The organism is Halalkalibacter krulwichiae, from assembly GCF_002109385.1.
GTDB classification, from domain to species: Bacteria; Bacillota; Bacilli; order Bacillales; family Bacillaceae_D; genus Halalkalibacter; species Halalkalibacter krulwichiae.
Window position 1 is genome coordinate 535,261 of record NZ_CP020814.1, and the last position, 57,671, is coordinate 592,931.

At 37.8% G+C, this 57,671-nt stretch carries 48 protein-coding genes, 3 pseudogenes and 2 riboswitches (2 of these 53 only partly in view); of the genes and pseudogenes, 48 read left to right on the forward strand and 3 right to left on the reverse strand.

What is annotated here, in order from left to right:
* The 11 genes from tapA to BkAM31D_RS02840 form a co-directional block, all read left to right on the forward strand.
* Window positions 1-127, forward strand: the 3' end of a protein-coding gene (gene tapA / locus BkAM31D_RS02795; protein ID WP_066157938.1) for an amyloid fiber anchoring/assembly protein TapA. Its footprint begins 728 nt before the window's first position; 127 of the gene's 855 nt are visible here — the last part of the coding sequence; the start codon falls outside the window, past its left edge; the stop codon is at window positions 125-127.
* Complete coding sequence (sipW, locus tag BkAM31D_RS02800) at window positions 124-705, forward strand: signal peptidase I SipW (protein ID WP_066157934.1); 582 nt, start codon at window positions 124-126, stop codon at window positions 703-705. Before tapA ends, sipW begins: the two co-directional genes overlap by 4 nt.
* 44 nt (window positions 706-749) lie before the next feature.
* Window positions 750-1,427, forward strand: coding sequence for an LPxTATN C-terminal sorting signal domain (locus BkAM31D_RS02805; RefSeq protein WP_066157932.1), 678 nt, complete (start codon window positions 750-752; stop codon window positions 1,425-1,427).
* Window positions 1,428-1,642: 215 nt separating this feature from the next.
* A complete protein-coding gene (locus tag BkAM31D_RS02810) occupies window positions 1,643-2,731 on the forward strand; it encodes a GGDEF domain-containing protein (RefSeq protein WP_066157929.1) in 1,089 nt (362 codons plus the stop codon).
* A 210-nt stretch (window positions 2,732-2,941) separates the two neighbouring features.
* Window positions 2,942-4,282 (forward strand): cytochrome ubiquinol oxidase subunit I, encoded by a 1,341-nt coding sequence (locus BkAM31D_RS02815; protein ID WP_371807176.1) that lies wholly within the window; start codon window positions 2,942-2,944, stop codon window positions 4,280-4,282.
* A complete protein-coding gene (locus BkAM31D_RS02820) occupies window positions 4,279-5,289 on the forward strand; it encodes a cytochrome d ubiquinol oxidase subunit II (RefSeq protein ID WP_066157923.1) in 1,011 nt (336 codons plus the stop codon). The genes BkAM31D_RS02815 and BkAM31D_RS02820 overlap by 4 nt, the downstream gene beginning before the upstream one ends.
* 19 nt (window positions 5,290-5,308) lie before the next feature.
* On the forward strand, window positions 5,309-5,410 hold the full coding sequence (gene cydS / locus BkAM31D_RS24785) for a cytochrome bd oxidase small subunit CydS family protein (RefSeq protein WP_371807177.1): 102 nt from the start codon (window positions 5,309-5,311) through the stop codon (window positions 5,408-5,410).
* A gap of 2 nt (window positions 5,411-5,412) precedes the next feature.
* On the forward strand, window positions 5,413-7,137 hold the full coding sequence (gene cydD, locus BkAM31D_RS02825) for a thiol reductant ABC exporter subunit CydD (protein WP_066157920.1): 1,725 nt from the start codon (window positions 5,413-5,415) through the stop codon (window positions 7,135-7,137).
* A complete protein-coding gene (gene cydC, locus BkAM31D_RS02830; protein ID WP_066157917.1) occupies window positions 7,130-8,845 on the forward strand; it encodes a thiol reductant ABC exporter subunit CydC in 1,716 nt (571 codons plus the stop codon). Before cydD ends, cydC begins: the two co-directional genes overlap by 8 nt.
* A 108-nt stretch (window positions 8,846-8,953) precedes the next feature.
* The gene (locus BkAM31D_RS02835; RefSeq protein ID WP_066157914.1) at window positions 8,954-9,469 is read left to right on the forward strand and encodes a hypothetical protein; all 516 of its coding nucleotides are present in this window, start codon (window positions 8,954-8,956) and stop codon (window positions 9,467-9,469) included.
* A 95-nt stretch (window positions 9,470-9,564) separates the two neighbouring features.
* Entirely contained in the window at window positions 9,565-10,374 is an 810-nt protein-coding gene (locus BkAM31D_RS02840; protein ID WP_066157912.1) for an Fpg/Nei family DNA glycosylase, read from the forward strand.
* Window positions 10,375-10,465: 91 nt separating this feature from the next.
* Here BkAM31D_RS02840 and BkAM31D_RS02845 read toward each other — a convergent pair whose 3' ends face one another.
* Window positions 10,466-11,773, reverse strand: coding sequence for a globin-coupled sensor protein (locus BkAM31D_RS02845; protein WP_066157909.1), 1,308 nt, complete (start codon window positions 11,771-11,773; stop codon window positions 10,466-10,468).
* Window positions 11,774-11,797: 24 nt separating this feature from the next.
* Window positions 11,798-13,534 carry a putative bifunctional diguanylate cyclase/phosphodiesterase gene (locus BkAM31D_RS02850; protein ID WP_066157906.1) on the reverse strand — a complete coding sequence of 579 codons (1,737 nt, stop codon included), beginning with the start codon at window positions 13,532-13,534 and terminating at the stop codon, window positions 11,798-11,800.
* Window positions 13,535-13,877: 343 nt separating this feature from the next.
* Between BkAM31D_RS02850 and BkAM31D_RS02855 the strand changes: the two genes are divergently transcribed.
* The 5 genes from BkAM31D_RS02855 to BkAM31D_RS02875 are packed head-to-tail and all read left to right on the forward strand — an operon-like array spanning window position 13,878 to window position 19,239.
* Window positions 13,878-14,744: an FAD binding domain-containing protein gene (locus BkAM31D_RS02855; RefSeq protein ID WP_066157903.1), complete on the forward strand. Its 867-nt coding sequence runs from the start codon at window positions 13,878-13,880 to the stop codon at window positions 14,742-14,744.
* Window positions 14,744-17,032, forward strand: a complete 2,289-nt coding sequence (pucD, locus tag BkAM31D_RS02860; RefSeq protein WP_066157901.1) for a xanthine dehydrogenase subunit D — start codon at window positions 14,744-14,746, stop codon at window positions 17,030-17,032. The genes BkAM31D_RS02855 and pucD overlap by 1 nt, the downstream gene beginning before the upstream one ends.
* Window positions 17,022-17,522, forward strand: a complete 501-nt coding sequence (gene pucE / locus BkAM31D_RS02865) for a xanthine dehydrogenase subunit E (RefSeq protein ID WP_066157899.1) — start codon at window positions 17,022-17,024, stop codon at window positions 17,520-17,522. Before pucD ends, pucE begins: the two co-directional genes overlap by 11 nt.
* 14 nt (window positions 17,523-17,536) lie before the next feature.
* Window positions 17,537-18,595, forward strand: a complete 1,059-nt coding sequence (locus BkAM31D_RS02870; RefSeq protein ID WP_066157895.1) for an XdhC family protein — start codon at window positions 17,537-17,539, stop codon at window positions 18,593-18,595.
* Window positions 18,596-18,609: 14 nt separating this feature from the next.
* A complete protein-coding gene (locus BkAM31D_RS02875) occupies window positions 18,610-19,239 on the forward strand; it encodes a nucleotidyltransferase family protein (RefSeq protein ID WP_066157891.1) in 630 nt (209 codons plus the stop codon).
* A 141-nt stretch (window positions 19,240-19,380) separates the two neighbouring features.
* Here BkAM31D_RS02875 and BkAM31D_RS02880 read toward each other — a convergent pair whose 3' ends face one another.
* A complete protein-coding gene (locus BkAM31D_RS02880) occupies window positions 19,381-21,051 on the reverse strand; it encodes a PucR family transcriptional regulator (protein ID WP_066157888.1) in 1,671 nt (556 codons plus the stop codon).
* A 419-nt stretch (window positions 21,052-21,470) separates the two neighbouring features.
* On the opposite strand from BkAM31D_RS02880, the gene uraD reads away from it, so the two are divergent.
* From uraD to BkAM31D_RS03030, 32 genes and pseudogenes are all read left to right on the forward strand, one after another.
* Window positions 21,471-21,977 carry a 2-oxo-4-hydroxy-4-carboxy-5-ureidoimidazoline decarboxylase gene (gene uraD / locus BkAM31D_RS02885; protein ID WP_066157885.1) on the forward strand — a complete coding sequence of 169 codons (507 nt, stop codon included), beginning with the start codon at window positions 21,471-21,473 and terminating at the stop codon, window positions 21,975-21,977.
* A gap of 24 nt (window positions 21,978-22,001) precedes the next feature.
* Window positions 22,002-22,355, forward strand: coding sequence for a hydroxyisourate hydrolase (uraH, locus tag BkAM31D_RS02890; RefSeq protein WP_066157883.1), 354 nt, complete (start codon window positions 22,002-22,004; stop codon window positions 22,353-22,355).
* Window positions 22,356-22,378: 23 nt separating this feature from the next.
* Complete coding sequence (locus BkAM31D_RS02895; RefSeq protein ID WP_066157881.1) at window positions 22,379-23,371, forward strand: ABC transporter substrate-binding protein; 993 nt, start codon at window positions 22,379-22,381, stop codon at window positions 23,369-23,371.
* Window positions 23,372-23,606: 235 nt separating this feature from the next.
* A complete protein-coding gene (locus BkAM31D_RS02900) occupies window positions 23,607-24,860 on the forward strand; it encodes a Zn-dependent hydrolase (RefSeq protein ID WP_257391629.1) in 1,254 nt (417 codons plus the stop codon).
* Between the two features lie 21 nt (window positions 24,861-24,881).
* A complete protein-coding gene (locus tag BkAM31D_RS02905; RefSeq protein WP_066157876.1) occupies window positions 24,882-26,114 on the forward strand; it encodes a pyridoxal-phosphate-dependent aminotransferase family protein in 1,233 nt (410 codons plus the stop codon).
* A gap of 20 nt (window positions 26,115-26,134) precedes the next feature.
* Window positions 26,135-27,321: pseudogene (locus BkAM31D_RS24640) on the forward strand (amidase).
* 209 nt (window positions 27,322-27,530) lie between these two features.
* A riboswitch (SAM riboswitch) is annotated at window positions 27,531-27,642 on the forward strand.
* Between the two features lie 95 nt (window positions 27,643-27,737).
* Window positions 27,738-28,859, forward strand: coding sequence for a sugar ABC transporter substrate-binding protein (locus tag BkAM31D_RS02915; protein WP_066157872.1), 1,122 nt, complete (start codon window positions 27,738-27,740; stop codon window positions 28,857-28,859).
* Window positions 28,860-28,954: 95 nt separating this feature from the next.
* Entirely contained in the window at window positions 28,955-30,454 is a 1,500-nt protein-coding gene (locus BkAM31D_RS02920) for a sugar ABC transporter ATP-binding protein (RefSeq protein WP_066157866.1), read from the forward strand.
* 2 nt (window positions 30,455-30,456) lie between these two features.
* On the forward strand, window positions 30,457-31,446 hold the full coding sequence (locus tag BkAM31D_RS02925; RefSeq protein ID WP_066157863.1) for an ABC transporter permease: 990 nt from the start codon (window positions 30,457-30,459) through the stop codon (window positions 31,444-31,446).
* 189 nt (window positions 31,447-31,635) lie between these two features.
* Window positions 31,636-33,360: an ABC transporter ATP-binding protein gene (locus BkAM31D_RS02930; protein ID WP_371807178.1), complete on the forward strand. Its 1,725-nt coding sequence runs from the start codon at window positions 31,636-31,638 to the stop codon at window positions 33,358-33,360.
* Window positions 33,353-35,194, forward strand: a complete 1,842-nt coding sequence (locus tag BkAM31D_RS02935) for an ABC transporter ATP-binding protein (protein ID WP_157076878.1) — start codon at window positions 33,353-33,355, stop codon at window positions 35,192-35,194. Before BkAM31D_RS02930 ends, BkAM31D_RS02935 begins: the two co-directional genes overlap by 8 nt.
* 229 nt (window positions 35,195-35,423) lie before the next feature.
* Window positions 35,424-37,060, forward strand: a pseudogene (gene ggt / locus BkAM31D_RS02940) (gamma-glutamyltransferase).
* A gap of 190 nt (window positions 37,061-37,250) precedes the next feature.
* Window positions 37,251-37,826, forward strand: coding sequence for a chromate transporter (locus tag BkAM31D_RS02945; RefSeq protein WP_066157852.1), 576 nt, complete (start codon window positions 37,251-37,253; stop codon window positions 37,824-37,826).
* Window position 37,827: 1 nt separating this feature from the next.
* The gene (locus tag BkAM31D_RS02950) at window positions 37,828-38,358 is read left to right on the forward strand and encodes a chromate transporter (RefSeq protein WP_066157848.1); all 531 of its coding nucleotides are present in this window, start codon (window positions 37,828-37,830) and stop codon (window positions 38,356-38,358) included.
* A gap of 91 nt (window positions 38,359-38,449) precedes the next feature.
* A complete protein-coding gene (locus tag BkAM31D_RS02955) occupies window positions 38,450-38,785 on the forward strand; it encodes a LysM peptidoglycan-binding domain-containing protein (protein ID WP_066157846.1) in 336 nt (111 codons plus the stop codon).
* A 210-nt stretch (window positions 38,786-38,995) separates the two neighbouring features.
* Window positions 38,996-40,285, forward strand: a complete 1,290-nt coding sequence (locus tag BkAM31D_RS02960; RefSeq protein WP_066157844.1) for an ATP-binding protein — start codon at window positions 38,996-38,998, stop codon at window positions 40,283-40,285.
* Window positions 40,286-40,511: 226 nt separating this feature from the next.
* Complete coding sequence (locus BkAM31D_RS02965) at window positions 40,512-41,828, forward strand: polysaccharide biosynthesis protein (protein ID WP_066157841.1); 1,317 nt, start codon at window positions 40,512-40,514, stop codon at window positions 41,826-41,828.
* A 285-nt stretch (window positions 41,829-42,113) separates the two neighbouring features.
* Window positions 42,114-43,523 carry a PTS system trehalose-specific EIIBC component gene (gene treP / locus BkAM31D_RS02970; protein WP_066157838.1) on the forward strand — a complete coding sequence of 470 codons (1,410 nt, stop codon included), beginning with the start codon at window positions 42,114-42,116 and terminating at the stop codon, window positions 43,521-43,523.
* Window positions 43,524-43,659: 136 nt separating this feature from the next.
* Window positions 43,660-45,354: a glycoside hydrolase family 13 protein gene (locus tag BkAM31D_RS02975; RefSeq protein WP_066157835.1), complete on the forward strand. Its 1,695-nt coding sequence runs from the start codon at window positions 43,660-43,662 to the stop codon at window positions 45,352-45,354.
* Window positions 45,347-47,019, forward strand: a pseudogene (treC, locus tag BkAM31D_RS02980) (alpha,alpha-phosphotrehalase). Before BkAM31D_RS02975 ends, treC begins: the two are co-directional and overlap by 8 nt.
* Window positions 47,020-47,047: 28 nt before the next feature.
* Window positions 47,048-47,758 (forward strand): trehalose operon repressor, encoded by a 711-nt coding sequence (gene treR / locus BkAM31D_RS02985; RefSeq protein ID WP_066157831.1) that lies wholly within the window; start codon window positions 47,048-47,050, stop codon window positions 47,756-47,758.
* 73 nt (window positions 47,759-47,831) lie between these two features.
* On the forward strand, window positions 47,832-48,311 hold the full coding sequence (locus BkAM31D_RS02990; RefSeq protein WP_066157828.1) for a glutathione peroxidase: 480 nt from the start codon (window positions 47,832-47,834) through the stop codon (window positions 48,309-48,311).
* Window positions 48,312-48,520: 209 nt separating this feature from the next.
* A complete protein-coding gene (locus BkAM31D_RS02995; RefSeq protein WP_066157824.1) occupies window positions 48,521-49,576 on the forward strand; it encodes a nitric oxide synthase oxygenase in 1,056 nt (351 codons plus the stop codon).
* A 77-nt stretch (window positions 49,577-49,653) separates the two neighbouring features.
* Window positions 49,654-51,546: an ABC-F family ATP-binding cassette domain-containing protein gene (locus BkAM31D_RS03000; protein WP_066157821.1), complete on the forward strand. Its 1,893-nt coding sequence runs from the start codon at window positions 49,654-49,656 to the stop codon at window positions 51,544-51,546.
* A gap of 158 nt (window positions 51,547-51,704) precedes the next feature.
* Window positions 51,705-52,457 carry a DeoR/GlpR family DNA-binding transcription regulator gene (locus BkAM31D_RS03005; RefSeq protein WP_066157818.1) on the forward strand — a complete coding sequence of 251 codons (753 nt, stop codon included), beginning with the start codon at window positions 51,705-51,707 and terminating at the stop codon, window positions 52,455-52,457.
* Entirely contained in the window at window positions 52,454-53,377 is a 924-nt protein-coding gene (gene pfkB / locus BkAM31D_RS03010) for a 1-phosphofructokinase (RefSeq protein WP_066157815.1), read from the forward strand. The genes BkAM31D_RS03005 and pfkB overlap by 4 nt, the downstream gene beginning before the upstream one ends.
* Window position 53,378: 1 nt before the next feature.
* Window positions 53,379-55,241, forward strand: coding sequence for a PTS fructose transporter subunit IIABC (locus BkAM31D_RS03015; RefSeq protein ID WP_066157813.1), 1,863 nt, complete (start codon window positions 53,379-53,381; stop codon window positions 55,239-55,241).
* A 114-nt stretch (window positions 55,242-55,355) separates the two neighbouring features.
* Window positions 55,356-55,478, forward strand: coding sequence for a hypothetical protein (locus tag BkAM31D_RS24645; protein WP_306807432.1), 123 nt, complete (start codon window positions 55,356-55,358; stop codon window positions 55,476-55,478).
* A gap of 47 nt (window positions 55,479-55,525) precedes the next feature.
* On the forward strand, window positions 55,526-56,818 hold the full coding sequence (locus tag BkAM31D_RS03020; protein ID WP_306807468.1) for an amidase family protein: 1,293 nt from the start codon (window positions 55,526-55,528) through the stop codon (window positions 56,816-56,818).
* 24 nt (window positions 56,819-56,842) lie between these two features.
* Window positions 56,843-56,942: riboswitch (TPP riboswitch) on the forward strand.
* A 62-nt stretch (window positions 56,943-57,004) separates the two neighbouring features.
* A complete protein-coding gene (locus tag BkAM31D_RS24145; RefSeq protein ID WP_257391630.1) occupies window positions 57,005-57,154 on the forward strand; it encodes a hypothetical protein in 150 nt (49 codons plus the stop codon).
* Window positions 57,126-57,545, forward strand: coding sequence for an energy-coupled thiamine transporter ThiT (thiT, locus tag BkAM31D_RS03025; RefSeq protein WP_235820520.1), 420 nt, complete (start codon window positions 57,126-57,128; stop codon window positions 57,543-57,545). Before BkAM31D_RS24145 ends, thiT begins: the two co-directional genes overlap by 29 nt.
* 120 nt (window positions 57,546-57,665) lie before the next feature.
* Window positions 57,666-57,671, forward strand: partial view of a hypothetical protein gene (locus BkAM31D_RS03030; protein ID WP_066157811.1) — the 5' end (the start) only. 453 nt of this gene lie beyond the right edge of the window; the window shows 6 of its 459 coding nt (coding positions 1-6); the start codon lies at window positions 57,666-57,668; its stop codon lies off the right edge, out of view.

The window sequence follows — 57,671 nt, forward strand, 5'->3', positions numbered from 1 at the left end:
ACTAATAGAGCAAAAGGAATCAGTTGTAGAGGATAAGGTTGCTGATGAAGATAAAGCAGAAGCAAAAGAAGTTATGAAACTGAAAAAAGTAGAAGAAGAATCTCCTGAGGAAGGTGACGAGTCATGAAAGTGGCAATGAAATGGAGTAGTCGTTTAATTAGCTTTGTTTTATTTGTAGTCCTTGTTTTCATGGTATTTATCGTAATTTCAACGAAAGCATCTGGTGGTGAACCGGAACTCTTTGGTTATCAATTCAAAACAGTTCTTTCTGGTTCGATGGAGCCAGAATTTAAGACAGGTTCGATTATAGCGGTCAAACCAGGTGGTGACATGACAAGGTTTCAAGAAGGTGATGTCATTACGTTTATGGAATCAGCAGAAAAGCTAATTACTCACAGGGTTGTCGGTGTCAAGCAAAGTGGAGAGCATGTCATGTATGAAACAAAGGGTGATAACAACAACGCTCCAGATAGTTCCCTTGTCTTATCGGAAAATGTTATTGCGAAATATGAAGGTTTTACCATCCCGTATGTTGGATATGTCGGGAATTTTGCACAGTCAAAAGAAGGAGCGGCACTTCTTTTGATCCTGCCAGGCCTATTATTGTTGATTTACTCTGGAATTACAATTTGGCAAGGTGTCTCGCAGCTAGAAAAAGGAAATAAAACACAACCAGCTGTTGAAGAAGTGAAGGAAACCATATAACAGTCTATCGGAGTAGTCGTAGAAAAGTTATTGAAGGTGAGGATATGGGTAAAAAGACAAACTATCTGTATAAAATTGTAACAGGGTTGACGGTGCTTCTTTTATGGAGTCTAAGCGTTCAGTATAGTGAGAAGACGTTGGCCGAAACAAATCCAATTACGATCTCGACTGCTCCTGATAGCATCCTATTTCATATCGAAAATATGAAGCCAGGTGATTGGACAGAGAGGGCAGTAACGATTCAAAATAGAGGTGCGGGAAACTTTACTTATAATATGGAAATTGTATTTAAAAGTGGTTCAAAAAAGCTTTATAATGAATTTCAATTGGAAGTGCGTGATGAAAAGGAAACGATCTTTTATGGGAAGCTTGAGGATCTAGAAGGAATTCCAAAGAGGCAGTTGAATGCAGAGCATGAGGAAGATCTTTTGTTTATCATTCGATTTCCATCAGAATTGGGAAATGATTTTCAAGGGTTAGCGTTTCATACGGAATTCAAATTCAATGCACATCAAGAAGAAGAGGTAGTCAATGGAGGAAATCAAATTCAACGACCTATTGATCGAGAGGGGCTTCGTGGAGGATTTAAAGAAGGTTATATACTTCCAGTAACAGCTACGAATTCATATAACTATTTATTGATTGGGATCATAGTAATGCTAATGGGAATTTTTATCTATATATATCAAAATCAGAAAAAAAGAATCATTGAGTCAAAGTAAAAGAAGTTGGACCATTCTTTATGGTCTGACTTTTTTTATTTTGTATTTCCAATTTAGTGATAGTGTTAATGGTAATAACTAAAATTATTGTATAAAAATAGTAATTATTATTTCAAAAGGTAGTAGAATTATATATAATGAAACGGGTTTCCGTAAAAGGAACAGCCGTACCATTGATAATAAAAAAGTAGAGAGTAGGAGTTAGGGGGGAGCAAATGGTTTTACAATCAATCTTAGCGAATATAGCCATTATCCTGATGATGCACCTATGTCTCGTTCTTCTCATGAATAATAAAGAGAAGTTTTCTAAATGGACTTATGCACTTGGAGGAATTTTCCTAGTTTCTTTTGCTGTCATTGCTATGTTTTATTTACCGATTAAATATGGTCACTATCAGTTTGATATGAGGATGATCCCACTCGTCTTTTATGGTTACAGAAAAGGATGGAAGTATGTCATTCCTGTAGTTGTAATTGTTAGTTTATGGCGATTAGGAATTGGCGGAGAAGGGGCTCTTCCCGGTGTTATATTCGGCATGGTCATTCCAGTAGGATTTGCTTTACTTGTTCGGAACAAGAAGAAACCCGTTATTGGTTTGTCCACATTGGTCTTTTTGGTTACAGCTTGCTGGCTTATTTCGGACTTGCCTATCATTATGATTTTGCCAGACGGGTGGAACGTTTTTAGCGAGATAGCTATTTATAGGTTTCTATCATTTAACTTAGTTGCTTTGCTATTGTATTTCTTTATTTATAGTTCAGAAAAAGAAATTGCCTTAAAAAAGCAGTTACAGTTTCTTGCAGAACGTGACCCATTAACGGGCTTGTATAATATTCGACACTTTTTATCAAAGGTTAAGGCGCTGTGCGGTACCGAGGAAAAGAAGTATATTTTAATGATTGATCTAGATCATTTTAAAAAAATAAATGATACGTACGGTCATTTAACAGGTGATGACATTTTAAAAAACGTGGCAGAGCTTCTTGATAGAACGGCTACGAGTGATGCTGATGTTGATGCGATAGCAGGACGTTATGGAGGAGAGGAGTTTATTATATTTATAAAGGAAAAAGCTCCTATAAACATCATTGAAAAAGTTGAAGCTATTAGAAGAGAGATAGAAACTGCTACTTTTTATACGCATGATAAAACTGAGTTAAGTGTGACTGTTTCGATCGGCGTGTGTCGAGTAAAGGATGCTTCTACGATTCGAGAAACGATTGAGAGGGCTGATTGCTCTTTGTATGAATCAAAGAAAAATGGAAGGAATAAGATCCATTTTGCAGATAAAGATGTTGGTTAATGAAAAGAATGAATCTCAGCGGTAGCGGAGCTCATTCTTTTTTTAATTTGGAAAGAGGTGGAATAGTTAGAATTGACAACGTTTTCGTTAGCTTTTGTCAATAATTCTTCATTCTTCTGTAACGAAATTGTACAATATGTGATGTATTTCACATACATTTTGCATATACAATAGCATTATCTCCAGTAGGAGTTCGAGAGGAGGATGAAAATGGAGTCTGTTGAATTAAGCAGGTACTTAACGATGCTGACACTTTCAGTTCACGTTATTTTTGCAACAGTAGGTGTTGGGGTTCCAATCTTAATTGCAATTGCTCATTGGCTAGGATTACGAAATAATGATGAGCATTATATATTATTAGCGAAACGTTGGGCACGTGGTTATGTAATTAGTGTTGCAGTCGGTGTTGTGACAGGAACAGCGATCGCGTTACAATTAGCGCTCTTATGGCCAAGGTTTATGGAATTTGCTGGCCAACTTGTGGCACTACCTTTATTTATGGAGACGTTCGCGTTTTTCTTTGAAGCTATTTTTCTAGGAATTTATTTATATACGTGGGATCGTTTTAAAAATCCAAAGCATCATTTTTATTTATTGATCCCAATTGTATTAGGTTCGGCGATGTCGGCGTTATTTATTACATCGGTGAATGCGTTTATGAATACGCCACAAGGATTCACATTAGTCGACGGACAACTGACAAACATTCAGCCGCTTGTAGCAATGTTTACTCCGGCGATGCCGACGAAAGTAGCTCATGTCCTAACATCTGCCTATATGACTTCAGCATTTATTCTAGCTTCGATTGCAGCTTTTCACCTCTGGAAAGGCAATCGTCATGAATACCATCGTAAGGCTCTTGCACTTACGATGAAAGTTGGGTTGATCTTTGCGATTGCTACAGCTTTAGTCGGTGATTTATCTGGTAAATTTCTTGCAGAATATCAGCCTGAAAAGCTAGCAGCAGCAGAGTGGCATTTTGAAACAGAGGGAGAAGCACCTCTTGTTCTATATGGAGTATTAACGGAAACAAATGAAGTGAAATATGCGATTAAAATACCTTATGCATTAAGCTTTTTAGTGCATAGTAATCCAACAGGGGTCGTCACAGGGTTAAATGATATTCCAGAGGAGTATCATCCGCCTTTAGAGATCCATTACTTTTTCGATATTATGGTCACGATTGGAGTTTTTCTTCCAACTTTAGCGTTAGTGTACTGGTTAGGTCTTCATCGTAATTGGGCGCTCATTAAAAGGCGGTTCTTCCGTTTGTTACTTGTTGCTTCGGGGCCGTTAGCGATGATCGCGATTGAAGCTGGTTGGTGGTTTACAGAGGTTGGTCGTCAACCGTGGATTATGCGTGACTTTATGAAAACAGCAGAAGCAGCAACGGAATCTTCACATGTAGGGATTATGTTTATTGCTTTTGCAGTGCTTTATCTCATCTTAATGATTGGTACAGCGGTTGTACTAATAAGAATGTTTAAAAACAATCCAGTTGAAAAGGAGCTGGAGAAAGAAGCAATAGAGCAAAGGAGTGAAGCGAAATGACAATTGAAATAATAGGGATTTCCGTGTTGTGGCTGTTTCTGTTTGGCTATGTCATTGTCGCTTCCATCGACTTTGGTGCCGGGTTCTTTAACGCATCAACGATTGTCACAAAAAAGAATCATATTGTAAATACGGTGATTCAACGTTACCTTTCACCAGTCTGGGAAATTACTAATGTCTTTCTCGTATTCTTTTTTGTTGGGATGATTGGATTTTTCCCGAAGACCGCCTATTATTTTGGAACCGTATTGTTAATCCCAATTAGCATTTCGATCATTTTATTAGCATTACGTGGGAGCTATTATGCGTTTGGAACATACGGAACAAAAGGACACAAAGGCTATACGATTATGTATGGGGTAACGGGTGTTTTGATCCCTGCCTCTTTATCGACAGCGTTGATTGTTTCGCAAGGCGGATTTATCCGAGAAACAGCTACAGGAGGAATTGAATTAGATTATGCAGCGTTGTTTACTAGTCCATTTGCTTGGTCGATTGTTCTACTAAGTCTTGTAAGTGTCCTCTTTATTTCAGCTAGTTTCTTAGCTTACTACTCTTCGGTTGCGAAAGATCAAGGAGCCCTTACATTATTTAGACGTTATACATGGATTTGGAGCTTTCCAACGATCATTACTGCACTTGGAATTATGATTGAGCTAAGATGGCATAACCCTGATCATTATCAAGGAATGCTTTCGCTTTGGTGGCTATTTGTCTTATCGTTCGTTTGTTTTGTTTGGAGTTTGTGGCTGTTGAAGAAAAGAAGCTATGGCTGGTCGTTTATTTTTGTCGTACTACAGTTCGCTCTAGCCTTTTATGCGTACGGAGTTTCACGTTATCCGTATTTGCTGTATCCGAATTTGACAATCTATGACTCTTTTACAAATGAAACGATGGCCTATGCCTTAATAACAGCGTTTATCTTTGGTTTTATGTTATTAATTCCGTCCCTGTATTTAGTGTTTAAACTATTTATTATGAATAAACCTTACATTCAAAAAGGATAAATCTAAGGAGGAATTTCTCATGCATGATTTTCTACTATTCTACGCACCACTTTTAATTGTTGTATTGGCTATGGCAGCTTCTTTATTCACTGTGGCGAAAAGCACAAAGTTTGAGGATTAGAAATGAAATCACTTCAGAAGTTAGCAAAGGCCGATAAGAGACGTTATTATGCTTTATATTTGATAGCTCTAGCGCTCGGTAGTGTCATCATTTTGCAAGCCTATATGATCGTTTCCATCGTTGATGATATTTTCCTGCAGAACGAATCGTTCCAGCATGTCATGCCAATGCTGCTTCTGTTACTAGGTGTATTAATCTTACGAGTTCTTCTTTCTTATGGAAATGGCAAAATAGGTGTACAAATGGCTGCTAATATAAAAGCTGACTACCGCCGTTCGTTAGTAAAAAGTTTCTCACGTGAATCGTTAATGTCGTCGTATCAAGGACAATCAGGGAAAAAGATTAGTGTTTTACTTGAAGCGGTGGATGAGCTAGATTCTTTTTTTAGCAAATACATTCCGCAACGAATTGTAACAACGGTCGTCCCGCTTTTGATCTTAATTGTTGTGTTTAGCCAACATGTATACTCGGGCTTAATCCTTCTTGTAACAGCGCCTTTTATTCCATTATTTATGGCGATTATTGGAATGCAAACCCAGAAGAAGTCTGAGGAGCAGCTTGAAAGCTTAGCTGCGTTTTCAGGAAGGTTTCTTGATACGCTTCAAGGGCTTGTCACTTTAAAGTTGTTCGGGCGCTCGAAACATTACAAGAAAGTTATTGAGAAAAGCAGTCTAGGTTTTCGTGATTCCACAATGAAAATTTTGAAAATCGCGTTTACGTCTTCGTTGATGCTTGAATTTATTTCGATGCTAAGCATTGGTCTTGTAGCGCTTGAACTCGGTTTACGCCTTGTTGTCTTTCAAAACATTAGCTTCTTCACTGCCTTTTTTATCTTATTGTTAGTTCCGGAATTCTACACATCGCTGAAAGAATTAGGAAGTGCATTTCATGCAGGGAAGAGCAGTACGGGAGCTGCTGAAAAAGTGGAACAGCAGCTAGAGAATAAAGAAAAGAAATTAGAGTGGGGGAGTGTTCCGCTCACTAGCACCTCAATCTCGATTGAAATGGAAAATGTGCACTACCAGTATCCATCGAAGCGATTTTCATTAGAAAATGTGAACCTCGTTGTTCCATCTCGTGCCCAAATTGCAATTGTTGGAAGAAGTGGTTCGGGAAAAACAACGCTATTGCATATTCTTGCTGGGCTTTTGAATCCGAAAAGCGGAGAGGTACGTATTAACGGGAAAGTACTGACCCAGTACGTAGAACGAGACTGGTTTAAAAAAATAAGCTATATCACACAACACCCTTTTTTATTTTCAGGAACGATTTCAGAGAATATTAGTCTGGGGGTTGATGCTAGCCTAAGTGAAATAAAGGAAGCAGCAACGCTAGCAGGGGTAAATGAGTTGATTGAGTCATTAAATGATGGTTATGAAACCATTATTGGAGAAGGCGGGAGAGGACTATCTGGTGGTGAAAAACAACGAATAGCGTTAGCAAGAGCTTTCTTAAAAAAGCCATCTGTGGTCTTATTTGATGAACCGACAACTGGTCTTGATTTAGTGACGGAGAAGTTACTTCACCAATCGATGCAGCAGTTATCGCAGCATTCAACCGTCATTACTGTAGCCCATCGGTTACAGACGATCAAACAATCGAATCAAATATTGTTTTTAGATCAGGGAAAACAAGTTGCTCAAGGTACACATGAACAGTTACTTGCTTCTGTCCCGTCATATAGGGAGTTATTTGCAATGAGTGAAGAAGGTGACCGAGATGAATGAGCTAACAAGCATTATAAGGTTTATGTTAAGAAAGAAAAAAGATGTAGTGCTCTCTATTTTATATGGTTACATTGCAGGCCTTACCGCAGTTGGACTATTTGCAGCTAACGGCTACTTAATTTCACAAGCAGCGCTTACGCCCCCTTTATACGTATTAATAACAATGGTAGCCGTTGTGAAAATTGGTAGTTTTCTGCGAGCAATAAGCCGCTATGCCGAAAGATATTATTCGCATCGAGCAACTTTTACTATGTTAAGTGATTTACGCGTCTCTTTCTATGAGAAAATAGAGAAGAAAGCTTCCCGTTTGTTTGGCTCATTTCGAAGTGGGGACTTACTTGCGAGAATTGTTGGAGATGTAGAAAGCATTCAAAATGTCTTTTTACGTGTTCTATATCCCCCGATTGTGATGGCTTTAGTATTCTTAAGTACCATCTTTTTTGTTTCTTTTTACTCGAACGCAATTATGCTTTTACTCATACTAGGACTGATAATAACGGGTTTGATCATTCCGGCGTGGTTTGCTAAAAAGCAAAAGAATGTGAGTGAAGGGATTCGTGAAAAGAGAGCTATTTTATCAACTGAAGCAACAGAGTGGTTACATGGCTTTCGTGAGTTGAAAATCCATGAAAAGCTTGCTGAAAAAGAAGAACAGTTAGTTCAAGCTTCAGATACGTATGTTAAAGCTCAGGAAAAAGAAGGTATTCAGTCTCTATCAAATCAATCTGTCAACATGGCCTTTAGTTTAGTCGCTTCATGGGCTATTTTAACAGTGGGTGCCTTTTTAGTTGCAAGTGGTGAGTTAAATGGTCTTTTTTTAGCAATGCTTGTGATGGTCAGTTTAACAGTTTTTGAACATTCTATTCCGATGGCAGCTTTCCCCCTTTATTATGAGGATAGTGAAAGGGCAGCAAAGCGGCTTGGTGAAGTCACTCAGGAAAAAGGACAGCATGAAACTGGTACGAAGCAAAGAGGTGAAGTTTGGAAAGGGGCACCGGCCATTGAGTTTCGAGATGTTCAGTTTTCTTTTCCGGGAGAATTAAGAAGCGCGCTTGATCAAGTTAATATCACGTTGCCTCCAGGATCTAAGACGGCGATTGTCGGCCCAAGTGGTTCAGGGAAATCAACATTGATACAGCTACTGTTGAGGCTTACTGAACCAAGTGCAGGAGACATAGTAATTAATCAAGTTTCAATTGCGGAAATGAATGAAGAAAGCGTTTGGAAGCAGACAAATGTTATATTACAAGAAAATCACTTTTTCTTTGGAACGATTAAAGAGAATTTATTGTTGCAAACAAACGAACAATCAGAGAAACTACAGCAATTATTAAATGATGTTGAGCTTCCTCATTTTTCATTAACGGATCAAGTTTTGGAAAAAGGACAAAATTTATCAGGTGGAGAGAAACAGCGCTTAGCAATGGCACGAGTCTTTGCGAAAAAAGGCTCTCTATGGCTTCTGGATGAACCTGTTTCAGCCTTAGATGCTTGGACCGAAAAACAGCTTTTTAAACAACTGTTTAAAAAAGCAAAAGATGACACAGTTGTCCTCGTTAGTCATAAGCTCTCTGGATTAGAGGAATTCGATCAAATTATTGTCATGGACCAAGGGAAGGTCATGGAAACTGGTACGTATGAAGAGTTAGTAGCAGCACGTGGGTATTTTTATGAATTACATGAAATTGAAAAAAACATTATTGCATAAAAGGCAGATAACCTCAGTTGGTTTTCTGCTTTTTGTTCATATTGACTTTAATTGTTCCATTCTTTTCCGTAAAATGAGTGTTGAAACTAGACAGTTAGGAGATGAACAATGTTTGATCCAACTATTTTTGAGAACTTAAAAGTAGGGTTTGAAAATTACGTCTATGATCTCGATAACCTTTCGAAAGAAGTTGAGGTAGTTGATCGTCAAGATATACTTGATATGGCGGTAATGGAGAGGAAATTTTCAATAACTTTCCATTTGAGCTTACTAGAAGCGGTAAAAGCAGAAATTGTTCTGAAGTCGAGTGTAAAGGATTTAGCAGCAGAGATATTAGAGTCTCCTGATGGAAAGCCAGGGTGTTCGTTGTTCATTTATTTCTATAAACAGGTGCATCAGGTCGAAGAAGAATGTAAGACAATCCAAGCACTTGTTGAAAAGATTTGGGATCAAGAAAAGAAGCCTATCCAAACATTAAGCTTTGTCCATGATCAAAAACCAGTCGTTTTTGAGAACCGAATTGAAGTTTCATTTAACCGTCAAATCAATGAAGAACAAATGGGTGATATCCCAGAACTGATCGATTATGTCTTACATACACTTGAACAATTACATAAAGTATAGAAATCGGACCTGTTTCTGCAGGTCTTTTTTGTGTATCTGCCCTTCTTTTTGACAAATACTAAGAACAATAAAGATTTGAAAGATAGGTGAAAAAGATGCCGGAATTGCCTGAGATGGAGAATTATAAGCGCCTTTTAACGGAAAGGTTAGTTGGAAAAACAATAAAAGGTGTGAACATTACGAGGGGAAAAACGGTAAATCTTCCTATTGAACCATTTATCAATGAAGTTCAAGGCAGAAAAATAGTTATGATTGATAGGAGGGCAAAGTATTTAATCTTTAAGCTTGATTCCGGAAAGAATTTATTGCTCCATCTGATGCTTGGAGGACTAATGTATGTTGGTAATGAGAATGATAGTCCGGACCGAACAAAGCAAGTGACACTTGACTTTGGCGGAGTTCAGCTGTTCTTTATTGGTCTTCGATTAGGATTTCTGCATGTTCTAACAAGTCATAAACTAGATGAACAGTTCAATGAATTAGGACCAGAGCCTCTCGATCCTCAATTTACATTGGTTGCTTTTAATGAGCTAATGGAGAAACGACGAGGATTGATTAAGACGACGTTAGTAAACCAAAAGATTATATCAGGAATTGGCAACTTATATTCTGATGAAATCTGCTTTATCGCTGAATTGTTGCCAACAAGAACAATGAATGAATTGAGCGATCAAGAGCGCTCAAAATTATATACAAGTATGCAGACTGTATTGAAGAGGGGATTGTCATTAGGGGGGTATATTGATTTACCTGTGTTTCAGGGAGATACATTAACAGGTTCTTATAATGATCATTGCTATGTCTATGATCGGGAAGGAGAGCCTTGTCCAAGGTGCCAACATTTGATTATTAAGGATGAAGTTTCTTCTCGCAAGACATTCTTTTGTAAAATGTGCCAACGGTGATGGTAAAAGCCAAAGAGGGAGATCCCAAAAGGTTGCATTCTGACCTTTTGAGACTTCCCAAAGCTAATGCCTAATTCTCGTTTGGAAGATTTCAAAGTTTGTATGTGATGCTTGTTAGTTGATCAGAGGCAACTGCAACGTGTTCAGCGGCTTTGTTAATCTCTTCGAAAATAAGAGTTAAATCCTTCATTTCATCTGCAATCTTCACATTTTGCTGTTTCATCTTATTCATTGAATCTAATATTTCATCAAAAAATTGATTCGTCTGGCTCGATTCATTTGTTCCTTTTTCAATGTACGTTGTATTCTCATCTATCGATTGAGACATTGCACTTGTGTATCGATTGATTTCATGAACCAAATTTGAAACTTCTGCTACAGTATTTTTTGTATTTTCAGCTAACTTTCTTACTTCGCTCGCAACAACAGCAAAGCCTCTACCATGTTCACCTGCACGAGCGGCTTCAATCGATGCGTTTAGAGCAAGTAAGTTGGTTTGGTCAGCAATGGAAGTAACAATCTTGGAAATTTGTTCAATTTTTTTAGAAGTCGTGATAAGTTGTTCCATTTCCGATGAAATGTTCTTCATATTGGTTTGAGTATCAAGCATGATCTTTTCTAGGTGATTCAAACGACTTTTGCCATCTTTTGACTTAGATTCAGTTTGGATCGCAATGGCTGAACTAGAGTCTGTTAAATGTTGAATTTGAGTCGCCTTCATTGATATCTCATGAATAGAAGAGCTTGTTTCTTCACTAACTGCGGCTAATTCTTCTGCATTTTCGTTTACTTTGCTTTTTAACAAGGTTGTTTGTGATTCTGCCTCTGTACGAATCTGTTCATTTTTAAGCTCGTATGCTTCTAATACGAGTTGTTGCTCAAGATTTAGAATTTTTGAAACAGAAGTGATTATTTGTTTAAATTCTTCCTTTGTGGAAGTGTGCTGAACCATGATCTCAATTAACGATGCGAGAAGGTCTTGGAATGCACACATATACCATTTAGGCTCTAAGCCAATTCGTACATGAACATGGGCAATAATATTACGTTGTTCAATAAAGGCATCATTAATTCGTCCGCTAAACATCTCATAGATATGTTTGTAGAGTGTTTTTTTCAAACGATCAACTGAGCTGTTTTCCTTAATGATGGCCATTAAGGAAGGCTCTTGGCCAAGATTTTCGTAAAATTGGTTAACAATCGAGTCGAGATGGTTTTTGACGATTGGTTGAACGGTTTTAATGATCATGAGGTCTTCGATTGTTAAATTAATCAGTTTGATCTGTTGCGAAACAGTGGTTGATTGACTTAGGTCTATCGTAACTTCACTACGTTTCGTTTCCAAAGATGACAACAAACTATTTTCTTTAGTTGATTTAAACTTTAAAAAAGGATTCATTTTGTGACACACCTTTATAACCATTTAAGGTAATTGAAAGCCTTGTTTATTTTTATATAAATATTGATTAATGTCTGGATCAGACAAAGGGGGACTAAAAAGATACCCTTGAATATCATTACAGTTCTTTTCTTTTAATAGAGTTAACTGTTCTTTCGTTTCGACTCCTTCTGCAACGACATTATATTTTAACGTATGACTCACAGAGATAATCGCTTCAATAATAGCCAAGTCTACTTGGCTCTCTTCTATTTCTTTTACAAAATCACGATCAATCTTCACTGTATTTATCGGTAATTTCTTTAAATAGTTAAGAGAAGAATAACCAGTTCCAAAATCATCAATTGCTAAGTGGACTCCAATCGAACGTAAGGAATGGAGGACGTTAATAATATGGTCTGTATGCGTCAGAGCAACGGTTTCTGTTATTTCAATCTCAAGTTGCTCGGCTCTTAGGTTACTTTCAGCCAAAGTCTCTCTTACCTGATTGATGAAATCACTTTGTAAAAGCTGAATAATCGAAGCATTTACCGAAATGCGTAACGGAAAACCGAGCTCATTGAGCTCACTTGCTTTTAAACATGCTTTCTTTAACACCCAGTTTCCGATTTCATGAATTACCCCGATTTGCTCCGCGATTGGAATAAAGTCACTAGGAGGAATGAAGTTGTTCTTGGCGTCTTTCCAGCGGATTAACGCTTCTAAGCCAATAATCTCTCCTGATTGAATAGAAACTTTTGGTTGATAATACAACTGAAATTCTTGCTCATCAATAGCTTTTCGAAGTTTATTTTCAATTTTCACTCTTTTGGTAATAACCTCTTGTTGCCCGTCATTAAAGAATATATAGCGTTTGCCGGTGCTCTTCTTGGCACTATACATAGCGATATCGACTTGCTGTTTTAATTCCTCAATGTTCACCCCATTCTCTGGAAATAAGCTGATCCCAATGCTAGGTGAAAGGAATATTTCTTTACCTGAAATGTACAGAGGCTTTGAATGATGGCTGATAATTGTTTCAGCAAGTTGTTGAACTTGAGAAAGATCCTGATAAGGGAAAACAAAAGAAAATTCATCCCCACCAGTACGATAGATCGTTAGATTACGTATATTTGCTTTACTTAATCTCGTTGCCAATCTTATTAATACTTGGTCTCCAAAAGGGTGGCCATAAGCATCATTAACTAGCTTAAAACGGTCAATATCCAAATATAGTAAAGCAAATGAAAGCCCCTTGCTAATTAATTCATTTAATCTCTTATTTAGTCTTAGGCTATTTGGTAATGACGTTAAAATGTCGCTATAAGCTAGGTTTTGATAGCGCTTCTTGCTTAAGCGTAATTCATATTCCATTTGTTTTTTTGGTGTGATGTCATTACGAATGGAAACATATTGAAATGGTTTTCCATCCTCGTCTAAAAATGGAACAATCGTTGTATCTACCCAATAATAAGTGCCGTCCTTTGCTTGATTCTTCACTTCTCCTTTCCAAACGATTCCTCTTCTAATTGTCGTCCACATATCTACAAAAAAAGCTTTAGGGTGATAACCAGAATTAACAAGGCGATGGGTATTTCCTAGTAATTCTAGTAATTCTTCTCTCGTATATTGAGAGATTTCACAAAACTTATCATTAACATATGTGATCTTCCCACTAATATCAGTAAATGCGAGTATGGAAGATTGATCTAACGCATATTTTGTGTCTAATAATTCCTTTGAGATGCTTGAGTAATTTAACAAAGCATCTTGGTTTAACATAAAGTGATCTCTCCTTGGTATGGCTCAAGATGAATTTAATATCGTGATAAAGTTTTGGCAAAAAACGACTCATGTATGAAAATTGTCATATTATATCTGATTATCTCACAATTTGGATAAATAGAACCACTTCTTTTTACATAGTTAAAGTTATCCCTATTTCAACTATTAATATAGTGATTAGGTGAGTCTGTTTATAGAGATGTTTAATGGATTGAATTTTCTGTTAATTAATCTCACAAAATCAATGTTTGATTTTAGTATTTCATACAAAATAGATGAAAAGAAATGGATAGGAAATAGCAGGATGAATAAAAGGTTCGAGCTGAGAGGGGTGAGTAGTATGTTATCAGTACAAAAGGTTTGGAAGCCAAGCAATTTAAACGAGGCATGGGAATTGATAACGAGCAGCAAAAAGGAAGGAGTCTGTATCGTTGCTGGGGGAACCTGGCTGCGGACACAGTGGGAAGCCAGTCTTCTCCCTTTAACTACTAATTTGGTAAGTTTAGAAAATATCAAGGAGATGACTTCTATAACAGAAAGTAAAGAGAATGAGTTGATGATTGGTTCGCAGGTCACACTTGCAGATTGTTTAGAAGATAAAAGGTTAAAAAGGTATACACCCTTACTAATAAAAGCATGTAGAAAAATTGCTGCACCATCGATACGAAATCAGGCTACGATTGGCGGTAACATATACACGAAAGCCGGAGATACAATTCCTGCTTTGTTAGTTGAACGAGCGAAACTTGTTTGGTTCAATGGTGTCGAGATTGAAATACAGTCAATTGAATCATGGCTCATTGTTTCTTCGATTAAGCAAGAAGTTCGACTTTTAGTAGGTGTAAAAATAGAAATAGATGAAAAGGACCAAGTGAACTTTGCCTTTTTTAAAAAGATTGGAAGAAGAGAAACATTTACAGCATCACTTGTTACTATAGCAGGGAAAGGATCGATTAGAGAGGGGCGCTTTGAGAATGTTCGATTAGCTGCTGGAGGATCATTCTCACCCTTAAGGCTATCTGATACAGAGTTGGAATTAGGCAATCAACAAATGAATCTGTCGAGCATTCACGACCAAATTATTTCAGAAATTCAAGCAAACGCCGATCCCTATGCTTCTGCAGATTACAAGAAAATTATTACAGCTAATATCATCTTGAGCGAGTTAGATCAAATTATGAAGCATACAGGGAAGGGGGTCTCATAATGTGGTTAAATCAGAAATCAAGTGGTGATCGCTGGAAAGTTCGCCCTGATGGTGAGGAGAAAGTAACTGGAAAGTTACGCTACTTAACAGATATGACGTGTCCCAATATGGTCTATGGCAGAGTGTTAAGGAGTGGCATTCCCCATGCTAAAATTCTCTCCATCTCCATAGAAAAAGCCAAATTACTATCTGGAGTATTAGCTGTCATTACTTATAAGGACATACCAGGGTTAAATGGTTTTGGTATAAGTACTCCCGACCAACCAGTATTTGTCGATCACCTTGTTCGTTATGAAGGAGATGCAGTGGCTGCAGTGGCTGCTGTTTCTGATGAAATAGCTGAAGAGGCATTATCACTTATCGAAGTTGAATACGAGCAATTGTCGGTCATTGATACAACAGAAAAGGCGTTAGCAGAAAATGCGACAAAGTTGCATCCGCAAGGGAATATATTGCATGAAACAGAGTTTTCCAAGGGAGATGTTGATTTGGCTTTTGCCGAGTGTAATGCAGTAATAGAAGAGACGTATCTCACTCCTAGACAAATGCATACGTATTTAGAAACAGAAGGAGGGCTTTTTGTTCCCGAGGAAGACGGTCGACTAAGTGTTTATGCGCCAACGCAACATGGATACAAGGATCGGATGCAACTTTCCAGAATTTTGGCGATGGATGAAGATCAAATTCGTATTATTTCTAGTCCAATAGGTGGTTCATTTGGCGGGAAGGATGAATTGAACGTCCAGCCCTACGGTGCTTTACTGTCTATTTATTGTAATCGACCTGTGAAAATGCACTACTCAAGATGGGAGTCAGTTGTTGCTGGTTTGAAGAGGCATCCAATGCGTATAACAATGAAAACAGGGGTGAATGCACAAGGGAGATTGCTTGCTCATAAAGTAGAGATTGTCTCCGATACAGGTGCCTACTCAACGCTCGGAGGGGCCGTTTTAAACTTTGCTACAGAGCATGCAGTTGGCCCGTATATGATCTCGAACGTTGAAATAAAAGGCAAAGCAGTTTACACGAATAATGGAGTTTCTGGAGAATTTAGAGGATTTGGGGGAAACCAAGTTATTTTTGCGTTAGAGGGGCAAATGGATCGTTTAGCGGAAAGGTTACATCTCGATCCGTGGCAATTTAGGAAAATGAACTTGCGAAGTAAAGATGATTTAGGACCATTAGGACAAAGGATTGTTCCAACAAAAGGCCCTAATCAAGTATGCGAAGCAATACAATCCTCCTCGCTTTGGAGGAAAAGGGAGAAATTAAATGTAGAAGGAAAACCTTGGATAAAAAAAGGAGTCGGTGCTGCAGTTGCCATGCATGGTTCAGGTTTAGGGTATGGACTCCCAGACCATGCAGGAGGAACGATTCGATTAAACTCGGCAGGTAAAATTGAAGTTGCTTTTGGTCATGAAGAATTTGGTCAAGGTCTAATTAGTACGTTGGAAATTCTACTTATTAATCATTTTGAGTGCCGAAGAGAAGATGTAAGTATTGTGATTGGCGATACGGACTTAGTTCCACCTAGTGGTTCCTCTACTGCTTCTAGAACGACCAATATGGTTTGGCAAGCATTAAATCAATTAAAGAAGCCGTTTTTAGAAGCTATGTTTAACAAAATTTATGAGCTTACTGGACTTGAAAAGAGTAATTTAACAACGGGCCAAGGAGGAATTTGGCTAAAGCAACAAAAGAAAGAAATTTTGGCCATGACATATAAGGAGTTAGCAGAAAAGGGAGACTGTTTTGAATGTACGACTAGCTTTCACTATCCGGTTACTCCTGATCCTATTATCGGTGCTCATTATTTGTATACAAGTACAGCTGTTATTGTGGAGGTGGAAGTGAATCGATTAACTGGAATGGTCAAAGTTAATCAGATTGATCATACCGTAGCAGCGGGCCCTGTTGTTAATCCGATGGGCTATTTAGGACAGATCGAGGGTGGTGGCGTTATGGCTCTTGGCTTTACTTTAACCGAGGATGCCCTTATTCACGAAGGGAAGTATGTCACAAAAAATTTGGATACGTATCTAATACCAACTATTTTTGATGTGCCTGAGCAACATCGGGTATCAGCGATAGAAGAGTTGCCAGAAGGTGACTCGTTTGGCCCGCGTGGAGTCGGAGAGGTGGGATCAGTTGCCCTAGCGCCTGCAATCGTTGCAGCCATTAGAGATGCAACAGGAGTGTGGGTTAATGAATTACCAATTAAGCCTGAACAGCTAATGCGGCGGTTTCAAGAGGAAGTCGCTGAGATTGGAGGAGAGTATGGGACATGAAACCAATGTGCAAGCTACATCTAGTTTTCATTTAACGATGGAGTTAAATGGAGATCAGGTGAGCATAGAGGTGAATCCTTCGAGAAGATTAATTGATATTCTTCGTAGTGATCTCTGTTTAACAGGGACAAAAGTCTCCTGTGAAATGGGTAGATGTGGTGTATGCATGGTGCTAATTGATGGAAAACAACATAATGCCTGTTTAACGATGGCGTATCAATGTGATGGCAAAAAGATTGTTACAATTGAGGGAATCGCCGAAGAAAAGCTTGATCCTATTCAGCAAGCTTTTTTAGAGGAAGGCGGGTTTCAGTGTGGCTATTGCACACCTGGAATGATCATATCTCTTAAGGCATTACTTCAAGAAAACTGTGAACCTAGTTTTGAAGAATTAAAGGAAGGGTTATCGGGAAATTTGTGTCGTTGTACAGGTTATGGAGGGATATACAGGGTATTAAGACGTTTAAGTTGTCCAAATGCAAGAGCGTAAAGGAGAGAAGAACCTTGAGAGAATTTTATCATTATCTTCAAATTCTAAAGAAACGCAAAGAGAATAGTGGAGTGATAGCGACAGTAGTCAAAGTAGAGGGTTCAGCCTATCGCCATGAAGGAGCAAAAATGCTGTTTTTCGAGGATGGTACTCAATACGGTTTGATAAGTGGAGGGTGTCTTGAAGAGGACCTAAGCTTTCACTCAGAGGAAGTGCTTCATAGTTGTGAACCAAAAATAGTTACGTATGATCTAAGAGTAGAAGACGATCTTGGTTGGGGACTAGGGGCGGGGTGTAACGGAAAAGTAACGATTCTGATGGAGCCTATTAGATGGAATAACTTGTTGGCAACTGTTCTGGAGGAATTAGAACAAGGGCATACAGTTGTTTCCATTCGTAAATTAAGTAATGAAGAAGATAGATTTCAAGCGTTTTATTCTAGTAATGGGAAGTGGTTAGGTAATTCGCTTCAAAGAGAATCTGTATCTTTGAAAGCGACTGTGTTGGATTTTATTTCTTCAGAACAAGTATTAATGGAGCAGAATAAAATTGATTCAGTCTCTCATTTTTTATTCGAGCGCCTTGAAAGCAAAGAAAAGTTGTATATATTTGGTGCTGGTCCTGATGTCGAACCTCTAGTCAAAAGGGCAGCTGAGTTTGATTTTTGTCCAATTGTGATAGATCCGAGAGAAGATCGATGTCATTCTAAGTATTTTTCAGATGCTGCTTTACTCGTATGCGAGCATCCAGAAACGTTTATAGCCAAAAATCAAATTGAGTTTGATAGTTATATTGTCATCATCACCCATAGTTTTACTAGAGATCAACAGCTTTTACATCATTTTATTCATCATCGGCCTAAGTATTTAGGGATTTTAGGACCGAAACGGAGAACAGAACGGCTGTTACATCCTGAGAAAGTTCCAAGTTGGCTTCATTCTCCTATTGGTGTAGACATTTATGCAGAGGGGGCCGATGAGATTAGCATAAGTATATTAGCTCAACTAATTAAGGTTCGAAATCAAAAAAGAAATAGAAAAGATAGGAGAACGATTCAATCGACTGCGGTTTAAGAAAGGGTGATTACTTGGAAAGACATCGGATAGCTGCTGTTATTTTAGCTGCCGGTACATCCAACCGTTTGGGGAGAAAAGCAAAGCAGCTGTTGCCTTTAGGGGAAAGACGGATTCTTCAACATGTAATTGATTTAACTATTCAACAAGAGTTTGATCAAATTTTGGTTGTCATTGGTTATCAGGCAAAACGTGTTCAAAAAATGATTTCTCTACAAGGTGCAAGGCAAGCAAATTGGCTTGTCAACGATCAGTATCGTGATGGACAAAGCAAATCCTTTTTAATGGCGTTAGCTCATATAAATCCAATGATCCAATCTGTTATGTTCTTTCTTGGCGACCAGCCATTTATTAAGCATCAAACGATTGAGCAAATAAAGGCAAGTGGTTTGAAAAGGCAATTGAAGGAAGAGAAGCCTTTTGTCGTTCGTCCTTCTTATAATGGGAAAGTGGGGCACCCTATCTATTGGGGAAATCATCATTGTATAGACTTCGAGAGTGTTACTGGAGATGAAGGTGGTCGCTCGCTCTTTAAATTCATTAAAGTGGAGCAGATTGAGGTTGAGGATTTTGGAGTTGGTTTTGATATTGATACACCTAAAGATTATCAAGAAGCTTTGGCTCATTTAGAAAGGGTTCAATGAATAGAGATAATAATTGAAGACTAAAAAACAGATCAATAAAGGTTGCAAAAACTACTACGAGGTGAATGGAACACCTTTCATTTTAAAGCCTGATACGAGAAATCACTCGCATCAGGCTTTGAAAAATCAGTTCTATGTCTCCTAAATACTTTGTTTTTCGTTAGCTGTGAAAAAGGATCGAATAAATATAGCAATTCTAAGTCTTAACGTTTCATCTGCCCCTTTGATTTCAATCCCTAATAGATCCTCGCATTTTTTTATTCTGTAGATGACGGTATTACGGTGAATATATAGGGTCTTTGCTGTCTCGGAGATTTGACAGTTGTTATTCAAATAAACAGTAAGTGTTTGAATGAGATCATCTTTCTCTTTATCTTCTGGATTGGCAAGTTCTCTTAGGGTCGATTTGTGAAATTCTTTTAATTTTTGTAGAGGAACTGATTTGAAAATTTCTGCTAACTCTTTAATTCTATACGTTTTAATAAAACGTTTTTTGTTTTCGCGATAACCAGATCTCAATGCGTCTACCGCTTCTTGAAAGGAAGTTGGAATTTCTTTGATCCTTTCGGTGTAATTGCTAACTCCAAAAGACATAGGAGCATCCAATACATGATATAAATCGAGTTGAACTTCGGTAATAGCATCTACTATATTTTGTTCAACATCCTCATTATAAAAAGTAAAGCCAATTAAGATTGTAAAGAGGTCCCCTTTTGTAAATACTATGGAGCTTTCAAATTGTTTAGAAAGGATGGATTCTAGCATGTCATAGATTCGGTCTCTTCTTAAAATAAGTTCTTTTTCGGTTTGTAGTGGGTGTGTTTCTTGGTAAATGTCTGCAAGGGCATCCATTTTACAAGTAACACAAATGTATTGAAGTGATTTGGTAAGATCGTATGCCTTTCCTCGATTAATAATTTCTTCTTCGGTTGGAATCATTCCATCGACAAGATCGGAGAAGAACTCATTTTTTAACCTTCTTGAATGTTGCTCGAGAGCATGATGCTTCATAAATTCAAATGAAATGACATTTGCAGCTTGTTCAACGGCGAGTGTAAAAGGAGATGCAGGTGCGAAAGTCTGCCCGAAGATAATAATATATCCTTTTTGTTGATTTGTTGTGTTAATTGGGTAAATGGAGAATTCCTTAAGATCATCTCCAGAACTTTCTCGGGGGAGCGTTAAGACTTTGTAAGTATCTAAGTCTTCATGATGAATTTTCTCATGAATATGCCAGTAGATCTCAAAAAAAGCTTCTTTATCAATCCCTTTTGAATAAGCCATAATATCAAGACGATAATTTAATAGAATGACTGGAAGGTTCAAAATAGTGGAGAGACTATCGATGATATTTGTAAAGCCGCCACCAGAAATAACAATATCGGTAAATTTACGATGAATGTTTAAGGCATAATGTAACTCATGTGTACGCTCTCTTAAGATGCAGCTTAAGGCTTCGTTTAGCATATCTCCTAATGAATAGCTCAGTGGAATTTCAATAATGGGGAAATTAAGCTCATTTGCCAATTCAATTACATTTTCAGGAATCACATTGAGAAACCTTTTCGTTTTAAGTCCTAATCCTGAACATCCTTGCTCGGCCATTTGTTTAACGAGATTAATAAGGGCATTTGGAGTATTTTTAATAGAATATGCCGTAGTTAGTAGTAGTTGTTCGTGATTTAAATAATCAATGATATCTGGAGCATCCATAAGGTTGACCGATTGAACTGTCTTTGTAATCCCTTTTTCACCTGCTACCACGGCAGCATCTTTAAAAGTAGGTAATTCTAAAATATCTATTAACCTCATTTTCCTCACTCCTTCATCTAATCATCAAATCTCTTGTGAATAATGTACAAGAAAAATGACTCATCGAAAACTTTCTCGTTAGAAAATCTTACGAATTTTATATGTGAATTGGTTAATTCATACAAAGTAGCAATAAGATAAAAGGTTTCTTCATTCGTTAAACATTGTTAAAGACTGCTATTTAATCTGACAATCGAGCCAAGGGTTAGAGTTAAGTTTGCAGGCCTATGTATCGTTAAACAATCACGTCAACCCTATATAGGAGGGTAGTGTTGGAAGAGATAAAGGAAAAATATATTTGTGCCAGTTAACTAAATGCAAGTAAAGTTTTTAGTTGTTATAAACAATGACTCAAACAGGATAGAACTTATATGCTGTGTGTATTCATTCATCTCAAAGGTAAGACGAGGGGGGCTTTAATGAGTTATTCAATCGAAGATGTTAATAAAATGTCAAAGCAAATGTTTGTTGAAAAGATTGGTTCCGTATTTGAACTTTCACCTTGGATTGCGGAGCAGGCATGGGAGGAGCATCCTTATGATCATGTTAATAGTCTGTACGAGGTAATGGTTAATAAGATGTATGAAGCTAACATGGAATTGCAACTTGGTTTGTTGAAAGCACACCCCGATTTAGGAACAAAGCTTGAAATGACCGATTCTTCCATAGGTGAACAAAGCGAGGCGGGGTTGAGTGAGTTAACAGATGAAGAGTACAAAGAATTTTCAAAGTTAAATCGTCTATATATGGATCGCTTTGCATTCCCTTTTATAATGGCAGTCAAAGGATGCAATAAAGATTTAATTAAAGAATGCATGTATAAAAGAATTGAAAATGACTTTGATAAAGAGTTCCAAACAGCCTTAAGAGAGGTTTGTAAAATAGCCCGCTTTAGGTTGATTCAATTATTTAACCAACCTAATTAAATAGACGGTTTAAGGAGGAGAAAGATGGCAGGTCAATTAACAACACATGTGCTAGACATGAGTAGAGGTGTGCCAGCAGAAAATGTTTATGTGGTCCTTAGAAAATTAAAAGAGTGTGGCCAACTACATAAGGTTGCAGCAGGACAGACAAATAGCAATGGAAGGCTAGATCAACCATTAATAGCTGGTGCTTCGATGCAAAAGGGAATCTATCAGCTTCAATTTCATATAGGTAATTATTTCGAGAAATTTCCTATGGGCGATTCTCCATTTCTAGATCTTGTGCCCATTCAATTTTCAATTTCAAATGAAAGTGAGCACTATCATGTTCCGTTATTGATTGCGCCAGGTGGTTACAGTACATATCGAGGTAGTTAATAAAACGAGGGAGTGGAAAAAGGATGCTGAAAAAGGAGAGAATTCACTTATTTTTAATTATGACCATCTTGCTAGCGGCTTGTGGTGGGGAAGGGGCTGGAACAGAGGAAAGCAATCTAGGAGAAGAAATGGATGATGTGAAGCTAGTATTAAATTGGTTCGCTAAAAGTCAGCATGGCGGAGTTTTTGCTGCGCAGGAGCAAGAGATTTTTGCTGAATATGGATTGAACGTTCAAATTGAAAATGGTGGCCCACAAGTATCTGCTATTCAAATTGTAGCTTCTGGTAATGCAGAATTCGGATTGGCTCATGCTGACCAAATTGTGATTGCGCGTAATGAAGGGATTGAGTTAGTCACGTTGGCTGCCACGATGCAAAATAGCCCTCAAGCTTTAATGTTTCATGAAGGCGAAGCGGTGAGTGACTTTGAAGATTTGAATGGTAGAACAGCCTACATACAACCTGGTATTCCTTATTGGGATTACTTGAAAAGTCAGTATGACTTAAGCGGTGTAACGGAATTAGGGTATACGGGTCAACATGTTAATTTTATTGATGAAAAAAAATCTGTCAGCCAGGCATTTGTTACGTCCGAACCTTTTTTCTTAAATAAAGAGGGAGTTAAAACAGAAGCGATATTAGTATCAGAATCAGGGTTTGACCCGTATAATGTCGTGTTATTCACGACGGAAAATATGATTGCTGAAAACAAAGACCTTGTCGAACGGTTTGTTAACTCTTTTGTAGAAGGTTGGGAATATTACCTTGAATCTCCTTATGAAATTAACAAAGTGATTCATGAAGTGAACCCGAATCTAACGTTAGAGGATCTTCAATTTGAAACGGATACGCAAAGGGGTTTTATTTATGGAGAAGAAGCGACTGAACATGGCTTTGGTTTCATGTCAGAAGTACGTTGGGAGACTCTTATTAATCAATTGTTCGAATTAGGTTTGTTAGAAGAGAAGTTTGAAACAAATGACATCTTTACGACGGATTTTCTACCTTTAAACTAAATAGAATAAGAGTCTATTAAGATTATTAAGATGTTCTCTTAGTAGACTCTTTGTTTACGAAGTTAGAGATTGCAACAGGAAATAGAAACTCACGAACTTAAGTGACACAAACAACGTGGCGGTGCGAGCTCAGATTAGTTAACGCACACAATTTTGGTTGAAGTTATTATTCGTGTTATCCAATGACTAGTTAAGATAAGTCTTTTAAAATGGAAAAAATAAGGGCATGGAAGGGGTGGCGAACTTGATCGCAACATACGAAATTGATCAGCAACGTTTATGGCAGACTTTAATGGAGTTAGGTGAAATTGGTTCTACTCCTGGAAAGCCGGAAGAAGGAGTAACAAGAATTTCTTTAAGTTTAGAAGATTTAAAAGCAAGAAAATATACTATAGATGTGATGAAGGAAGCTGGTTTAAAAGTTCGGGTTGATGCCATTGGAAATATTATTGGAAGGTTAGAAGGAACAGATTCTTCTGCACCTGTTGTTATGACGGGCTCTCATATTGATACTGTGATACGTGGAGGGAAGTTTGATGGTGCTCTCGGTGTTTTAGGGGCAATCGAAGCGGTTCGCACAATTCAGGAAGCTGGGATTGAACTCGTTCATCCAATTGAAGTCGTATCGTTTACCGATGAAGAAGGGGTCCGCTTTGGGTCAGGATATTTTGGAAGCAAGGCAATGGTTGGAGGCGTTAATAAAGAGATGTTTGGTTTTACCGATGAGACTGGAATTACCTTAGCAGATGCGTTAAAAAAAGCTGAGTTAAACCCTAACGAATATATGTCGGTAGTTCGCAATCCCGAAGAGATCAAGGCCTATGTTGAAATGCATATTGAACAGGGGAAAGTACTAGAAGACCAGCAATTGGCTGTAGGCATTGTCACAGATATACAGGGGCCTGTATGGATGGAGGTAGAATTTGAAGGGAACCCAGATCATGCAGGTGCAACACCGATGAACATGAGAAATGATGCAGGATTATCAATGGCTGAGTTAATGCTTGAAGTCGAAAAGATCTCGATAAACAATCAAGGTGTAGGAACGGTTGGAAAAGCCAGTTTGGAACCGGGAGCTGTGAACATTATTCCTGGAAATGCGTTGTTAACTATTGACCTCAGACATGTTGACAAAAGGTACCGTTCAAACATGGTGAAAGAAGTTAAACAGGCAATTTTAAATATTTGTAGAAAAAGGAAAATGAAGGCGAATATTGAAGTGAAAAAAGAAGTGGATCCAGCTACCTGCTCTGAGGAGATTATCGAGGTTATTCAGCAAAGTTGTAAAGAACTACACGTACCAACGATGAAAATGCAATGTGGGGCTGGTCACGATTCACTGATGATGACAAAAGTTACAAAGATGGGAATGATCTTTGTTCGTTCTAAGGGTGGTGTTAGTCACAATCCAAAAGAATGGACGGATAAAGAAGATTGCGCGATTGGGACTCAAGTATTGTTAAATACGCTAATGAAACTAGCAAAATAAAGATAAGGAAAGGAGAATATCATGGAGCCAGCTAATCAATTACATGTCCCTATTAGAACAATTATGACACCAGGTCCAGTAGAAGTAGATCCGCGAGTGTTACAAGCGATGTCTTCCTCTATTCTAGGTCAATTTGATCCTAATTTTACGTCAATCATGAATGAAACGATGGTACTGCTGAGACGAGTATTAGAGACAGAAAACCATTGGGCTTTTCCAGTTGATGGGACATCAAGAGCGGGGATTGAAGCGATGTTATGTAGTGTAATTGAAGAAGGGGATAAAGTATTAATTCCGTCATTTGGTCGTTTTGGTGGACTATTGACGGAAATTGCCGAGCGTTGCGGGGCTGATGTATATGTAACGCACTGTGAATGGGGGCAAGTTTTTGAACCGCAAGATGTTATTAAACAATTAAAAAAAATCCAACCTAAAGTATTAGCGATGGTACATGGTGATACGTCTACTGGGCGAATGCAGCCGCTGGAGGAAATCGGAAATGCCTGTAGAGAGCTTGATGTTATTTTTGTTGTTGATGCAGTAGCGACAGTAGCTGGAACACCTGTAAAGACAGATGAATGGAAGATTGATGGATTAATTACAGGCACACAGAAATGTTTGTCGGTGCCAGCAGGAATGGCTCCTCTAACGTATAATCATCGAATTGAAGAAATCTTACAGGAGCGTAAATCAATTGAAAGAGGTCTTAATTCTGAAAAACATCGTAGTAGTAGGAGAATTCGAAGTAATTACTTTGACTTGAGTCAATTGCAAGATTATTGGAGTCCGACTAGATTAAACCATCATACAGAAGCTACGACAATGCTTTATGGTCTATATGAAGGATTACGTTTAATCTTAGAGGAGGGGTTGGAACAGCGTTTTCAGCGGCACCGCTTAAATGAAAAAGCATTAGTTGCAGGAGTTCAGGCGATGGGCTTGTCTTTATTTGGTAATGAACAGTGGAAACTTCCTACTGTAACATGTGTGAGGATCCCAGAAGGAGTCGATGGTGATTCAGTGCGAGCAATGTTGTTAAATGAGTTTGCAATTGAAATCGCTAGTTCATTTGGGTCACTTCATGGAAAGATTTGGAGAATTGGTACGATGGGTTATAGTTGTCAAAAACGAAATGTTCTATTAACGTTAGCTGGGTTAGAAGCAGTTTTAATTCGTCATAAGGTTAACATTCATTCTGGTGAAGCGGTTCAAGCCGCTTTAGATGTCTATCAGAATAAAAGTTTAGCTGTTTAATGAGTGAGTAGGAGGATTTGATGAACGATACATTTCACGCTTTTATTAATGAAGAACTTGAGATAGAGCCGATTAGTAAAGGGGCTCTATCTGGTCGCAAATTTGCTGTTAAGGATGTATTTGAGGTAAAGGGACAAGTAGCAAGCGCTGGAAATCCTGATTGGCTCAGAACCCACAAACCTTCTGGAATACATGCGATGGTCATTCAGCAATTGTTACATGCAGGTGCCAAGTTAAAAGGTATGACTATTACAGATGAATTAATGTATAGCTTAAATGGGGAGAATTATCATTACGGAACACCGAGAAACCCAAGAGCACCAGGACGTATTCCGGGGGATCGTCAAGTGGCTCTGCTGTTGCAGTGTCTGCTGGTTTAGTTGATTTTGCACTTGGAACAGATACGGGAGGGTCCGTTCGGGTACCGGCAGCTTACTGTGGAATATATGGGATTCGTCCCTCTCATGGAGCTGTTCCAATTGACGGAGTCATCCCTCTTGCTGAAAGTTTTGATACAGTTGGTTGGTTTGCTCAAGATTCAGAATTACTCTTACGTGTTGGCCGACAATTGATTAAGCAAAAACACCCAACGTCTAGTCGACCGTTTTCTAATTTGTTATTTGGCACAGATGCATGGGACTTAGTTGATATAAAAAGCAGATCTACACTTTCTGTTGGCATCAATGCTTTATTAAATACAGCTGAAAGGAACGAATGGGTCCAAATTGCCGAAGAGGGTTTAATGGAATGGGCAAGTTGTTTTCGAACTTTACAAGGGAGAGAAATTTGGAATAACCATAGAAAGTGGATTAACGAAGTGAAGCCGCACTTTGGACCGGATATTAAAGAACGGTTTGAGTGGGCTAGTACTTTAACAGAAACGGATCAAAAGAAGGCTGAGCAACAAAGAATAAAAGTACAGAGTCGGTTGCATGAGCTTCTTGGAGATGACACTTTGCTCATCATTCCGACAACGCCAGGGGAAGCACCATTTTGTCAATTATCTGGAGAGGAGATTGAAAAGAGAAGATCGCAAACGATGCAATTATCTTGTATTGCAGGACTTGCTGGTTTCCCTCAAGTAGCCATTCCTTTAAAGAATGAAAATGGTTTGCCTCTTTCTCTTTCTATTATCGCAGGAAAGAAACAAGATTTGCGATTGTTAGAATGGGTTTATGAAAGAAGAGATATATGGGCAAGTATTTGATAAAGGTAGTTTACTAGATAAGATAAATATAGAGCGAGGGTGATCAAACGTGTGATGAGAGATAATTTGCTCTTATGAATTAGCAAATAACGACAAAATCGCTCAACATATAACGAAAAAGTTATCGAAGAATATCAAAAAGGTTATTGACATAATGAATACAAACGATTAAAGTGAATATATTGATTTGACTGATAATTTAATAAATACTCTTATCAAGAGTGGCAGAGGGACTGGCCCGATGACGCCCAGCAACCGTTCTATTTAATTAGAATTGGTGCTAATTCCTGCAAAACATTTTGTTGTTTTGAAAGATAAGAGAGGATATTTTGTCTATGAATGTAAACCTCTCTTATTGTAAGAGAGGTTTTTTTATATTTTATCAGATTAATAAAAATTAGAGAGGGCGAGAATCGATGAAAAAGGGGTTATTGAGAAGAACATTAGTACCGGTATTAGGTTTAGGATTGCTATTAACAGGTTGCTCAGCAGAAAGCAATGCTTCTGATGAAAAGGAGCAAGGATCAGAAGAAGTGTCATTTGAAAATGTACCTGAGAGATTTGCTAATGGCGAAGGGGCAAATATTAAAGTTATTCGTAAGATCGGCGGTGACGATCACACGGCTCAATTTTTAGCAGGGGCAAAGGAAGAAGGAGAGAGTTTAGGGTTTAATGTCGATGTCTTTACCGCAAATGGTGATTCAGCTCGATTTCATGATGCAATCGCTCAAGCTTTAGAAGAAGACTTTGACGGGTTTATTATTTCACATGGTGATGATGCAGCTACGGTTGATAGTGTACAAGCGTTGGTGGAAAAAGGAAAGAGTGTTGTCACTTTTGATTCAGTAGGAGAGCTAGCTGACATTGAAGGTGTTACGTTGACTTCACAAGATGATGAGGCATTGGCTCAACTGGCTTTAGATCAATTAGTAGAAGATCATAAAGGAGAAGCGAATATAGTTTATCTATGGGTTGATGGTTTCCCGCCAATGGTTAGAAGAAACAATGTGTATCAAGAAGTGTTAGCTAGTCAGCCAGGGATTCAAGAGTTAGAACGATTCGGAGTGGCAACAGCAGATACTTCTGTTCAAACTCAAAACGCTGTATCAGCAATGTTAACAAAGTATCCTGAAGGAGAAATTGATGCTATTTTTGCAACTTGGGATGCATTTGCAATTGGAGCGGCTCGTGCAATAAAAGAGGCGGGCAGAGATGAAATTAAAATTTATGGAATTGATGTGTCAAATGCTGATCTTCAAGAGATTCAAGAGGAAGATAACCCATGGAAATATACAGCTGCAGTTGATCCGAAGTTAATAGGTGCAGTAAATATGAGACTTGTTGCGAAGAAATTAGCGGGTGAAGAAACTCCGGATACTTATGATCTAGAGGCATCACTCATTTCACAAGATCAACTATTGCAGGCGGATGAAGCTGTTAATATGGTAAACCTCGCTAATACAGTTGAAGGTTGGGGACAATCTACAGTATTTGAGGAAGACTGGATGAAAGTGTTGAAGGAGCACTACTCTAAATAATAGATAAAAAGATAACTCCTATCTTCGATTCTGTTAGAAAGTCTTTAACAGGTCTTTGGAGTTATCTTTTTTAATATGAGAGGGAGTAATCATGAATGGCGACACAACTAGAAATGAAAAATATAACAATTGAGTTTCCTGGAGTGAAAGCATTAGATCAAGTAGACTTCCGAACGATTTCCGGTGTCACTCATGCTTTATTAGGGGCAAATGGAGCTGGAAAATCAACCTTGATGAAAGTTCTTTCAGGTGCCTATCATCATTACACTGGTGAGATATTAATTAATGGAGAACGGGCATTTATTCGATCTCCAAAGGATGCACAAAACTATGGTATTCAAATTGTCTATCAAGAAGTAGATACCGCTTTGATTCCGTATTTATCCGTTGCTGAGAATATCATATTAAACCAAACCATTAATGATATGGGAAAAAAACAATTTATGAATTGGAGAGAAGTACATAGACGGGCCACAAGTATACTAGAAAGTATGAACATCAATGTGTCATCAAAGAAATTAGTAAGTGAGTTAACACTTGCAGAAAAGCAAATGGTACTAATTGCCCGTGCTGTTTCGACAAAATGTAAATTTCTTATTTTAGATGAACCTACTGCTCCATTAAGTCATACAGAAACGAGAGAGCTTTTTAGAATCGTCGAAAATTTAAAAAGACAAGATGTTGGTATCATTTTTATTTCACATCGTCTACCGGAAATCTTTGAGATCTGTGATGAGATTACGGTGATGAGAAATGGTCAATTTGTTGTAAAGGAACAGACATCCCTTACTAGTACGAACCAAGTCATTGAGAATATGTTAGGTGAGAAATTAGACGAACAGTTTCCTGCTCATGAGTTTCAGCTGGGAGAAACGATCTTTCGTGTCAATAATCTATCAGATCGAGAAAAGATAACAGGGCTAACGTTTGATATAAAAGCAGGAGAGGTTCTTGGACTAGCTGGTTTAGTAGGGGCTGGAAAGACAGAGTTATGTAAAGCGCTCTTTGGCTACACGAAAACGACTGGAACAATCGAAATAAGAGGGAAGAAGGTCAAGCTTAAGAGTCCTTTCGATGCCGTGAAAAATGGAATCGCCTTAGTTCCAGAGGAAAGACGAAAAGAAGGAGTACTAGTTGAGGAGACGGTAGCGACGAATTTAAGTGCCTCTAGTTTAAAGGAATTTACGAATCGATTTCATTTTCTGAATAGGCGAAAGGAAAAAGAAAAATCAATTGAGATGATTCAACGGTTGGGCATTAAAACCCCATCGGAAGAAACGAAAGTAGAGCATTTATCCGGAGGAAACCAACAAAAAATTGCCATTGGAAAATGGTTGATTGCTGATGCGGAAGTTTATTTATTTGATGAGCCGACGAAAGGGGTAGATGTTGGGGCTAAAAAGGATATATTTGAGTTAATCGTAGGCCTCGCCAAAAAGGGAAAAGCCGTCATCTATGCTTCTGCTGAGCTAGCAGAAGTGGTTGGGATAACGAATCGGGTTTGCGTGCTATATGATGGCAAGATTGTAAAAGAACTAGAAACGAAAAATACAAATGAGGAAGAGCTTTTGCATTATTCAACAGGAGGGAAGTAAAAATGACAGCTGGTAAAACAAAAAAACATTATTCATTTGATCTTTTTAACTTTTTATATAAATACGGAACATTGCTAACGATTCTTATTTTAATTGTTGTTTTTGCTTATTCGAACCCTGCATTTATTCAAAGTAATAACATAATAAATATTTTACGTTCCATTTCGATTGTAACGATTATTGCAATTGGTATTACGATTTCACTATCTGTTAATGGTTTTGACCTTTCAGTTGGATCTGTAGCCTCGCTTTCAAATGCAATTGTCATTTCAATGTTTGTGTGGTTTTCTCAAAATACAACCATTGCCATTTTTTCTGCAATTATTGCTGCATTGTTAGTCGGTGCTTTTAATGCATTAATGATCGTTAAAGTCAAAATTCCAGATATGTTGTTAACACTTGCTACAATGTTTATCGTTCAAGGAATTGCTCTGACTTATACAAGAGGTGCGACTGTTTCGCAAAATATGGTTATGCCTGATGGAACGTTTGCAACAGGGACGATAAGTCCAGCGTTTGCTAAAATTGGTCAAGTGCCATGGATTATTATCATTATGCTCGTTGTCGTCGTGGCTGTTCATATCTTTCTAACTTACACAAAGCATGGTCGTTACATGTATGTAATTGGAGGAAATCAAGAAGCGGCAAGACTGTCTGGAATCCCTGTAAATAAATATAAAGTAATAGCCTATTTGCTCTCTGCATTTTTTGCAGCAGTTGGGGGAATTGTCCTTGCATCTCGTGTAATGACAGCCGAAATCGGTGCGGGTACACCTTACCTAATGGATGCTGTTGCTGCGGCGTTTATCGGTTTTTCAGTATTAGGTGCAGGTAAACCTAATGCGTTTGGGACGTTTATCGGTGCTGTCTTGATTGGAATTTTGTCAAATGGGCTCGTGATGATGTCTGTACCGTATTACGCGATGGATATTGTGAAAGGTACGGTGCTCGCTTTCGCATTAGCTCTAACTTATTATAAATTGAAATCATAGTAGAAAGTCGGTACTTCTATTTTAAGAAGCTTCGGCTTTCTTTTCTTCTATATAAGGAATGAATGTGTCATAGAATAACTAAGAAAATACATAAAAATAGATTAGTTAAAATTGAAAAAATGAGCTATGATATTTTTAAGTTAATATTTCGTCAAACGAATAAAAAGTTACGTATTTGGGGGATGTCTGATGAAACTTTTTTCATTCTTAAAACCATATAAGTTCCCAATTGTTGTAGCAATTATTTTGATGCTTATGGAGTTGGTGGTGGAACTTATTCACCCGCTTTTGCTTGCAAAAATTATTGATGAGGGTATTATGCAAGAAAATGTCGAGGTTATTATGTTTTGGGGTGGCGTGATGATTGCGATGTCATTACTTGCCTTTATTACCGGCATAGTAAATTCGTTTTATGCTGCTCATGTAAGTCAAAGTACCGGATATGATATACGTTCAAGTCTTTATAAGAAAGTTCAGCTTTTTACATATGCTCAGCTTCAACGGTTTCCAACTGCTACATTGATTACGAGATTAACAAATGATGTCACACAAATTCAGAACACCATTTTTATGAGCTTACGAATAATGCTTAAAGCCCCACTGATTATTATTGGGGGAATGGTTATGGCGTTATTTGTTAACGTTAGACTGGCTCTAATATTAGTAGTGACAATTCCTATACTTATATTCTTTCTAATTTGGATGATGAAAAAAGGTGGAAAGTTATTTAAGCAAGTTCAAAAAAAGCTCGACGCTGTTAATCATGTCATGCGCGAGAATTTAGTAGCAATGAGATTAGTAAGAGTATTTGTTCGTGATAAATTTGAAAAGAAACGATTTAAAGATAGCAATGAACAACTAATGAGCCGAACAATTAAGGCTCTAAGGTTAATGGAAATTGCCATGCCGGTTCTTTTGTTGCTTATGAATTTAGCAATAATGGCAATTCTTTGGTTTGGAAGCTTTTCGGTCAATGCAGGTGGAGCTCAAGTAGGTGAAGTAGTGGCAATTATAAACTATGCAACACGAATTACATCAGCATTAACAGTGTTCTCAATGATTATTATTGTATTCTCTAGGGCACGTGCTTCGGCTGAACGGATCTCTGAAGTTTTGGATCATCCTTCACATCAAGACGAAGCAGATAGCGTTGCTTCTCAATGTATAACGGAGGGGTCTTTAAAGTTTGAGAACGTGTCATTTCAATATCAAAACACGTACCGTCAAACAATCAATAATGTGAGTTTTTCTGTTAGAGGAGGAGAGATGTTGGCCATTTTAGGGGCAACAGGCTCTGGGAAATCAACACTTTTCCACCTAATCCCAAGGTTATATGAGGTAGGAGAGGGGAGAATCCTAATCGATGGTCGTCCAATTACTGAGTTTAGTGAAAGAGAATTAAGAACAAGCATTGGGTTTGTTCCACAGGATGTATTTTTATTCTCTGGCACAATTAAAGAGAACTTACTTTGGGGGAAACCAAATTCCTCGTTCAATGAACTAAAAGAGGCTTGTCGGGATGCACAAATCGACGAAGTAATTGAAAGGTTACCTGATCAATATGAAACGAAAATCGGGCAAAAAGGTGTAAATTTATCAGGGGGACAAAAACAGAGGCTATCGATCGCTCGGGCACTCATTCGAAAACCTAAGCTATTATTGCTAGATGACAGCACGAGTGCACTTGATGTAAAGACAGAAGCAAAATTCCTTCACGCTTTAAAACAATACGAGTGTACAACTTTGATTATTACTCAAAAGATTAGTACGGCGTTACAAGCAGATAAAATCCTCGTATTAGAAGAAGGGAAAATAGTTGCTGAAGGAAACCATGAAACGTTATTAAAGCAATCTGAATTATACCGAAGAATGTATGAATCTCAAGCGAGAAAGGAGGAAGTTCTTCGTGTTTGATCAATTGAATAAGCCTTTTCGTTATAAACGGATTTCGGTATTTCAAGGCGATGTCTCTCAGAATCAACATATGAAAGGGAAGGAACGGCCTAAAAATTGGACAGATACGATCAAACGAATCTGGAGTTACTTAGCTGTGCATCAAACGTTTTTATGGTTGGTCGTTACAATGGTAATTATTAGCTCTTTTTTAAGTTTGTTAGGCCCATTTTTGATCGGAATGGCGATTGATGATTTTATAGCAACATATAATGTGTCAGGTCTTTTCCACGTGCTTTTATCGCTCTTTATCATTTATTTGCTATATTCGCTATCGATTTGGCTTCAAAGTTTCTGGATGATCGGTGTAGCTCAAAAGACAGTGTCAGAGTTAAGGAGACAGTTGTTCCAAAAAATGCAACAGTTACCACTTTCGTACTTAGATAAAAAACAGCATGGAGAATTGATGAGTCGTTTGACTAATGATATAGATAATGTCAGCACGACGTTGAATACGTCAGTCATACAGATTCTATCTAGCCTCCTAACATTCATTGGAATCATTATTGTGATGTTTTATCTAAGCCCTTTATTAACGATCATCACGCTTCTTGTTGTTCCACTTATGGTTTTAGGAATGAAGTGGATTACTCGCCGTACTAGTGTTTTCTTTAAAGAGCAACAAAGGCACTTAGGAGAAGTCAATGGATTTATTGAAGAGACAATATCTGGTCAACGTATTGTTAAAGCCTTTTCTCAAGAAGAAAAAGTGATTAATGAATTTCACAACAAAAGCGAACGTCTAAAGGGAGCTAGTTTCTGGGCTCAAACGTACTCTGGTTTCATCCCTAAATTAATGAATGTTTTAAATAATTTGAGTTTCGCTTTTATTGCTGCTGTTGGTGGAATATTAGCTTTTAATGGATATATTACGGTTGGCGTAATCGTTATTTTTACAGAGTATTCAAGGCAATTCACAAGGCCGTTAAACGATCTTGCCAACCAATTTAACACATTATTATCAGCTGTGGCAGGGGCGGAAAGAGTGTTTCATATATTAGATGAGCAAGAAGAAAAAGACGAAGAAGGAGCTAAGCAGCTTGGAGAAGTAAAAGGTGCGGTTTCATTTAAACATGTTACGTTTTCTTATACAGATGGTCAGCAAACCGTTAAGGATATTAGTTTTGAAGTGAACCCTGGGGAAACGGTTGCTTTAGTAGGGCCAACTGGTGCAGGGAAGACAACCATTATTAATTTACTTTCTAGATTTTATGATGCCGATAGTGGAGAAATCTTACTAGACAATCAAAATCTATCTAGCATTAAAAGAAGTAGTTTAAGGCAACATACAGGAATCGTCTTACAAGATTCATTCTTGTTTCAGGGTACCATTAGAGAAAACATTCGTTATGGCAGGCTTGAGGCGTCGGATGAGGAAGTAGTGTTGGCGGCGAAAGAAGCCAATGCTTATTCATTTATTAGTAAGTTACCAGAGCAATTTGATACCGTTTTGGAACAAGACCATACAGGTATTAGTCAAGGTCAAAAGCAGTTGATCTCTATTGCTCGTGTAATGCTTGCTAATCCATCGATTCTTATATTAGATGAAGCAACTAGCAATATTGATACAATTACAGAGATAAAGATTCAAGAAGCGTTAGAGCGATTAATGCAAGGTAGAACTAGTTTTATTATTGCTCACCGTATGAATACGATTAAGAATTCCGACCAAATCATAGTTTTGGATCAAGGGAAGTTGATTGAAAAAGGATCTCATCAACAGCTACTAAAAGAAAAGGGGTTCTATCATGAAATGATTGAACAAGTGAAGAGTAATGAAGTGAGTGTAAGATAAAGGTATGTAAAAAAAAGGAGTGAATCAAAGGTTTGACTTTTGATCCACTCCTTTTCAAATGCAGTGTAAGAAAATGTAACGCACTATTCTAAAGAATGAACAGGCATTAGGTAGTCGTTTATAGAATACATAGGGTGGGTTTAAAGGGTGATTTGGCTTGTGTAGGGTGCCCTTTACTTGATTTCTTTTTTGAAAAACCATTTCTATAATAAACGGTGGTGAAGGCGCAATGATTAAGACGTTTCGTCCGACGACAATGGGGCCAAATGGAATGGTAACAACTCCACATTATTTAGCTTCTCAAGCGGGGGCGCATGTTTTGCAAAATGGGGGAAATGCGATTGAGGCAGCCATTTGTGCGGCCTCTACAATCGCAGTTGTTTATCCACATATGAATAGCATTGGTGGAGATAATTTTTGGTTGATTTATGATGCACAAAAGAAAGAAATGAAAGCTTTGAACAGCAGTGGACGTTCTGGAGAACAGGCAACCATTTCTTTTTATAGAGAACAAGGTTTCGAACAAATACCTACACGTGGATATTTATCAGCAAATACGGTTCCTGGTGCAATAGCTGGTTGGGACAAAGCTTATCAATATTCGAAAGAGTACTTAAAAGGGTCCTTTTCATGGGGTGATTTGCTACAATCATCAATCGATTACGCGAAAAACGGCTTTGCAGTTACGACTAGTCAACAATACTGGACAAATGTAAACCTTGATGAAGCAGATAATGAGTTCAGGCATCTTCAACGATTTGAAGGATTTAGATCGACATTTATGAAAGATGATTCTACCTACAAAGCGGGAGAATTAATGAAACAAAACGATTTAGCACAAACATTAGAAGCAATAGCTGAAGAAGGAAGTAAAGTATTTTATGAAGGGGTTATTGGGCAACAAATCGTAACGGATCTTCAAGCAAATGGTGGAATATTAACGGTTAATGATTTTAGAAATCATAAATCTGATTGGGTTGATCCAATAAGTGTTGATTATAGAGGTTATAAAGCCTATAATTTGCCTCCTAACACGCAAGGGATGGCCTCGTTATCCATTTTGAACATCCTTAATAATTTTGATTTATCCGTAATGAAAGAAGGTTCTCCTGATTATTATCATTTACTTGTGGAAGCGACCAAACTGGCTTTTTCTGATCGAGATAAATGGTTGACGGACCCTGATTTTCAACGGATTCCATTAGATGATTTATTATCAAAATCACACGGGATGAACCTAGCTAATCAAATACACCAAGATCTTTCAAGAGTGATGAGCAAGCAGCTAGATCCTAAAGGTGATACAGTTTGGTTTGGTATTGTTGATCAACAGGGAAATGCAGTTTCCTTTATTCAAAGTATATATCACGACTTTGGTTCGGGCATCATTCCAAAAAATACAGGAATACTTATGCAAAATAGAGGGAGCTTCTTCTCTTTAGAGGACAACCATGTAAACTGTTTAAAGCCGAATAAACGAACTTTTCATACCTTAAATCCTGCGATGTTGTTAGATGACAGCAATTTAAAACTCGTATACGGAACAATGGGTGGTGAAGGTCAACCGCAAACGCAAGCAGCTCTCATAACAAGAATAATTGATTATGGTTTTGATGTTCAAGCAGCAATTGAAGCTCCAAGGTGGTTATATGGAAGAACTTGGGGAGCGAGCTCCAATCATTTAAAAGTGGAAGGGAGAGTTCCGAGACAGATAATCAATTCATTAAGAAAACGGGGCATGATATTGAAGTTGTAGATGAATGGACGGATGTAATGGGGCATGCTGGTGCAATTCTAGTGAATGAGGAAAATGTGAAATTAGCTGGTGCAGACCCAAGGGGCGATGGAGCAGCTATTGGTTATTAAGAGGTGCATGCTGAGAGAGAAAGAAGGTTATCATAATAGGATTCTCTTCAAATGGCTCAAAAGGGCTTAAACCTTTTGAGTCGTTATTTTTATCTAACTGAATAAAATTATTCAAAAAAATAACATTTTAGTAATCATAAATGATATAATTTTTTCATAATGAACATTATATGAGATAGGAGGTTTACAATTGAAAACTCATATCGAGCTGTTTATTGCCTTTTTTAGATCTGGAATTTTGGGTTTTGGAGGGGGTCCATCAGCGATCCCGCTTGTACACAAGGAAGTAGTTACAACCTTTAAATGGATGAACGATGATGAATTTAGTGATGTATTAGCGTTAGGGAATACCCTTCCTGGACCGATTAATACGAAGATGGCAGGATATATTGGGTATCGTGTTGCAGGTGTACCTGGAATGATTAATGCAGTGTTGTCCTCGATTGTACCATCAATCTTAATGATGATTGTTTTGTTAACAATGCTTGCTTCTTTTAAAGATCAGCCTTGGGTTGAGGGGATGACAAAAGGGGTTATACCTGTCGTTGTTGTCATGATGGCTGTGTTAACTTGGGATTTCTTTAAAAAGTCAAATAAAGGTCTTGGTTGGAAGATAAGTTTAATCATTTTATCTTTAAGCTTTATATTCATTGAGATAATTCATGTACATCCTGGAATCATTATTGCTATACTGCTTGTTTATGCACTTTTAAAGCCTAGCAAGACAAAACAAGAAGAGGCCAAAAAGAAAGTAGGTGCGAATTGAAATGATTTATTGGGAACTATTTTTAGCCTTTTTTATACCAGGCATCCTTGGGTATGGGGGTGGGCCTGCTTCAATCCCACTAATTGAATATGAAGTTGTGGCTCGTTATAAGTGGATGTCTGTTGAGCAGTTTAGTGAAGTTCTTGCGCTAGGGAATGCTCTCCCTGGGCCGATTGCCACGAAAATGGCCGGGTATATCGGGTATGAAGTGGCAGGCATTTTCGGAGCCATTGTCGGTGTTTTTGCAACTGTTGCGCCTTCTCTTATTCTAATGATTGCATTACTAGGTTTATTATATAAGTTTAAAGAATCTCCAAAAGTAAAGCGTATGACCGCTCTTGTTCGTCCAACAATCGCTATTTTACTTGGTGCACTTACGTACCGATTTTTAGAAAGTTCTTATTTAGGAGCTGGGGTTTGGCATACCGCTTTTCTCATTGTCGTATCGTTTTTATTATTAGAAAAGTGGAAGGTCCACCCGGCATTTGTCATAATTGGAGGGCTTGGATATGGGGCAGTATTTTTAAGTTAGAGGATTAAGAAGCGACTTCCTTTCTAAAACTAAAAATAGTACATCTTATGTCTTTAGTATACATATAGTGTGTAGATAGGAGGGAGAGGATATGAAAATTTACGCTCGAACGGGTGATAGTCTATGGTATTATAGTCAGATTTTTTCATTGCCTTTGCAATTAGTGTTTGATGCTAATAACTCCGTAACTCCTACTAAGCTCCAAACAGGAATGATTGTTGAAATTCCTTGTTATAAACTAGATCATTATCAGTTAAAAGAAGGTGACACACTGTGGGGGATTTCTAGGAGCTTTCAGATGCCGCTTGATCGCTTAATCTTAGTTAATCAAAGTGTGAATCCAATAAAGTTAAGTGTTGGAGACTGTATTCTTATTCCGACAAGGTTAAGTGAACTACATTCTAGTAATAACCCAATTACTAAATGAGCATATTTATCAAGCCATCATTAAGTCTAGAAGGGCTTATGATGGCTCATTTCATGTATTTAGCTCCTTTCTTCGAATTTTCTTTTGCAAGAATGGCTTAGTTTTTCTGTTTTTTTACATATATTTTCAAAGTTTGCAGGGGATTGAAGAGAATTGTCGAATTGTTACTTTAAACTAACATGAGCAAAAAGTGCGGGGAGCCTTTAAAATATGATTGCTGAGAAACTTCTATTACAAGTATTAATTATTTTAATGCCGATTCTTGTTATAAGTTTTCTAATAAACATTAAAAGTGAAAAACGACTGAAAGAAGTATTCACTCTTCTATTAGGGGTAGCTGCGGTATTTTGTATTGTATTTGCTTTTGAAGAAAGAGGATTGTATTGGGATCTGCGTAATGTCGTATTGTTATTGGCGTTTTTATATGTTGGACCAAAGGCTGGCTGGACGTTATGTGGGATAATCGTGACGTCAAGAATGTTTATTGATATAGAGCATTTAATGATTGGTACTTCCGTGACAGTTATAAAGGCAGTGATTTTTCATATTTTCTTTTACCAATTTAAATTGAAGGTTCAAAAATGGGATCGTGTATTATTTTCTATTAACTTAGCTTTATGGCCTTCCATTATTGTCATTTCTATTGTGGGGCTGTATGCCAATATGGTAGGAAGCCTTGAGGGTCAGTTTGTGCATTATATAACACATGCGATTGTATTTATTAGTACGATTGTAATCGCAACAGGTTTCTCGACACTCTTACTTGAACAGTGGATGGAAAGAATTAGGTTACAAGAGGAAATGAGAAGGGCTGTTAAGATGAATGCTATAAGTGAGTTAGCAGCTTCAATTGCACATGAAGTACGAAATCCATTGACGGTTGTTAAGGGCTTTTTGCAATTAATGGAAAAGGATGAGAAGGGAAAAAAGAAGGAATACTTTACTATTGCCTTGTCAGAAATGCAAAGGGCGGAAGAAATCATTGATGAATATTTGAATTTTGCTAAGCCCCAATTTACATCATTACAATTGTTAGAAGTTAATAAAGTGGCTCATGAGATTGTCACTCTTCTAACACCGTATTCATTAAAGGAAAATGTTAATTTATCAATTGAACAAGCAGATCATGCCTATGTCTATGCTGACCGTAATCAGTTTAAGCAAGTGCTAATTAACTTAATAAAAAATGCAGTAGAGGCAACTTCCAAAAATGGAAAAGTGACGGTTCACCTAAAGCAAGAAGATAAGGTGATGAATTTATGTATTAGAGACACAGGTAAAGGAATGTCGACGGATCAGTTAGCAAATGTAGGAACACTCTTTTACTCGACTAAGGAAAAAGGGACTGGGCTTGGTACAATGGTTTCATTGCGGATCATTGAAGAGATGGGAGGAACTTTGACGTTTGACAGCAAGGAAAATATAGGTACAGAAGTATCCATTTTGTTGCCACTTGCCGATAAAAATGCAAAAAAAATAAATGGGCTTCACGTAAGTTAACGTTCCCTACATATTCAACCATGTACTTAGAGAAAAAGGTTCAGATACGGTGAAAAGATTACAACTGAGGTTGTAGATTTAATAAGGCTTTCTGAATGGTCAATAATGGTCTATTCGAAAGGCCTTTTTTAGGTTTGTATACAAAAAGAAAGTTTTTCTCCATTTAAACCATAATTGAATACCTTGTCTCATATAGTTTATGGACAGGATATAAGGGAGAGAAACGATGAATATTTTTTTTAGAAGTGCATTATTATTAATCCTTGCTGCCTTTGTCGGTGAATGTATTGAATTTTTGATAAATATGGTCTTGGCAAAAGAGTTAGGTGAAGAAGGCCTCGGTCTTTACATGTCAATTTTACCTACTATTTTGTTTATCGTTGTAATAGCGAGTTTGGAACTTCCAATATCGATATCAAAATTTGTAGCAGAAAAAGAGCCGATCTTTCATCGAAGTATGCTAATACATGCTTTGCGCTTTGCGTCTATTTGTACGATTGTTTTTTCCTTATTGGCAATCTGGTTACTACCAAACATTCCCGTTTTTGATCGCTATCATCCACTTGTGCCATGGCTATTTATTTTGTTAATTCCTATTATCGCCTTTTCATCAGTGGCAAGAGGCTACTTTATGGGTGCACAAAAGATGGGGAAAATTGCTTTTGCTAATTTTTTAAGAAGAGCTGGTCAATTGCTACTTTTGATGCTTATTTTTATGTTTAGTTCATTTGAAGCGGAGTTAGCTTTATTAATTGCTTTATGCACTCTTATAGCTAGTGAGTTTTTAGTGCTTGGGTTCTTATTTGTTGCTTTTGTGATCCAAATGCGTGAATTGAAAAATAGACCTAGGGCAAACTTGGAAGGCAAAAAAGTCCGAAAAAGTTTATTGCAAGTATCGATTCCAACGACTGGACTGAGAATTTTCCATGCTGCCACTTTTGCGGTAAAACCATTTTTTATTAAAGAAACGCTTGTACGTGCAGGGATGATTGATACTGTAGCAATGGTCCAGTACGGAAAAATGGCTGGGGTTGCTTTTACAATTGGTTTTTTTCCCGCTTTCATTGCACATTCGTTATTAATTGTATTAATCCCTACAGTTTCTGAAGCGTATGCAAAAGGGGATCTCGAACGACTACAATCTTTATTAAGAAAGGTTATGCTGTTAACAGCGGGGTACGGTTTACCGGCTGTATGTATCTTTTATTTTTATGCAGATCCACTTACGGCACTCTTTTTTGATGATTCGCCAGCTGTACGTTATTTGCAGTTACTAGTTCCATACTTCTTGTTTCACTTTTTTGTCATTCCAATGCAAGCGTATTTAATTGGCTTAGGCTTAGTGAAAGATGCTTTTGTTCATGCGCTATACTCAACCATTTTTTCATTTGCAATGATGTTTATCCTTGGTTCAATGCCGTCGCTTCAAATGGATGGAATCATTTTAGGGATGAACATGAGTGCTGTCTTATTAACGTTCCTTCATTACGTAACGATATGTAAAAAAATCAAGGTGAATTTATTATTGCAAGAGATTAAATAAGACTGTTTTATGATTGGTTGTGATTAAGAAAAATATCTAAGTTAAAATGAAGGCTTTCTCAAAGTCTGAATTAAGGGCGTCTCAAAAGGTTAAAACCTGACCTTTTGAGACGCCCCTTTTGTGGATAATGAGTTTGCAAAAGGAGAAGATAGTAAAGAAAATTATATAGTTGACTAATTTGTATATACAAGTTAGAATGTAAACGTAATTAACTTGTATATACAAGAGGGTTTCGCTAATATATTTTCAGTTTGATGAAAACGCTCGCAGAGAGGGGAGTTACAAATGAGTGATTTAAAACAAGCCGCAAAAGAAGTTCTTGCTGCTATAGGCGGCAATGAGAATATTGCTTCTGCAACACATTGTGTTACGCGCTTACGCTTTGCTTTAGTAGATGAAGGAAAAGTCGATAAGGAAGCTTTAGAAAAAATTGATGTTGTTCGTGGGTCATTCTCAACAAATGGTCAATTCCAAGTAGTTATCGGACAAGGTACGGTGGACAAGGTTTATAAAGAACTTGTTGATTTGTCTGGGATTTCCGAGTCTTCTAAAGAGGAGACGAAGCGAGCGGCTGATAAAAACTTAAACCCGTTACAACGTGCAGTGAAGATGCTAGCTGATATTTTTATTCCTATTTTACCTGCAATCGTAACTGCCGGTTTATTAATGGGTATTAATAATATCCTTACAGCTCAAGGTATTTTCGGTGAACAAGCTGTAGTCGAAATGTTTCCTCAGTGGGCTGATATTGCAAACATTATTAATTTAATTGCTAATACAGCTTTCGTATTTTTACCTGGTCTAATTGGATGGTCTGCTGTTAAACGTTTTGGTGGAAGTGAACTTTTAGGTATTGTGTTAGGTCTCATGCTCGTACATCCAGATTTATTAAATGCTTGGGGATACGGAGCTGCTCAAGAAGCAGGTGAGATTCCATATTGGAACTTATTCGGCTTAGATGTTGCCATGGTTGGTTATCAAGGTCAAGTTTTACCGATTTTAGTTGCTTCTTTCGTATTAGCTAAAATAGAGCTTGCTCTTAGAAAGCGTGTACCCGATGGGTTCCAACTACTAGTCGTTGCGCCGGTTGCACTGTTAGTTACAGGGTTCATTGCTTTTGTAGCAATTGGTCCAATCACTTTTGCAATTGGTAATGGGATTACAAATCTATTTGTAGGGATTTTTAGTAACTTCGCCGCATTAGGTGGATTATTATATGGAGCCATCTATGCACCATTAGTTATTACGGGGATGCACCATACGTTTTTAGCTGTTGATTTACAGTTAATCGGAAGCATTGGTGGAACATTCTTATGGCCGATAGTTGCTCTTTCGAATATTGCACAAGGTTCAGCTGCACTTGCGATGTACTTCATTTTAAAAGATGAAAAAGTAAAGGGTCTATCTCTAACGTCGTCTATTTCTGCTTATCTTGGAATTACAGAACCAGCAATGTTTGGAGTGAATTTACGTTATCGTTTCCCATTTATATGTGCAATTATCGGGTCTGCAATAGCAGCGATTTGGATCACAGTAAATTCGGTCATCGCACCTTCTATTGGAGTAGGTGGACTACCAGGTATTTTCTCCATTGAGGCAAGTGGATGGTTTGCGTTCTTTATTGGGATGATTATAGCGGTAACTGTTCCATTTGTATTAACTTATTTATTTGCTAGAACACGTAAAACTTTATAAAAATCTGATAAGGGTGTAATTAGCTACTACAGTGACCAAATTAATGAAGGGGAACTGCAATGCTGGTTGCACCCTTGTGTTTTAAACAGAAAAAAAGTAAACTTGTATATACAAGTTAAAATGGGTGGTGAATGATATGGAACCTTGGTGGAAAAACAGCGTTGTTTATCAAATTTATCCAAGAAGTTTTATGGATAGTAATAACGACGGGATTGGTGATTTGCAAGGAGTCAAGTCAAAGCTAAACTATTTGAAACAGTTAGGGATTGATGTCATTTGGCTGTCACCAGTATATGATTCACCGAACGATGATAATGGATATGATATTAGAGATTATCAGCAGATTATGGATGAATTTGGGACAATGGATGATTGGGATCAGTTACTTAAAGAAGTTCATGATATGGGCATGAAGTTAATAATGGATTTAGTTGTTAATCATAGTTCGGATGAGCACGTTTGGTTTACACAGTCTAAGCAATCAAAAGATAACCATTACCGTGATTATTACATATGGAGAGACGGTAAAGGTCTTAAAGAACCGAATAATTGGAGATCTAACTTCGGTGGCTCAGCATGGAAGTTAGATGAACAAACAGATCAATACTATTTGCATCTTTTTTCAGAAAAACAACCTGATCTAAATTGGGAAAATCGAAATCTGCGTCATGATATTTATCAAATGATGCGTTGGTGGTTAAACAAAGGGATTGATGGGTTTCGTATGGATGTCATCAATTTCATTAGTAAGGTAGACGATTTGCCAGACGATGAACTTAAACCTGGTCAAACGTATGCTTCAGGCAGTAAATATTACCGAAATGGTCCAAAAATCCATGAATTTCTTCAAGAAATGAATAAAGAGGCGTTAGCAGGATTTGATGTAATGACAGTTGGAGAAATGCCTGGAGTTCAGCCGGAGCAAGCTCAATTATATACAGATCCAAGTCGAACGGAACTTAATATGGTATTCCAATTTGAACATATGGGCTTAGATCAAGGTCCGAATGGCAAATGGGAACTTTCACCATTAAAGTTACGGGATTTAAAGCGTAGTCTGTCTAAGTGGCAGTATGCGTTAGAAGAAAAGGGATGGAATAGTCTTTATTTTAACAATCATGATCAGCCTAGATCGGTTTCACGATTTGGAGATGATGGAGTATGCCGAATTAAATCGGCTAAGATGCTTGCAACTCTTCTTCACATGATGAAAGGTACGCCGTATGTGTATCAAGGAGAAGAGATCGGGATGACAAATGTTCCTTTTACGTCGATTAACCAATACCGTGATATTGAAACACTAAATATATATAAAGAATTAAGAGCTGATGGAAAGTCTGAAGAAGATATCTTTAAAAGTTTACATGCCAAAAGCCGAGATAATGCAAGGACGCCAATGCAGTGGAGTGATCAAGAGCAAGCAGGTTTTACCAATGGTGTTCCATGGATTGATGTAAATCCTAATTATAAAGAAATAAATGTGCAAAAAGCGATAGCAGATCCTCATTCAATTTATCATTATTATCGAAAGTTAATTGAACTTCGAAAAAGCTATGACGTGATCGTTAATGGAACGTATGAATTGATTTTAGAAGACGATCCGAATGTTTTTGCATACACAAGAACGTTAGAAGATGAGCAACTTATTGTCCTATGTAATTTTTACGGAAAGAAAACTTCAGTGAGTCTACCGGAAGGTGTTCAACTATCTGAGGCAACATTGTTAGTAGGAAATGATGAAGAGAACGAAATAGGGTTGGAAAATGAACTTGTCCTTAGCCCCTATGCAGCAAGGGTTTATTATAAAAAGGAAGGTGTCACGAATGAATGAGTGGTGGAGAAAGTCAGTCGTTTATCAGATTTATCCTAAAAGCTTTAACGATACAACTGGGAATGGCGTAGGCGATTTACAGGGAATAATTGAAAAGCTAGATTATTTAAAGGGCTTGGAGTTGATGTACTTTGGCTCACTCCTGTTTATGCCTCTCCGCAGAAAGATAATGGTTATGATATTTCCGATTATTATTCCATTCATGAAGAGTATGGTACTATGAATGATTTCGATCGGTTACTCGAAGAAACTCATCAACGAGGAATGAAACTTATTATGGATCTCGTTGTCAACCATACATCAACAGAACATAAATGGTTCAAGGAATCTAAGCAATCAAAAGATAATCCTTATCGTGATTTCTATATTTGGAAAGACCCAATTGAAGGGACAGAACCGACCAATTGGGTGTCGAAATTCGGAGGGAATGCTTGGAAGCTTGATGAGAAAACAGGTCAATATTACCTTCATTTATTTGATGTTACTCAAGCGGATCTTAATTGGGAAAATGAAGAATTGCGTAAGCATGTGTACGATATGATGCACTTTTGGTTTGAAAAGGGAATTGATGGTTTCCGTTTAGATGTAATTAACCTCATCTCTAAAGATCAGTCGTTTCCGAATGATGACGGCAGTGTGCCGCCGGGAGATGGAAGAAAGTATTATACAGATGGACCGCGGGTTCACGAATTTCTCCAGGAGATGAATCGTGAAGTGTTGGCGAAATACGATAGCATGACTGTTGGGGAAATGTCTTCTACGTCAATCGAACACTGTATTAAATATTCTAATCCAGCTCGAAATGAACTAAGTATGACATTTAATTTCCACCATTTGAAAGTCGATTATCCCAATGGAGAAAAGTGGGCATTAGCTGATTTTGATTTCCTAGCCTTAAAGGAAATTTTAACAAAGTGGCAAGTGGAAATGCATAAAGGTGGCGGCTGGAACGCATTATTCTGGTGCAACCATGATCAACCGAGGGTCGTGACTAGATACGGAAATGACCAAGAATTCCATGCAGAATCTGCTAAGATGCTTGCGACAACAATTCATCTCATGCAAGGCACTCCTTATATTTATCAAGGAGAAGAGTTTGGTATGACAGATCCAGCATTTGAATCGATCGATGATTATCGCGATGTTGAAACGATAAATTATTATCAGATCATGAAGGAAAAAGGATTAGCTGAAGATGAAATTATGGAAATCATCAAGCGGAAATCACGTGATAATTCTAGAACGCCAGTCCAATGGTCCGCAGATAAGAATGCAGGGTTTACAACGGGTACTCCATGGATTCCTGTTGCGAGAAATTATAAGGAAATTAACGCAGAACAAGCAATCGAAAACCCGAATTCTGTATTTTATCACTATAAAAAGCTAATTGCGTTGAGAAAGCAATATGATCTGATAACTACTGGGAAATACCGTTTAGTAGCAGCAAATGATACAACAGTATTTGCTTATGAGCGAACAAGAGAAAATGAAAAACTATTTGTAATTAATAATTTTTACGGGGAAGAGGCAATTTTCACTATTCCGGATGAGTGGTTGGAACGGGTTGCTAAAAGTCAATTGTTGCTATCAAATTATCAAGATGGACAGCAGCTTGCAAAGGAATTAACGCTTCGTCCGTATGAGTCACTCGTTTACTATAGTTAAACATGATACACTAAAATAAGGTGATATTATGGCAAGAAGTAAATTCCAGGTTATATATGAAGATTTAGCGAAAAAAATTCAAGATGGCTCTATTAAAACAAATGAGCTACTTCCCTCTGAAAACGAATTGGCAGACAAATATGAAACATCTAGGGAAACGATTAGAAAGGCATTGAAACAACTATCTGAACATGGATTTATTCAAAAAATGCAAGGGAAAGGTTCGGTTGTTCTCGATGTTTCAAAAATTAATTTCCCAATATCAGGCCTTGTTAGCTTTCGAGAGCTAGCAGAAAAAATGGGGAAAAAATCGAAAACTGTGGTAGTTACGCTTGAACAAAAAACGATGACAAGCGAGTTGCAAGAACAATTCCAATTAAAAGATCCTCATGAAGCATGGGAAGTGAAGCGAGTTCGTGAAATTGAGAAGGAACGAATTATCTTAGATAAAGATTTCTTGTTATCATCAGTTGTTCCAGGGCTAACAACTGAAATTTGTGAACGTTCCATTTATGCTTATATTGAAAATGTATTAGGTTTAGCGATTAGCTTTGCTAAAAAAGAAATTACGGTCGAGATACCAACAGAAGAAGATAGAGATCTTCTTGATTTAGAAGGTTACGATTCAATTGTTGTTGTCAAAAGTCATGTGTATTTAGATGATACGACTTTGTTTCAATATACTGAGTCTAGACATAGACCAGATAAATTTCGCTTTGTTGATTTTGCAAGAAGGTAATGCTAGACAGAAGCATATTTCTCGTTTCTTTTTATTGGTCCATGTACAATATGGATCATAGGAGGCGATTTGAATGAGTGTACATGATTTTTCCGTATTAAAGGCAAGTGGGGAAGAAGTGGATCTTAGTACGTATAAAGGTAAAGTTCTCTTAATCGTAAATACCGCAACTAAATGTGGGTTGGCTCCTCAATTCAAAGGACTTGAAAAGTTGCATCAAGCATATGCAGAAAAAGGCCTAGCGGTGTTGGGGTTTCCTAGTAATCAATTTATGAACCAGGAACCAGTTAGTAATGAACAAATGGTTGAAACTTGTCAACTTAACTTTGGTGTGACCTTTCCTTTGTTTGCTAAGATTGATGTAAATGGGAAAAACGCTGATCCTCTTTATAAATATATGAAGAAGGCCAAAAAAGGCGTTCTGAGTTCTGAGATAAAATGGAACTTCACAAAATTTTTAATTGACCGTGACGGGAGCGTTGTTGAACGTTATGGACCGAATGTTGCTCCAGAAAAAATAGAAGCCGATATAAAAAAATTATTAGACAGCTAATAAAAGGCTGCGTTAGAGGAAATGATCTCCTTTCACGCAGCTTTTTTATATAATTTTTGAATAGTGTTTAGAATACATTTCTAACGACACAAAAAAGAGTATGATGAAGCTAGGGCATTGGTCTTTTATGGTGCTTTATAAGTTTGAGTAGGTGTAAAATGATTCATCTCGCTTACACTATAGGTATGAACAGATATGAGGTGCTAGAGATGTATTTAAAGGCGAAAGAGTTTATTGAGCTTTATTATAAAGAGGTAGAAATGGATGAAGCTTTACTGAAAAATCGATTATTGGAGATTTCTAATGAAATTAATGAATCAGGTACTTATACACTTACATATGATGAACTCGCCTACGGAGCGAGAGTAGCTTGGCGAAATAGCAATCGCTGTATTGGACGGTTATTTTGGGAGTCGCTTCATGTTCTTGATCAGCGTGCAATTACAACAGAAGACGAGGTGGCGGAAGCTCTCTTTCATCATTTGCAATATGCAACAAATAATGGAAAGGTGATACCGACTATAAGCATTTTTAGACCAGACCATATTCGGATATGGAATCACCAATTAATTCGATATGCTGGCTATGAAACTAATAAAGGCGTCATTGGTGACCCTGATTCTATTGCTTTTACAAAAGTATGTGAGTCGCTTGGATGGAAAGGATTGAAAACGAATTTTGATGTTCTGCCTCTTGTTATCCAAGTTGGAAATCAACAACCTAAATGGTTTGAGATACCTCAAACATGTTTGCTTGAGGTTCGGATTTCACATCCTACGATTACTGACTTTGTTAATCTTCAATTAAAATGGTATGGGGTTCCGTTTGTTTCAGATATGAAACTTGAAATAGGAGGAATTCATTATTGTGCAGCTCCTTTTAACGGTTGGTATATGGGGACCGAGATTGGTGCTAGAAATTTTGCTGACGAAAAGCGGTACAATGTTCTGCCTGACGTAGCAAGTGTTCTTGGACTCGAACAAACTAGAGATTCTACCTTATGGAAAGATAGGGCTTTAGTTGAGTTAAATGTTGCTGTGCTACACTCATTTAAACAAGCAGGTGTCAGTATCGTTGATCATCATACGGCAGCAAAACAATTTAAGCAATTTGAAAAGCGCGAAGAAGATCAAGGAAGAAAAGTGACGGGAACATGGTCTTGGCTTATTCCCCCGATTTCACCAGCAGCAACCCATATTTTTCATAAAGAGTATCAAGATAAAGTCGTTACTCCAAATTATTTTTATCAAAAACGAAGGTATTAGCGAATCTATTGGTAATGCAATAGTGATTATTTTGCGTTATGATTAATGAAAGTTCAATATATGAAGGCGGAAAACAGATGAGTATGTTACAAGTTGAAGGGTTAACTAAGACTTATGGCGATAAAATGTTATTTGATCGTTTATCATTTACGATTGGGCAAAAAGAAAGAATTGGGCTAATTGGAATTAATGGAACTGGTAAATCGACCTTGCTAAAAATTCTTGCAGGTGTCGAATCTTCAGATGAAGGAGAATTGATCCACTCAAATGATTTTCGGATTGAGTATTTGCCTCAACAGCCTGATTTAGATGAGGGTTTAACGGTCATTGAACAAATTTACTATGGCGATTCAGCTGTTATGAAGGCAATGCGTGAGTATGAGCAACATTTATTAGATTTTGAGAAAAAGCCTGACAGTGCGGAGTATCAAAAACAATTTATGAAGGCTCAACAGCTTATGGATCAGTTAGACGCATGGGAAGCAAATACACTAGCGAAAACCATCTTATCTAAGCTAGGCATTGAGAATTATCAAGCAACAATTAAAGAGCTTTCGGGTGGTCAAAAGAAACGGATAGCAATTGCCAAGGCATTAATTCAACCAGCTGATTTATTGCTGTTAGATGAACCAACGAACCATCTTGATCATGATACGATTGAATGGCTTGAAGGGTTTCTTTCTACTTATAAAGGATCGATTTTATTAATTACACATGATCGATATTTTCTTAACAGAGTAACGAACAACATGTATGAGCTTGATCGTGGGCGTTTGTTTAAATACCTAGGGAACTATCAAATGTTTCTTGAGAAAAAAGCGGAAAGAGAACTGCAGGAAGCAGAGCAAGATCAAAAGCGTGCTAACATATTACGTAGAGAACTTGCGTGGCTGAAGCGCGGGGCAAAAGCTAGAACAACGAAACAAAAGGCACGGATTCAGCGTGTTGAAGCGTTGAAGGAAGAAGAGACATTTAGCGGACGCGGTGAATTTGATTTTTCGATTGGGTCACAACGTCTAGGAAAGCAAGTCATTGAATTAAAAGGTGTCTCAAAATCGTATAATGATAAACAGTTAATTGATTCTCTTAATTATTTGATTGTAAGAGGAGAACGTTTAGGGATAGTTGGACCAAACGGGAGTGGGAAATCAACTTTGCTAAATATGTTAGCTGCAAGAGTTGAGCCTGATCATGGTGAAATTGCGATTGGAGAAACGGTTAAGATTGGTTATTATACTCAAGAGGACGAAGAGATCGATGGGAACCTTCGTATGATTGACTATATAAAAAAAGTGGCTGAAATTGTTTACACTGTAGATGGTACAGTCATAACAGCCGAGCAGATGCTCGAGCGCTTTCTATTTCCAAGATCCATGCAATATACTTACATTCGTCGCTTGTCAGGCGGAGAACGGCGCCGGTTATATTTGCTCAAAATTCTAATGTCAGAACCGAATGTATTATTTTTAGATGAGCCAACAAATGATTTAGATACGGAAACTCTATCAGTACTAGAAGATTATTTAGAACAATTTCCAGGTGTTGTTATAACCGTCTCCCATGATCGGTACTTTTTAGACCGTGTAGTCGACCATCTTCTTGTTTTTGAAAGTAATGGAGTTGTTTCAAGGTTTCAAGGCCATTATTCGGATTTTTTGGCTCATATTGCAGCTCAAAAAGAGAATCAATTATTAAAAGAGAAAGTTGAAACGAAGACGGTTAAAAAGGAACCAAGGAAAAAACTCTCTTATAAAGATCAACTTGAGTGGGACCAAATCGAAGATAAGATTATGAAACTTGAGGAGAACATTGAAAAGCTTGAACAAGCGATAATAGAAGCAGGGAGCGATTACGGCAAAATTGCTGATATTATGAAAGAAAAAGCTGAAAAGGAAATGGAACTTGAACAAGCGATGGATAGATGGACAGAATTGTCGGTATTGGTAGAAGAAATTGAAAAGAATTCTTAAATATAAATAGTTATAACAAGGAAGCGGAACTCTAAATCAAGAGTACGCTTCTCTTTTTTTTGACAAGTATTGGTTATGGTTGTCTTTGGTTGAAATTGATTGAAAGTGAACGTTATTGAGTGTATACTAACCTTGTAACAGAGAAGAGGTGTGGCGCAATGTTAACGATAGAGCGACAGAAACAAATTCTAGATCTGTTAAAGATTCAAACGACGATAAAAATTCACGAACTAGTTAAGAAAACAGGTGCTTCTGAATCAACGATACGTCGTGATTTAACTGAACTTGAACAAGCTAAGAAATTAAAGCGAATTCATGGCGGTGCTACTTTATTAAAGAGAATATTAGATGAACCTACTATAGCTGAAAAAACGGTCAAAAACAGTCAGGAGAAAGTGAGAATTGCCGAAAAAGCAGCATCAATAATTGAAGAGGGAGATTGTATCTTTTTAGATGCTGGGACAACAACTGTAGAAATGATCCCCTTTTTGATGGATAAGGATATTACTGTTGTAACAAACGGAATAACCAATATAAGCTTATTAGCTGACTTAAATATAGAAACACATGTTATTGGAGGGTATGTGAAAACAGGCACAAGAGCTTCTGTTGGACGTAATGCGATTCGTTTGATAGAGACCTTCCGTTTTGACAAAGCGTTTCTAGGTGTGAACGGAATTAGTGAATTTGACGGCTGTACAACGCCTGATCCTGAAGAAGCATTTATAAAAGAATATGCAAAGAAATGTTCTAGGCAAAGCTATGTATTGGTCGATCATTCTAAGTTTGGCGAAGTATCATTCTCTAAATTCGCTGATATAAAGGAAATAACAATTATTACTTCTGATATTAACGAAGAACTAGTTAACAACTATAGAAAATTGACGAACATAGAGGTGGCTTCCTTATGATATATACAGTTACATTAAACCCCGCTCTTGACTACTTTGTTGAACTCGAGCAAGTGAACTTAGGAGCAGTCAATCGAGCAATGACAGATCATAAAGCTCCTGGAGGCAAGGGAATTAATGTTTCAAAAGTGTTAAAGAGATTAGGGCATCAAAGTGAAGCATTTGGATTTATCGGTGGCTTTACTGGAAAGTATTTAAGAGAAGTTATTGAGCAAGATGGAATTGCAACGAAGTTTATTGAAGTAACAGGTGATACAAGAATTAATGTCAAAATTAAGGGACAAGAAGAATCTGAGATCAATGGTGTATCACCGAGAATTAAGCCTGAGCATTTAGAGCAGTTACGTAATCAAATGAGTGAGTTGAAGAAGGGAGATATTCTTGTTTTAGCGGGGAGTGTGCCGGCTACGATTCCATTTGATATTTATGAAGCTTTATGCAGAGAGGCGCTTGAAAGAGAAGTAGAGGTATTTATAGATTCAAGTGGGGAACCACTGAGTCATGTTCTTCAGGCACGTCCAACTTTTATTAAACCGAATCACCATGAACTAGGGGAATTATTCTCTACTAATATTGCAAACCCAGAAGAGGCAGTTCCTTATATTGAGAAGTTAATTGGACAAGGAATTAAGTATGTTCTTGTTTCTTTTGCTGGAGACGGGGCTCTTCTTGGTACAAAAGACCAGCTATTATTTGCTAATACTCCAAAAGGAAAAGTGAAAAATTCAGTTGGTGCCGGCGATTCGGTTGTGGCTGGTTTTATCGCAGCAAAAAATGAAAAGATGGCTTTAGCTGATGCTTTTAGATTTGCCGTAGCAACTGGGAGTGCAACCGCTTTTTCCACTACATTTGCGGAACGAGCGATTGTTGAGGAACTTATGAAGGAAATTGACATCAAAGATTGGAGAAAGGGTGAGTAATTTGAGGATTTCTGATCTGTTAAAAAAAGAAACAATTGTCTTAAATATGAAAGCGACAAATAAAGAAGCAGCAATTGATGAACTTGTAACAAGTCTTGATCAAGCCGAGCGTTTAAATAATGCTGAAGATTTTAAAAAAGCAATTTGGACGAGGGAAGAACAGAGCACAACAGGTTTAGGTGAGGGAATTGCAATTCCGCACGCTAAAAGTGATGCTGTTCAAACACCAGCAATTGCTTTTGGTCGTTCAGTAAATGGATTGGACTATGAGGCACTTGATGGGCAGCCTACGCATCTCTTTTTCATGATTGCTGCTTCTGCCGGAGCAAATGAAGCGCATCTTGCAACTTTATCGAGATTGTCTACATTCTTAATGGATGAGGCGTTTCGTAGAAAGTTACTTGATGCGGCAACAGAAAGTGATGTATTAGCTGCTATAGATAAGAAAGAATTAGAGCAATTGCAAGCAGAGGAGGCAGAACAAGATAAGTCTTCTGATGCAGACGAATATACATTGCTAGCTGTAACTGGGTGTCCAACAGGTATTGCTCATACGTATATGGCTGCCGATGCGTTAAAAGGTGAAGCGAAAAAGCAAGGTGTCTCCATTAAAGTTCAAACAAATGGTTCTAGTGGGGTCAAGAATAAATTAACAAGCGAAGACATTAAACAAGCAAAAGCGATTATTGTTGCTGCTGATACTAAAGTTGATATGGCGCCATTTGCGGGCAAGAAAGTCATCCAAGTTCCCGTAAAGGATGGAGTAAGAAAGCCAAAAGAGCTAATCGATCGAGCTCTTTCAGGAGATGCTCCGATTTATCAAGCGAATAGTGAGACAGAAAGTGAGTCAGAAGAACAAGGGAAAGCCGGCTTTGGTGCTGGGTTTTATAAGCACTTAATGAATGGTGTTTCAAATATGCTTCCATTTGTTATTGGTGGCGGTATCCTAATTGCTTTATCTTTCTTGATTGATATTGACTTGAACAATCAGTTTGCACAAATGTTAATGGATATCGGCGGTGGTTCTGCATTTGCACTAATGATTCCGGTTCTTTCAGCATTCATTGCAATGAGTATTGCAGACCGTCCTGGTTTTGCCGCAGGTATGGTAGGTGGTTTAATTGCTGTTAATGGAGAAGCTGGTTTCTTAGGGGGACTAATCGCAGGTTTCCTAGCTGGTTATATTGCACTTCTTGTTAAGAAGTTAACAGCAGGCCTGCCACAATCATTAGCTGGCATCACAACGATTCTCTTTTATCCAGTATTAAATATTTTCTTCACGGGAATGATTATGCTTCTTTTAGTTACTCCGCTAAGCGCTGTAAATCGCGGTTTAGAAGGATGGCTTGGTGGAATGGGAACTACTAACATGATGTTATTAGGTATCATTCTTGGTGGAATGATGGCCATTGATATGGGAGGTCCAATTAACAAAGCTGCCTTCACATTTGGCATTGCGATGATCGATGCTGGCAATTTCGGTCCTCATGCTGCTGTTATGGCTGGAGGGATGGTTCCACCTCTTGGTATCGCTTTGGCAACGACATTTTTTAAACGGAAATTTACAAAGCAAGAGCAAGAGGCAGGAAAAACAAATTATTTATTAGGTGCTTCATTTATAACAGAAGGTGCCATTCCATTTGCAGCTGCTGACCCTGGTCGTGTCATCCCATCTGCGGTTGTAGGAGCAGCCGTTGCTGGAGGATTAACAGCGTTGTTTGGGATTGGGCTACCAGCTCCACACGGTGGAATCTTTGTTATCGGCCTCGTTTCGGGCAGTTGGTTCATGTATGCACTCGCGATTATCGCTGGAGCAATTGTCACTGCGTTAATGCTAGGTATTTGGAAAAAGAAAACAGTCTAGTTTATTTATAAAGCAGGAAAGAATTCATCATTCTTTCCTGCTTTTTCAATTTGGGGAACAGTGGTAGAATTTAGTTAACTGATTTATAGTATGAGAATAAAAGGAGGGTTTATTATGATTAACCCTAAACTAAAGGAAATGGAAGATACATGGTTTTTGGATGTGACAATGGATGAGCTTCAAGTAAAAATGAATGCAGGGGAGATTACTTCCAAGGAGTTAGTCCTCCTTTTTTAAATAGAATTTCACAGTATGATCATTCTGGACCACGTATCAACTCTATTATTGAAGTTAATCCTGATGCACTTCATATTGCGGATGCGTTAGACTATGAACGTGCGAACGTGGGCGTACGGGGACCACTTCATGGGATTCCTATTTTACTAAAAGATAATATTGATACAGCAGACAAACTCCATACAAGTGCAGGTTCACTTGCACTTAAAGACTCATACTCACAAAGGGACGCCCATCTTGTTTCCAGATTGCGGGAAGCTGGTGCAGTCATTTTGGGAAAAACAAACATGTCAGAGTGGGCCTATTTTATGACAATGGAAAATATGCCAAGTGGCTATAGCTCACGTGGAGGGCAGGTGAAAAATCCTTATGGTCCCTTTGATGTAGGAGGGTCCAGTTCAGGTTCAGGTGCAGCGATTGCCGCGCAGTTTGCGACTGCTGCCATTGGCACGGAGACTTCGGGTTCCATATTAAATCCTTCTAGTCAGAATAGTCTAGTTGGGATTAAGCCTACTGTAGGACTTATTAGCCGAGATGGGATTATTCCGATTTCACATACGCAGGACACGGCCGGACCAATGACACGGACTGTAAGGGAAGCTGTTCATGTATTAGCTACTATAATGGGGAATGATGAAAAAGACCCCGCAACACGAAAGAATCCACTTACAAAAGAGGAATTATATGCTGCGCTAGAACAGCCTACTTTAAAAGGGGTTAGAGTTGGAATAGCAAGAGAAGGTTTTGTCGATCAACTTCCAGAATTGAAAAGAGTTGTTATAAATGAGGCAATTGAACAATTGATGGAAGCTGGTGCTGAAGTGATTGATGAAATCGTCATTCCTTCAGCAAAAGAAAAATGGTCATTTAATGTGCTTCTTTATGAATTCAAAGTGAATATCAATGCGTATTTGTCTAAAACAAATGTAGAGTTGCGTACTCTTACTGATGTAATACGTTTTAATCAGGAAGATCCAGAGAGGCGATTAAAATATGGCCAATCATTGCTGACTAAATCAGATCAAACTAGCGGTACTCTTACTGAAAAGGAGTATTTAGAAGCTTTGCAGTTTGACCAGTATCATGCAACCGTAAACGGGATTGACGCTGCGATTGAACAAAATCAGTTAGATGTTATCGTATTCCCTAATAACCTCGGAGCCTCTATCGCAGCAAAGCCTGGATATCCATCTATCACAGTTCCAGCTGGGTATACTGCTGAAGGAGAGCCGGTTGGAATTACATTTACGAGTACGGCCTTTACGGAGGCTCAGTTAATTTCGATTGCTGCTGCATTTGAAGGTATAGGAAAAAGAAGAAAGAACCCGAAACTGTCTTAGTTATGTTATACTAAAATTAATAGTTAAATCCACTAGGGGTGTCATTTGACTGAGAGAGGTGAATCCTCAACTCTAAATACCTGATCTAGTTCATACTAGCGTAGGGAAGTGGCTCGGTAATCGATTGTTTATATTGAATTACGAACCTCTTTTTGTGGATCAATACATGAAAGGAGGTTTTTTGTGATGAATCGTGACCGTCTAATAACGATGATTGAAATAGCCGTTATGACAGGAGTAGCTCTTGTATTAAGTAACGTGAAATTTGGTGCATTATGGGGCAATGGGAGGCTCGATCTCTTTAATAATGGTACCAATTTTCATTATTACATTTAGACGTGGCTGGAAAAGTGGTGTTTTAACAGGTTTACTTGTAGGATTATTAAATCTTATGATAGGAGGCTATGTTGTCCATCCTGTTCAGCTGGTATTAGATTATCCGTTAGCTTACTTAGTTTTAGGATTTGCAAGTATCTTTATTGTCAAAGCTGCTTTATCTATTAAAACGATTGTAATAGGTCTGGTTTTTGCGACGGCATTGCGCTTTATTAGTCACTTTGCTTCTGGAGTGATTTGGTTTGGTGAATACGCTCCAGAGGGAATGAACGTCAGCTTATACTCTGCTTTTTATAATCTTTCTTATCTAGTGCCAGAGATGCTGCTGACTCTTGCAGTTATCATATTGCTACTGAAAAAGTATCCGCAATTTTTCCTTACTGTCAGATAATTGTCGAGGTTGTCCAAAAAGGTTTAAATCTGACCTGTTGGACAACCTTTTTCCATTTAAAAAAAGCAAGCAAAAAGGTGATATAATAAAAGAAAAACAGGGTTGGTGAGAAGGGTGGAAATGCAT

Coding starts and splice junctions, on each gene's coding strand:
- sipW (WP_066157934.1), top strand. CDS start 124: ATGAAAGTGGCAATGAAATGGAGTAGTCGTTTAATTAGCTTTGTTTTA.
- BkAM31D_RS02805 (WP_066157932.1), top strand. CDS start 750: ATGGGTAAAAAGACAAACTATCTGTATAAAATTGTAACAGGGTTGACG.
- BkAM31D_RS02810 (WP_066157929.1), top strand. CDS start 1,643: ATGGTTTTACAATCAATCTTAGCGAATATAGCCATTATCCTGATGATG.
- BkAM31D_RS02815 (WP_371807176.1), top strand. CDS start 2,942: ATGGAGTCTGTTGAATTAAGCAGGTACTTAACGATGCTGACACTTTCA.
- BkAM31D_RS02820 (WP_066157923.1), top strand. CDS start 4,279: ATGACAATTGAAATAATAGGGATTTCCGTGTTGTGGCTGTTTCTGTTT.
- cydS (WP_371807177.1), top strand. CDS start 5,309: ATGCATGATTTTCTACTATTCTACGCACCACTTTTAATTGTTGTATTG.
- cydD (WP_066157920.1), top strand. CDS start 5,413: ATGAAATCACTTCAGAAGTTAGCAAAGGCCGATAAGAGACGTTATTAT.
- cydC (WP_066157917.1), top strand. CDS start 7,130: ATGAATGAGCTAACAAGCATTATAAGGTTTATGTTAAGAAAGAAAAAA.
- BkAM31D_RS02835 (WP_066157914.1), top strand. CDS start 8,954: ATGTTTGATCCAACTATTTTTGAGAACTTAAAAGTAGGGTTTGAAAAT.
- BkAM31D_RS02840 (WP_066157912.1), top strand. CDS start 9,565: ATGCCGGAATTGCCTGAGATGGAGAATTATAAGCGCCTTTTAACGGAA.
- BkAM31D_RS02845 (WP_066157909.1), bottom strand. CDS start 11,773: ATGAATCCTTTTTTAAAGTTTAAATCAACTAAAGAAAATAGTTTGTTG.
- BkAM31D_RS02850 (WP_066157906.1), bottom strand. CDS start 13,534: ATGTTAAACCAAGATGCTTTGTTAAATTACTCAAGCATCTCAAAGGAA.
- BkAM31D_RS02855 (WP_066157903.1), top strand. CDS start 13,878: ATGTTATCAGTACAAAAGGTTTGGAAGCCAAGCAATTTAAACGAGGCA.
- pucD (WP_066157901.1), top strand. CDS start 14,744: ATGTGGTTAAATCAGAAATCAAGTGGTGATCGCTGGAAAGTTCGCCCT.
- pucE (WP_066157899.1), top strand. CDS start 17,022: ATGGGACATGAAACCAATGTGCAAGCTACATCTAGTTTTCATTTAACG.
- BkAM31D_RS02880 (WP_066157888.1), bottom strand. CDS start 21,051: ATGAGGTTAATAGATATTTTAGAATTACCTACTTTTAAAGATGCTGCC.
- uraD (WP_066157885.1), top strand. CDS start 21,471: ATGAGTTATTCAATCGAAGATGTTAATAAAATGTCAAAGCAAATGTTT.
- uraH (WP_066157883.1), top strand. CDS start 22,002: ATGGCAGGTCAATTAACAACACATGTGCTAGACATGAGTAGAGGTGTG.
- BkAM31D_RS02895 (WP_066157881.1), top strand. CDS start 22,379: ATGCTGAAAAAGGAGAGAATTCACTTATTTTTAATTATGACCATCTTG.
- BkAM31D_RS02905 (WP_066157876.1), top strand. CDS start 24,882: ATGGAGCCAGCTAATCAATTACATGTCCCTATTAGAACAATTATGACA.
- BkAM31D_RS02915 (WP_066157872.1), top strand. CDS start 27,738: ATGAAAAAGGGGTTATTGAGAAGAACATTAGTACCGGTATTAGGTTTA.
- BkAM31D_RS02920 (WP_066157866.1), top strand. CDS start 28,955: ATGGCGACACAACTAGAAATGAAAAATATAACAATTGAGTTTCCTGGA.
- BkAM31D_RS02925 (WP_066157863.1), top strand. CDS start 30,457: ATGACAGCTGGTAAAACAAAAAAACATTATTCATTTGATCTTTTTAAC.
- BkAM31D_RS02930 (WP_371807178.1), top strand. CDS start 31,636: ATGAAACTTTTTTCATTCTTAAAACCATATAAGTTCCCAATTGTTGTA.
- BkAM31D_RS02950 (WP_066157848.1), top strand. CDS start 37,828: ATGATTTATTGGGAACTATTTTTAGCCTTTTTTATACCAGGCATCCTT.
- BkAM31D_RS02955 (WP_066157846.1), top strand. CDS start 38,450: ATGAAAATTTACGCTCGAACGGGTGATAGTCTATGGTATTATAGTCAG.
- BkAM31D_RS02960 (WP_066157844.1), top strand. CDS start 38,996: ATGATTGCTGAGAAACTTCTATTACAAGTATTAATTATTTTAATGCCG.
- BkAM31D_RS02965 (WP_066157841.1), top strand. CDS start 40,512: ATGAATATTTTTTTTAGAAGTGCATTATTATTAATCCTTGCTGCCTTT.
- treP (WP_066157838.1), top strand. CDS start 42,114: ATGAGTGATTTAAAACAAGCCGCAAAAGAAGTTCTTGCTGCTATAGGC.
- BkAM31D_RS02975 (WP_066157835.1), top strand. CDS start 43,660: ATGGAACCTTGGTGGAAAAACAGCGTTGTTTATCAAATTTATCCAAGA.
- treR (WP_066157831.1), top strand. CDS start 47,048: ATGGCAAGAAGTAAATTCCAGGTTATATATGAAGATTTAGCGAAAAAA.
- BkAM31D_RS02990 (WP_066157828.1), top strand. CDS start 47,832: ATGAGTGTACATGATTTTTCCGTATTAAAGGCAAGTGGGGAAGAAGTG.
- BkAM31D_RS02995 (WP_066157824.1), top strand. CDS start 48,521: ATGTATTTAAAGGCGAAAGAGTTTATTGAGCTTTATTATAAAGAGGTA.
- BkAM31D_RS03000 (WP_066157821.1), top strand. CDS start 49,654: ATGAGTATGTTACAAGTTGAAGGGTTAACTAAGACTTATGGCGATAAA.
- BkAM31D_RS03005 (WP_066157818.1), top strand. CDS start 51,705: ATGTTAACGATAGAGCGACAGAAACAAATTCTAGATCTGTTAAAGATT.
- pfkB (WP_066157815.1), top strand. CDS start 52,454: ATGATATATACAGTTACATTAAACCCCGCTCTTGACTACTTTGTTGAA.
- BkAM31D_RS24645 (WP_306807432.1), top strand. CDS start 55,356: ATGATTAACCCTAAACTAAAGGAAATGGAAGATACATGGTTTTTGGAT.
- BkAM31D_RS24145 (WP_257391630.1), top strand. CDS start 57,005: ATGAATCGTGACCGTCTAATAACGATGATTGAAATAGCCGTTATGACA.
- thiT (WP_235820520.1), top strand. CDS start 57,126: ATGGTACCAATTTTCATTATTACATTTAGACGTGGCTGGAAAAGTGGT.